This is a genomic window from Bradyrhizobium sp. KZN70725, from assembly GCF_055264925.1.
In genome coordinates, this window is record NZ_JBUYWT010000009.1 from 54346 (window position 1) to 111366 (window position 57021).

Below are 57021 nucleotides of genomic sequence, written 5' to 3' on the forward strand. Positions count from 1 at the left end.
CCTCCGTTCTGCCGTTTAATGTGCGTGACGACCCTGCCCGCGATCGCGCGCCGAAGCCCGCCTTCGATCTTGAGGATACGCCAATGTGGAATTGGTCCGGAAGCGATCTGAAACTGCGGTTGACGTTGCGCGTGGCGATCGTCTCGACGCTCTGCTTTGCCGTCATCTCCGGCTATTTCCTGATCGAGGCCGACCGCTCGGTGCGCGGGCGGATCGCGGCCGTTGCCGATGTCGCCGCCAAGACGCTGGAGCTGCAGCAGAGCAAGATCCAGTGGCTGAACAATGCGCGCTCCGAATTTCCCGATCTCGACAGCGTTGCCGCCTCGGTCATGACGCCGGGACTGTGCCTCGCCTTTCGCAGCAATAGCGGCGAGATCAGCCAGCGCTTCTGCGGCGGCTCGCAGACTGACACGGCCGCGCCGCCGCTGGCCTTCGCGGCGCTCTATCGCCGCCTGTTCGATCCCTGCCGCGAGGTGGTGCGGCAGGTGGTTTCGCGCGGCAATGCCATCGGCGAGGCCGTGGCCTGGATCGATCCGGCGGTGCCGACCGCCGAGGCCTGGCACGATGCCGGCCGGCTGATGGCGGTGTTCATGATCGCGCTGCCGCTGCTCTGCGCCCTGGTCTATGCGGCGCTGGCGCGCGCGCTGCGTCCGACGCGGCAGATCCGCGACGGGCTCGAGCGGATCGCCGCAGGCGACCTCGCCGCGCGCCTGCCGCCGTTCGATCTCGCCGAACTGTCGGCGATCGGCGATGTCTTCAACCAGCTCGCCGAGCGCCTCGCCGCCGCGCTCTCCGACCGCAACGCGCTGACGCAGAAACTGATCCTGGTGCAGGACGAGGAGCGCCGGCACCTCGCGCGTGAGCTGCATGACGAGTTCGGGCAGTCGCTGGCCGCAATCCGTGCGCTCGCCGCCTCGGCGCGCCAAACCGCGGCCGCGGATTGCCCGCCTTTGCTCGCCGAATGCGACGGCATCGCGCGGACCGCGACCGCCATGATGGAGACGTTGCGCGGCGCCCTCTTCCGGCTCCGCCCGCCCGATGTCGACGAACTCGGACTTGCGGCCAGCCTCGAGGGCCTGGTCGCCGGCTGGAACGGCCGCAGCCGCGGACAGCCACGGTTCGAGATCACCATATCGGGATCGTTCGAGCGCCTTGTCGCCTCCGTCAGCGCCAATCTCTACCGCATCGTGCAGGAGGCGCTCACCAACGCCGCCAAGCATGCCGGCGCCACGCGCGTCATGCTGCGGCTTGAGATGCGCGAGGCGCCGCCTGGCGGCGGCGACAGCGCGATCGTGCTCGCGATCGACGATGACGGCCAGCCCGGCGATCCGCAAGGCGATCCCCAGCTCAGGTCCGGCCTCGGCCTGCTCGGCATGCGCGAACGGGTCGCCGCGCTGGGCGGGCGGCTCAGCTTCGAGACCGGACAGCCCAGCGGCTCCTCGCTCCGCGTCATCGTTCCCGTCGCGGCCAGCCGAGAGGCCGCACCGGTGGAGCGCGCGGCATGAGCCACGCGGCGCGCACCATCATGCTGGTCGACGACCACGCCGTCGTCCGGGAGGGCTACCGGGCGATGCTGCAGAAGCAGCCGGGCCTCTGCGTCGTCGCCGAAGCCTCCGACGGTGTCGAGGCCTACCGCCTCTACAAGGAGACCGGGCCCGACCTCGTCATCATGGACCTGTCGATGCCCGGCATCGGCGGCATCGAGGCCATTCGCCGCCTCCGGCAGTGGGACAGGCGCGCAAAAATCCTGGTGTTCACCATGCACCAGAACGCGGCCTTTGCCGTGCAGGCGATCCGCGCCGGCGCGAGCGGCTATGTCACCAAGACCAGCCCGCCGGAGACGCTGGTGCACGCCGTGATGGATGCGCTGTCGGGCAAGATCGCGATCAGCCCGGATATCGACCACGAGCTCGCGCTCAGCCACCTTGCCGGCGAGACCAAGGCGGCCGACCTCCTGACCGCGCGGGAATTCGAGGTGCTGCGGATGCTGCTCGCGGAAAACACCACCGAGGAGATCGCCGAGGCACTGCACCTCAGCCCCAAGACGGTCGCGAACCTGCATTCCCTAATCAAGGACAAGCTCGGCGTCGGCACCGATATCGAGTTGGTCCGCCTCGCGCTGCGGCAAGGCATCCTCACGCAGATCGATCTCGGCGAACGCTGAGCCCACGGTGGCACCAGCCAGGCCGCGTACTGGCAAATCGAGCCGCATCTGCCTCCGGGCAAACCGAACATCGAGCCGGCATCGTCGAATGGCCGAGTCTCGAGAAAATCGCGTAACAGACCTCCAGGACAGCCTCGATGCTGGCTCGTCTGGGACATAGTTCAGAACCTGGACTACCTTGGTGGCCCTCGTGATGCTAAAGTTCTCGTCATGAAAGGCTATGGATCATTTTGCCCCGTAGCCAAAGCTGCGGAAATTCTCACGGAGCGGTGGACCCCGCTCCTGCTCCGCGAACTGTTGCTGGGGTCCCACCACTTCAACCAGCTTCGCCGCGGCATCCCGCAGATGTCGCCGACCCTCCTCTCCAAGCGCCTGCAAACGCTAGAAGAAGCCGGGCTAATCTCACGCAGATCAGGCGATAACGGGCATTGGGAGTACCATCCAACCCAGGCAGCCAGGGAAGCCAGGCCAATTATCGATGCAATGGGCTATTGGGGCCACAAATGGGCTCGCAGCCAGCTCACACCCAACGAACTTCACGCGGGCCGGCTCATGTGGAATATGCGCCGTTCGTTCGATCTAAGGCACATTCCATGCGACTTCGTTCTGTACATCGAGATTGCGGACGCTCGGCCAAAGCGCTGGTGGTTTGTTGTGAAGAAGGAGGAAGCCGATCTTTGCTGGGATGACCCCGGCTTCAAGGTCGATATCAGCCTCTATGCGAGTCTGCTGACGCTCGTGCAGATTTTCGTAGACGAGATGCCGCTGCTACGGGCGTGTGAGCTCGGCAAAATCGAGATCGACGGTCCCAGGCATCTTGTGAACAGCATGCGGACTTGGTTCCCACGCAGCAAATATGCCGATGAGGCGCCGGCGGCCGCAGATCGAGTCTCAGCCAGTTGAGGATATCCAGTCCACTTTCTGGACTAGTGGTTCTGCTTGCCTCGGCTATAGCGTTTGCGAATGCGCTCCCGCGCTAAGCATCTCAGCTAAAGGAGGCAAAGATGAGCCGCCCTTCTCTTCTTTCATGCACCCTGTTGTTGATCTTTACTTGTACTTGCGTCAGTCCCGCAGGGGCAGCCCCACCTGCCGACGAACTTTCCTCGGCGGCTGCCAAATGGGATGCCGCCATCAACAACGCAGACTTCGATGCCCTGTTACCGTTGTATGCCGCTGACGCCAGATTGATGCCGCCTGGTGCGCAGCCAGTCACCGGCCCTTTGGCAATCCGTAATTTCTTTGCCGGGCGGGGAAGAAGCGTCAGAGATCACAAGGTTGAGCTGCTCGATGTGTTGCCCATGGGAAAATACGCCTACACCACCTCGCATTTCACGGCCACGCTAGTAATAAATGAGAAGGCGGCGCCAATTTCTGGCAGCACCGTGAGACTGCTTGAACGCCAACCCGACGGGCAGTGGAAGATAAAGTCTCATATCTTCGTCAAGGAATAGATTCGCGGGTGCCACAGCCACACGGTCAGCCACCCCGCAAGCCTGACGGCCCGCAAGTGACGGATGGTCATGCACCTTATTGGCCCTCAGCCGAAGACGGCATTGATCATCGGGACATCGGTTCATTGGGTAAGCCGGACGTCCCTCGGTTTGGTCGCCATTGCCGTGGCTGTCGCCAGATGTTCGATCTCGCCCAACGCTGGGCCCGCGGCGGCGCCAGCAACCAACCCTTGCGAGCCCGCCGGGGATTGGATAGCCTTCTGCTCGCGATGAGCCTCGCAGGCTCATTCGTCCCTCGCGCGACTGGCGAGCTTACGTGGAATTGACCACGGTGAAGCGCGAAGGGTTTCAACGCCGTTCGCCTGGGCAACCCGTTCAGCTGATGATCCAGCGTCTTAGGGAGCCCGGACCATGCCGTCATTCCGCAATGAACTCCATCTCAACGATTCGGAAGTTGCCCTTGCGCTCGAGGGCGAAGAGCGCCGCCAGCAAGACGGCGTCGAGCTGATTCCGTCGGAGAACTACACCTATCCCGAGGTGCTCGAGCTGCTCGGATCGGTGTTCACCAACAAGTATTCCGAGGGCTATCCGGGACGTCGCTATTACGGCGGCCAGGAATTCACCGACCAGATAGAGAACCTTGCCCGCCAGCGCGCTTGCGCGCTGTTCCGCGCCGAACATGCCAACGTTCAGCCTCTGTCCGGGTCGCCAATGAACCAGGCCGTGTATCTCGGCCTGCTGCAGCCCGGCGATACGATCTTGGCGATGGACCTTTCACACGGCGGCCATCTCACTCATGGCGCGCCGGTGTCGCACATGGGGCGGCTCTTCAACTTCGCCCGCTACAAGACGCAGCCGTCAAACGGCGGCGCCATCGATTTCGATGAGCTCCGCGCCATGGCCCGGCACGTCCGCCCGAAGCTGGTGCTGTGCGGCTACAGCTCTTATCCGCGCGATCTGGATTATGCGTCCTTCAAGAGCATCGCCGATGAAGTGGGTGCACTGACCATGGCCGACGTCAGCCATTACGGCGGCCTGATCGCCGGCAACGCCTTGCGCAATCCGCTCGATGCGGGTTTCGACGTGATGACGACGACATCGCACAAGACGCTTCGCGGGCCGCGTGGCGGCATCGTTCTTTGTCGCCGGGAGTTCGCCGGCAAGATAGACGCGTCGGTGTTCCCGGGATTGCAGGGAGGTCCGCACATGAACGTTGTGGCCGGAACCGCGGTCACGCTGAAGAAGGCTTCGACGTCCGATTTTCATGCCTATGCAAGGCTGGTCATGCGCAACGCGAAGGTCCTAGCCGAAGCGTTGATGGAACGCGGCATGACGTTGATCACCGGCGGAACCGACAATCACATGATGGTCGTGGATACCGTGGCCAGCGTCGGCGTGGACGGCAGCGCGGCCGAGAACATCCTCGACGCCGTTGGGATCACCGCAAACAAGCAGATCATTCCCGACGATCCGCATCCACCGCTCAAGCCGAGCGGCATTCGCCTCGGGACGCCGGCGGCGACCACGCGCGGCATGGGCGAGCCCGAAATGCGCCTGATCGCCGAACTCATTGCGGAGTCCCTCCGGTCGAAGGGAGATGCAGCGGTCGTCAAGCGACTGAGGTCGATCAGCGTCGAGATGTGCCGCGCTTTCCCCGTTCCGGGGATCGCGCCGCCCTCGTAGGCGGCCGACCTGCGTTCCTGTTCCGCGCCCGTCGCGTCACTCGGCAGGTCGTGAAGGTTCCCGGGGGAAGGACCGGAACGGAAATCGTTGCTGTTCGTTGGACCGCATGATCTCGAAGACGGAGCGTCCAACGCCGTGACCCGGAAAACCTTGCAAGCACGCTCGGAACAGGCGCTCGTCGTCATCATTCTCAGCACCGGTGCGCTGATCGGTTACCTCGGCTTGGCGCTGTCCAGGCTGTGAGAGCGACGCCGGCGGGCACCAAGCCGCCGGCAGGTATCAAGTCGCTTGGTACCCTGAAAGCGCGCGCGCGTGCCACTGAGTTGCCCGACGCGGCAAGCCAAGCCCCGTAGCAAAAATATAGGGTGAAACGAAGAGCAAGGCTCGGACAGACATGTCGCGAGAATGCGGATGTTTGACGCACAAGCGACGACACCCGCCGTCGTCCCGGCGAAGGCCGGGACCCCTTACCCCAATCTCAATTGTTGCGCGACGCTGGGGCCACGATCCCGTTCCTGATCAAATGCGGTGGTTATGGGTCCCGGCCTTCGCCGGGACGACGGTGGTGTGCGCGGGAACAGTCTCGCGATGGATGCAACGCCACGTACAATCCACACACCGGTCACTGAAATCGAGGACATTGCCGCCTGCCCGCAATTCTCGTACACGGTTTCATGCAATGACCTCGCAATTCACTCCCAACTCCGTCGACGTGCTGCTGTTCGATATCGGCCGCGTCGTGCTCGACATCAACTTTGACAAGGTGATGGCGCACTGGGCGCAGCATGCCGGGTGTGCGCCCGCCGAGCTCGCCACGCGCTTTGTCGTCGACGACAGTTTCAAGCATCATGAGATCGGCCGGATCGACGACGCGGCATTCTTCGAGAATCTGCGCCGGACGCTCGGCATCAACATCACGGACGCCCAGTTCCTCGAAGGCTGGAATGCGATCTTCACCGGCGAGATGCCGGGCATCGCCCCGCTGCTCGCGGCGGCCGCCAAGCGGATGCCGCTCTACGCCTTCTCCAACACCAATCCGGCCCATGTCGCGCATTTCTCGGTCACCCATGCCGAGCTGCTCAGCCATTTCCGCAACGTCTTCCTGTCCTCGAGCATCGGCTTCCGCAAACCCGACGCCGAGGCCTATGATCATGTGGTAAAAGCCATCGGCGTGCCGGCGTCGCGGATCCTGTTTTTCGACGACCTGGCCGCCAATATCGAAGGTGCGCGGGCCCGCGGCCTTTATGCTATCCACGTGACATCGACGGATGACGTGGCAAGGGCTTTGACCGCACTTGGAATTTGAAGATTAGGAATTGAGGAACTCTGAGCGTGGCCCTGATGCCGGTTGCCGATGCCCTGTCCGCCGTCCTCGCCGGCGCCGAACCGCTGCCGGAGGAGATGGTCGCGCTCGATGCCGCCTACCACCGCACGCTTGCGCACGACCTCGCGGCGCTCCGCACCCAGCCGCCGCAGCCGATGTCGGCGATGGACGGCTATGCGGTGCGCGCCGCCGATGCGGCTGATCTAAAGGCCCGGCTCAAGGTGATCGGCGAAGTCGCCGCCGGCCGGCCGTTCGACCGGACGGTCGGCGCCGGCGAGGCGGTGCGGATCTTCACCGGCGGCGTGATCCCCAATGGCGCCGACGCGGTGATCATCCAGGAGGACACCGCCGTCGACGGCGACCACATCACGATCACGGAGGCCGCCAGCGTCGGGCGGCACATCCGCCCGGCTGGGGTCGACTTCCGTGAGGGCGAGGTGCTGCTCGCCGGCGGCAGCCGCCTGTCCGACCGCGCGCTGTCGCTGGCGGCCGCCATGAACTATCCGGGACTTGCGGTGCGCCGCCGCCCGAAGGTCGCGGTGCTGGCGACCGGCGACGAGCTGGTGATGCCGGGCTCGCAGCCCGGCCCCGGCCAGATCGTCTATTCCAACGGCTACGCGCTGCGGGCGCTGGCGCGCGCCGAGGGCGCCGAGACCGTCGACCTCGGCGTTGCCGCCGACACGGTGGAGGCGACCACGGCGGGCATCCGCCGGGCGCGCGAGGCCGGTGCCGATGTCCTGATCACGACAGGCGGCGCCTCGGTCGGCGACCACGATCTCGTCAAGCGGTCGCTGGAAGCCGAGGGCGTCGACATGACGTTCTGGCGGATTGCGATGCGGCCCGGCAAGCCGATGATGCATGGCCGGCTCGGCGCGATGAGGGTGATCGGCCTGCCCGGCAATCCGGTGTCGTCCTATGTCTGCGCCTTCCTGTTCCTGGTGCCGTTGATTCGGGCGCTGAGCGGCCGGAAAGTGATTCATCATCGCCGCACGAGCGCCCTGCTCGGCCGCGACCTCGCCGCCAACGACCAGCGCGAGGACTATCTGCGTGCACGGCTCGAAGCGCGCGAGGACGGCACGTTGATCGCAACGCCGGTGACGCAGCAGGACTCGTCGTTGCTCGGGAATCTCGCTGCGGCACGGGCACTTCTCGTGCGCCCGCCGTTCGCGGCGGCGGCCGTCGAAGGCAGCGAATGCGAGATCCTGACACTGCCCGAATAGGGTTTTCGCGCCCCGCCGATTGTGCGTTGCCCGACACGTTCACCGGAAATTAAGTGGTTGCGGAACACATATCGAACATATAGTGTCCGTTCATGATTTGTTTCGAGTGCTGGTGTCTACATTCGGGAAGCTGCATGGAAGCAGGTGCATCGAGCACATGCTCCTGAGGTCAGGCCCGGCCTGCAGGCCCCACCAGAAGAGTCTCGGAATCGAACGACGCTATCAACCGGGGGAATACTCGAGATGCTCACGCGCAAACAGTACGAACTACTGCGTTTCATCAATGAACGTCTGAAAGAGGCCGGCGTACCGCCCTCCTTCGACGAGATGAAGGATGCGCTCGACCTGCGCTCGAAGTCCGGTATCCACCGCCTGATCACTGCGCTGGAGGAGCGCGGCTTCATCCGCCGTCTGCCGAACCGCGCCCGCGCCATCGAGGTCATCAAGCTGCCCGAACTCTCGGCCGGCGGCGGCAACGGTCGCCGCGGCTTCACGCCCAGCGTCATCGAAGGCACCCTCGGCCGGCGCGCCAGCACGCCGCCGATTGCCGAGGACGACGGCAACCGTCCGGTCGCGGTCCCCGTGATGGGCCGGATCGCCGCCGGTACGCCGATCGAGGCGCTGCAGACCCGCAGCCACACCATCAGCGTGCCGCCCGACATGCTCGGCGCCGGCGAGCACTACGCGCTCGAGGTACGCGGCGACTCGATGGTCGATGCCGGCATCCTCGACGGCGACATGGCGCTGATCCAGCGCAACGACGTCGCCAATACCGGCGACATCGTGGTGGCGCTGATCGACGAGGAGGAAGCGACCCTGAAGCGCTTCCGCCGCCGCGGCGCATCGATCGCGCTCGAGCCGGCCAACACCGCCTATGAAGTGCGCATCCTGCCGCCGAACCGGGTCCGCATCCAGGGCAAGCTGATCGGCCTTTATCGCAAATACTGAATTGCAAATACTTGCGGCGGCCGGGAACGAGCAACACGTCGGATCGTTCCTTGCATGATAGTGTAGCGTACGGCCTGCCCGATGCGCTCCGATACCTCTCGCGCAGCGTCGCGTGTTTGTGATCGGAGCGATCTCGGACCAGTCGTACAATCGCCCAGAAACGAGCAGACGCTCGTTCGCTATCGTCCACTCTGGTAGAGGCCCTAATGCCTCAAGGAGAGGCACGGGTCGCTACCTCGAAATGAGGAGCCATCCGATGTGTGACTATAGTCTGCACGCCGTGGCATCGCGCCCCGCCATTGTCGGAGAGACGCTGATCACGACGACGTTCCGCGGCACGTCGACCCGCGGCTTTGCTTCGGAGAATGACCCCACTGTCGCGGTCTGCATGCTGCCGGGCACCGAGCTCGCTTTCGCCGAGAACGTTCGCTACGACAGCCGCTGGATCTGGACCAAGACGCTGAACTATCGCGTCGGCGTATTCAACGAAGTCGAGCCCGACGTGCCCGATCGGCATCATGATGCGGTCGAATTCCCCGACGGCAGCCATGTGCTGGTGACCCAGCTGGTCGAGGGACAGCGCGTCAGCGTGCTGCAATTGCCGGCGCTGCATCCGCCGGTCGAGCAGAAGCCGAAGGTTGTGGAGCGGCGGCCTTCCGCATTCGCAACGCTGTTTTTGGGTTGAGCGCATCGTCGCCGTGGAATGAGCTGTTCGGCGGCGGATGACCTAAGCAATTTCGGGCGACCCCGGACTCCCGCTTCCGGGGCGCAGAAGGAGATTTGCGTCGGCCGGCACCTTGGCGCATCATCGGGTACCGAGGACGTGCGCGGTGGTCGATAAGGTCACATGGCAAAAGGCTGGACGCGTCACGGAACCGGGCCGCTACATGTTCCGGTTCGGTTGGCTGACGGTAACGGCCGACGACCTGAAAGTCTGGGAGCAATTTCCCGAGGCTTCCTTCACTCTCGTCAAGAAGCCCGACGCCGGCCCCGACTCCGACGAATACCATCTCGGCCTGTTCGAGCTGCCGAGCGCGCCCTTGCCGGACCACGGCTAATCATCGCCCTGCAGATCGGTCTCGGCCGGCGTCGCATCCACCGCAGGCCGCGGCGCGGGGGCGCGTAGCGTCGTCTCGCTCTCGCCGTCGCCGGGAACCGCCGGCGACCACGGCCGGTCGATCCCGCCGGGCTTGACCGCATCGACGACGTAGCCGTCCCTGCTCCGTCGCAGCACCAGCGCGCCGTGGCGGCGCAGCCGCTCGGCATCGATCACCGATGCCGCGCAGCCCTGCGGCGCCGGCCGCGCCGTCACGATCAGGCCTGCGCGCTCGCAGTCGTCCACTAGGGCCTCCGGCCGGGTCGCCAGCGCGACGAAGGCGCCGCCGGGTCCCTGGGTCACGCAGCCGCTGGCATCGCAGGAGACGCCCTCGCCGAGCGACGCATCGGTGGCGGTGCGCGCGTCGGCGTCCGCCGCCAGCCACTCCTTGACCAAAAATGCATCCTTGGCGCTGTGCATTAGATGCAGCCGTCCATCACCGCCACGCACCGCGACATTGCGGCCGTCGCCCGAGATCAGCACGTCCGGCTGCGGCACCCTGAGCGCCCAGACCGAGGCCACCAGCAGCAGCACCGCACCTGACCAGCGCAGCGGCGTGCGCAGCAGCCCGAGCAGGATGATGCCGGCGCTCGCTGCGATCAGCGGCCCGATGCCGAACGCCGCCATGCGGCCGACCGCGCCCGGGAGTGCGGCGCCCCATTGCGTCACCAGGATCATCCAGTCGATGCCAAGACCCATGATCGCCCAGAACACGCCGTCGAAGCCGAACGGCATGGCGACGAGCCCCAGCAGGCCGGCCGGCATCACGACCGCCGAGACCACCGGCATCGCCGCGAGGTTGGCGAGCAGCCCGTAGGGCGTCACGCGGTGGAAATGGAATGCGGCATAGGGCGTCGTCCCCAGCCCCGCCACCAGCGAGGCCAGCATCAGCATCGTGAGCTCGCGCCCGCCCCACAGCGCGACGCGCGCGGTCGCCGAATGGTCGGGCGACGCCAGCAGGTTCGGCAGCCCGATCTGCACCAGCGCCACCAGCCCGAGCGTCGCGGCGAACGACATCTGGAAACTGGAATGCACCAGCGCCTCCGGCGCGATCGCGAGCACGATCAGCGCTGCCACCGCCAGCGTGCGAAAGGTGATGGCCCGGCGGTCGACGATCACGGCGAGCAGCACCACGGCGGTCATGAAGAATGACCGCTGGGTCGCGACCTCCGCGCCCGACAGCAGAAGATAGAATGCGGCGGCGACCAGCGCGGCCGCCGCCGCCCATTTCTTGATCGGATGCGCCGCCGTCAGCGCCGGAAACAGCGCGAGCAGCGCGCGCACCGCGAAAAACACGACGCCGGCGACCACGGCCATGTGGTAGCCGGAGATCGACAGCACGTGGCCGAGTCCCGAGATGAACATCGCATCGTTGACCGGCGACGAGATCGCATCGCGCCGGCCGGTGAGCAAGGCGGTCGCGATCGCGCGCTGGTCGCCGTCGAGCGTGGTGCGAATCCGCGCGTCGATGGTGTCGCGCAGGCCCTGCATGAAGGCGGCGTAGCGCAGCGCAAAGCCGCCGGTCGCAGGCGGCTCCCTGGTCTTGACGGCGCCCATCACGAAGCCGGAGGCGCCGATGCCCTGGAAATACAGGTCGCGGCCGAAATCATAGGAGCCCGGGCGCTGTGGCCCGAGCGGCGGCATCAGCCGTGCCTTCAATTCAACGAAGCTGCCGACATCGGGCGCGGTGCCCTTCTTCACCGAGAGCCGGACCCGATCGAGCTTCGTCATGTCGCGCGGGCTCTCCATCGAAACCACACGCAGCACGAAACGATCGGTCTTCTCGCGGATGTCGCGCGTCTCGACGAAGCCGGTCAGCGCCACCGAGAACATCGGCCGCGCCAGCACCGTGTGAGCGACGCGCGCCGTCTTCCAGGTCGCCGTCGCAAAGCCCGCGGCGACCGCGGCCAGCATCACGATGACGGGAAACACGCTGCGCCGCCGCAGCAGCAGCGCCAGCAGGCAGAGCAGGATTGCGGCGGTGGCCGCGACCGACAGCACCGGCTCGTGCTCGGCCGCGAAATAGAACGCGATGCCGGTGCCGAACGCCACCGGCACCCAGGGCAACAGGCGGCCCGCCCCCGCCTCCGCGCGCGCCCATTGCCGCAATGTCTCGACGAGAGGCTTCCAGATCCCGGCGCGCGCCCGGGAGAAAGCCGCCGACCGGCGCAGCCGTGCGCGGCGGCCACGTCCCCGCGTAGCCGCGTTTGCCGCCCGGCGTCGTGCCCTGCTCCGCCATTCCGCCTGCGATCCCTGCCGGGCGGCAGGCTAGCGGATGGCCCCGTCGCCCAGCGGAACGGATGCAGAATACGGACCGGGAACGCCCGGGGTACCTGGATCGTCCTGCGCCTTGCCTAGCTCGCGCCGCGCCACAGCTGCCGCCTGCGTCAAATCGATCGAGCCGAAAGTCTCACTAAGATACCGATCACATTAGGAATAGACTGTCCTGATGCCTCCACTCCCAAATAGACAGGGATGAGGCAGTGACGGCTCGCGGCACTTGAAGGCCGCTGGAGCTCCTCTCAGGTGGCCACAACTCCCCTGAGATCAGGCGTTGCGGACGAACGCGCAAATCTCGCCTGTAACGCCGTGCACCACGCGCACTCCGCGAGCGGATAGATCGCTGAAAAACGCGAGGAGTAGCGTTTGCTTTTGAGAGGAGCAGCACATGGCAATTCAAGTACCAAGCGATTTTCGCCGCGTGATTGTCGCTGCGTCAGTGGGAAACATCATTGAATGGTACGACTTTTATATTTTTGGCAGCCTGGCCGCCGTTCTGTCGGTCAAGTTCTTTGAGCAATCCCACCCCGTCGCAGCCCTGCTGAGCACGATCGCGCTGTTCACTGCGGGATTCCTGATCCGCCCGCTGGGGGCCTTCCTGTTCGGATGGATGGGCGATCGGGTCGGCCGCAAATATACATTCCTCATTACGCTGAGCGGAATGGGCCTGGGAACGGGAGCGATCGGACTGATCCCAACTTATCAGTCGATCGGCCTGACGGCCGCATTCGTTCTGTTCGGCTTGCGGATGATCCAGGGTCTCTGCCTGGGCGGCGAATATGGCGGCGCCATCACCTACGTCGCCGAGCATGTTCCGGACGACAGCCGCGGCTACTACACGGGCTGGCTACAAACCTCGCCGACGCTCGGGATCGTGGTGTCGCTGGCGGTGATCGTTCTGACCCGAACCTGGGCCGGCAATCAGGCCTTTGACGAATGGGCGTGGCGCGTACCGTTCCTGGTCTCGTTCGTGCTGGTGGCCATCGCCATCTACATCCGCCTGCAACTCCAGGAGACGCCGATTTTCCAGGAGATCAAGGCACAGGGACAGATGACCAGGAATCCCTGGCGGGAAGCCTTCCTCAGCGCCAACATCAAGTACATCCTGATCGCTATCGTCGTCCTGATTGGACAGGGCGTGGTCTGGTACAGTGGTCAATTCTGGGCACTGTACTTCCTGCAGCAGGTCTCCAAGGTCGATGCGGTTACCTCGGCCTACATCGTGGGAGCCGCATTGTTGATCGCAACGCCGAGCCTGATCTTCTTTGGTTGGCTGTCGGATCAGATCGGCCGCAAGTCCGTGATCCTCGGAGGAATGCTGCTTGCCGCGATCACCTACTATCCGCTGTATCTGTGGCTCGGCATGGTCACGCAACCGGGACACATCAACTATCCGGTCGCCGTCTTCATCATCTTCATCCTCGTCTGCTACGTCGGGATGGTGTACGGGCCGGTCGGCGCGTTCCTGGCGGAGTTTTTCCCGGCCAGGATCAGGTACACCTCGGTCTCGGTGCCGTATCATATCGGCAATGGTTGGGGCGGCGGATTGGTGCCGTTCATCACATCAGCCGCCTTCGCGGCGACCGGCAGCATCGGCTATGCGCTGATCTACCCGATTGTCGTTCCCGCGGTGTGCTTCGTGATCGCCGTTTTCATCATGCCCGAAACACGCAAGACCAGAATTTGGGAGCAGATCGAGGCGAAAGCCGCATCGTGACGGAGTCGCCTTGCTGACGGGCGACTACAGCTCCGTTCCGACGGGATCGGAACGGGACTCTCGAAGCTTGTCTCGACGCGTTTTCCTTACGCGAGCCGCTATCCACGTCGCTCGAAAGCGCTCTCACCCTGCAGCAGGCGCCATGGCCGCCGTCCAGCGAGTGCGGGACGACGCTTCTGAATCGTCCCACACCCGCCGTCTCTGGCGAGATGTCTCTGCAGAACCTGCATCCGCGTTACGTCGGAGCGGCATGGAGGGGATCCCGCGCCACGCAAATCCCCGCTCCGGCCGCCTTTGGTTGGCGGTCAGGCCAGCGTCTCAGTCAGCTTCCTCTCAGCCAGCTCGGTGATGCCAGCGATCGTGCCACCAGGTGGCGAAATCACGATCCATCGTCAGCTCCCAGCACGCGAGCACGATCACCACGACCCCGGCGAGCACGCTGCTCGTCGTGACCGATCCCTGCTGGTAGCCGAACGTCCAGGGTGCCACCACCAGAGCCAACCCCATCAGCATCTCGCCCCATTCCTCCAGATAGGACGGAATGATGAATGCCTCCAGGGCGAACAGCACGACGCCCAATCCGAGCGCGATGGATATCCAGAGAGCTGCCCCGGAAAAGCCCAGTGCAAACGGCGATGCGACCAGCCAGGCGCCTACCAACAGGCTGGCAGCATCCTGCCAGTGTTGAATGCGCATGATCCTCACCTCCTTCTTCCGAAGACATGGTGCGGCGCGGACAAAAAAGCATCTGTCCGACCTGCGATGTGTTGCCGCTGCTGATCCGCGAGCCGACGACCTTGCTGCCGTCCGGGCGCCCGGAAGCCGCGTTCCGCAGCCTACGACCTTGGTCCCTCCTCGCAATGCAGCGCGATCCGGATAGCCTGCGAGTTGGGTGCAGCCGCGAGGCGCCCGGCCCCGCGCACTCTCCCTGACTACGAGGGCCCGCCGGCCCTCGACTTTTTCGTCAGCTCCAGCGCTGAGCCTAGATCAGCGGCGTCTGCGACGAGACGTGGTGGCAGACGATCTTCCAGTCGCCGTCCTCGCGCGCGATCACCCAGGTGATCTTGACGGCGAGCGAGGGCGCATCGCCGTCGAGGACGAATGACGCGATGCCCGCCATGTTGACGAGATCGGCGTTGACCCGTTCTGCCCTGACATCGCTGAACTGAACACGCGGCGCGTGCCAGCGCGGCAGACCGTCAAAGTAGGCTTTGACGCCGTCGCGGCCGCGATACAGCGTCGGGTTCGAGCCGAAGAAGAACGCGCTCTTCGAATAGAGCGCGCTTAACGCATTCGCATCGAGCCTGCTGAAACCCGCCGACCATCTGGCGATGATGGCGGAGGCAATCTCGTCGGATTCATCAGGCATCGATCCCCCCGTCCGCTTGTCCGCTCGGGACGCGCTTCCTCTCGGCTAGCCCTTGCCGCCGACTTCCTTGGCGAAGGTGTCGCGCAGGCCGATGGTGCGGTTGAACACCAGCCGGTCCGGCGTCGAATCCGCGTCGCGCACGAAATAGCCCTGCCGCTCGAACTGCACCGGATCGGGCGAATTGCTCTCGGCGATCGCCGGCTCGACGCGCGCATCCTTCAGCACTTCGAGCGACTGCGGATTGAGGTCGGCGGCGAAATCGGCCGCGTTCGGGCTCGGATTGGCGAACAGCTGGTTGTAGATACGGATCTCCGCAGGCTTCGACTGCGCCGCCGGCAACCAGTGCATCGTCGCCTTGACCTTGCGGCCGTCGGGCGCATTGCCGCCCTTGGTTAGGGGATCGTAGGTCGCGCGGAGTTCGACGATCTCGCCGGCGTCGTTCTTCACCACGCCGGTGCACTTGATGAAGTAGGCATAGCGCAGCCGCACCTCGTTGCCGGGCGAGAGGCGGTAGAACTTCTTCGGCGGATTCTCCATGAAGTCGTCGCGCTCGATATAGAGCTCGCGGCCGAACGCGATCTTGCGGGTGCCGGCTTCCGGATTGTCGGGATGGTTGATCGCCTCGATCTCCTCGACCTGCCCTTCCGGATAATTCTCGATCACCACCTTGAGCGGCCGCAGCACCGCCATCCGGCGCAGCGCCGTGCGGTTCAGCTCCTCGCGGATGCAGAATTCGAGCATCCCGACATCGACCACGCTGTTGGCCTTGGCGACGCCGATGCGCTTGATGAATTCGCGCACCGCGGCCGGCGGCACGCCGCGCCGCTTCAAGCCGGCAATGGTCGGCATGCGCGGATCGTCCCAGCCCGAGACGTGGCCGTCACGGACGAGCTGGGTCAGCACGCGCTTGGACAGCAGCGTATAGGTCAGGTTGAGCCGTGCCATTTCGTACTGGCGCGGCTTCGAAGGCACCGGCAGCTTGTCGAGCAGCCACTCATAGAGCGGGCGGTGATCCTCGAACTCCAGCGTACAGATCGAATGGGTGATGCCCTCGATCGCGTCCGACTGGCCGTGCGCGTAGTCGTAGCTCGGATAGATCGACCATTTGTCGCCGGTACGCGGATGATGGGCGTGCAGAATGCGGTAGAGCACCGGATCGCGCAGGTTGATGTTGCCGGCGGCCATGTCGATCTTGGCGCGCAGCACGCGGGCGCCGTTCGAGAACTCACCGGCCTTCATGCGGCGGAACAGATCGAGGTTCTCCTCGACCGAGCGGTCGCGGAACGGCGAGTTCTTGCCGGGCTCGGTCAGCGTGCCGCGAGACAGCCGGATTTCCTCCTGGGACTGATCGTCGACATAGGCATAGCCGGCCTTGATCAGACCCTCGGCCCAATCGTACAGGCGCTCGAAATAGTCCGACGCATAGAACAGGTTGGCTCCCCAGTCATAGCCGAGCCAATGGACGTCGGCCTGGATGGAGTCGATGTACTCCTGCTCCTCCTTGGTCGGATTGGTGTCGTCGAAGCGCAAATTGCACTGGCCGCCGAACTCCTGCGCGATGCCGAAATTCAGGGCGATCGACTTGGCGTGGCCGATATGCAGGTAGCCGTTCGGCTCCGGCGGGAAACGGGTCACGATCCGGTTGTGCTTGTGGGAGGAGAGATCGGCCTGGACGATGTCGCGGATGAAGTCGCGCCCTGCCTCTGCCGTCGTGTCAGTCGTCATCAAAGGGTTCCCTGGAGGAGTCAGCTCAACCTTCTGCCAAATTCGTGCCGTCCGGCCAAGTCTGGTTTCAAGCCTGGTTTCAAGTCTGGTTTGAGGCCTGGTTTGGTGGGCAAAAGGTCAGCCGGGGGTTTAGTTATGTCCGGTTCCTGATATACACCACCGCCGTCTCAGCATACGTCTCGCTCGATCATGACCAAACCCGTCGTTACCCGCTTCGCCCCCTCTCCGACCGGCTTCCTCCATATCGGAGGTGCCCGCACCGCGCTGTTCAACTGGCTCTATGCCAGGAAGCTCGGCGGCAAGATGCTGCTCCGGATCGAGGACACCGACCGCGAACGCTCGACCAAGGAGGCGATCGACGCCATCCTGGACGGCCTGAAGTGGCTCGAGCTCGATTGGGACGGCGAGGTCATCTACCAGTTCAGCCGCGCTGCCCGCCATCGCGAGGTCGCCGAGAGCCTGCTCGCCGCCGGGCGCGCCTATTACTGCTATGCCTCGCCGGAAGAGCTCACCGCGATGCGCGAGAAGGCGCGCGCCGAGGGCCGCACCCGCCTCTATGACGGCATGTGGCGCGACCGCGATCCGGCCACCGCGCCCGACGGCATCAAGCCGACCATCCGCCTCAAGGCGCCGCAGACCGGCGAAACCGTGATCGAGGACCAGGTGCAGGGCCGCGTGGTCTGGCAGAACGAGAACCTCGACGACCTCGTCCTGCTGCGCGGCGACGGCACCCCGACCTACATGCTCGCGGTCGTGGTCGACGACCACGATATGGGCGTCACTCACATCATCCGTGGCGACGACCACCTGATCAACGCCGCGCGTCAGAAGCAGATCTACGACGCGCTGGAGTGGGAACTGCCGAGCATGTCCCACATTCCGCTGATCCACGGTCCCGACGGCTCGAAACTGTCGAAGCGCCATGGCGCGCTCGGCGTCGACGCCTACCGCGCGCTCGGCTACCTGCCGGCCGCCTTGCGCAACTACCTGGTCCGGCTCGGCTGGAGCCATGGCGATCAGGAGATCTTCTCGACCCAGGAGATGATCGACGCGTTCGACCTCTCGGGCATCGGCCGCTCTGCGGCGCGGTTTGATTTCGCCAAGCTGGAGAACCTCAACGGCCACTATATCCGGCAGAGCGACGATCAATCCCTCGTGACCCAGTTCGAGAGCGTGCTGGATTATGTTCCCGAGGGTGCCGCGCTGAAGGCCAAGCTCAACGACACCACCCGCGCGCAATTGCTGCGGGCGATGCCGAGCCTGAAGGAGCGCGCCAAGACGCTGATCGAGCTGATCGCCGGCGCCTATTTCATCTTCGCCGATCGTCCGCTCGCGCTCGATCCGAAAGCTGTGGCGCTGCTGACGCCGGAAACGCGCGCGTTGATCGGCCGCCTGCGCACCGCGCTGGAAGCCGTCAACGACTGGACGGCGGAAACCACCGAGACCGCGATGCGGAATTTCGCCGAGCAGAACAACCTGAAACTCGGCGCCGTCGCCCAGCCGCTGCGGGTAGCACTGACGGGACGCACGACGTCGCCGGGCATATTCGACGTGCTGGCCGTGCTGGGACGCCAGGAGTGCCTTGCCCGCCTCGCCGATCAGGCGGCGTGATCCTGCATGGACCCCCTCCAGGGTCCATCTTGCAGCGCACATGGCAATGAGCTACCCAATCCCGGACGCTTTCTCCACAAGCCGTTCCGCCCCGCCATGGGCCGCAATTTAGCGACTGGGCAAGGTCGGTTTTCGCAACGAATTCATCGGGGATATCACGATGGACGCAAAATCCAGCAAGACAGCCACACTCACCATCGGCAACAAGAACTACGATTTCCCGATCCTGAGCGGCACGGTTGGGCCTGATGTCATCGACATCGCCAAGCTCTACGGCCAGGCCGGGGTGTTCACCTACGACCCCGGCTTCACCTCGACCGGCAGCTGCCAGTCGAAGATCACCTACATCGACGGCGACGCCGGCGTGCTCGAGTACCGTGGCTATCCGATCGAGCAGCTCGCCGAGCACGGCGACTTCCTCGAGACCTGCTACCTGCTGCTGTACGGGGATCTTCCGACCCCGGCGCAGAAGAAGGACTTCGACCATCGCGTGATCCATCACACGATGGTGCATGAGCAGATGGCGCGGTTCTTCCAGGGCTTCCGCCGCGACGCTCATCCGATGGCGATCATGGTCGCCGCCGTCGGCGCGCTCGCCGCGTTCTATCACGACTCCACCGACATCAACGATCCGCGTCAGCGCATGATCGCCTCGATGCGGATGATCGCGAAGGTGCCGACGCTGGCGGCGATGGCCTACAAGTACACGGTCGGCCAGCCCTTCGTGTATCCGAAGAACTCGCTCTCGTTTGCCGAGAACTTCCTCAACATGTGCTTCGCGGTCCCCTGCGAGGACTACAAGATCAACCCGGTGCTCGCCGACGCGCTCGACAAGATCTTCATCCTGCACGCCGACCACGAGCAGAACGCCTCGACCTCGACGGTACGTATCGCCGGCTCGTCGGGCGCCAACCCGTTCGCCTGCATCGCGGCAGGCATCGCCTGCCTGTGGGGCCCGGCGCATGGCGGCGCCAACGAGGCCGCGCTCAACATGCTCTACGGCATCGGCAAGGTCGAAAACATTCCGGACTTCATCGCCAAGGTGAAGGACAAGAACAGCGAAGTTCGCCTGATGGGCTTCGGCCACCGCGTCTACAAGAACTACGATCCGCGCGCCAAGATCATGCAGAAGATGTGTCACGCGGTGCTGAAGGAGACCGGCCACGGCGACGATCCGATGCTCAAGGTCGCGATGGAGCTCGAGAAGATCGCGCTCAGCGATCCCTACTTCATCGATCGCAAGCTCTATCCGAACGTCGACTTCTATTCGGGCATCACGCTGAAGGCGATGGGCTTCCCGGTCTCGATGTTCACCGTGCTGTTCGCGGTCGCCCGCACCGTCGGCTGGATCAGCCAGTGGAGCGAGATGATCGAGGATCCGCAGCAGAAGATCGGCCGTCCGCGCCAGCTCTACACCGGCGTCGCACGCCGCGACTATGTGCAGATCGACAAGCGCAAGTAAGCTGCATCGCTGAAGAGAATCCGGGACGGCGCCATCATTCCTGATGGCGCCGTTTTCGTTTGCCCCGCGCAACTTCGGTCGCGATCGCGTCAAGGCGCGGCAGCCAGAACGCCCTGAACCGGTCGAGCCAGTCGTCGACCTCGCGCAGCCGCGCCGGCTCGACCGCATAGATGCGGCGCGTGCCCTCGGCACGCACCGACGCGAAACCGGCGTCCCGCAAGATCCGCAGCTGCTGCGACACCGCCGACTGGGTGATGCCGAACTCGCGCTGCACGACCGCAACGACGTCGCCCGAACTGTGCTCGCCGGTCGCAAGCAGTTCCAGGATGCGCCGGCGGACGGGATCGCCGAGGATGTCGAAGGCGTGCAAGGTCGCTAAAGCGCGATGAGACTGCATCGTCATCCCGCTTTAGCTCTTCGTTTGAGCATGATCTCCGCGCAAACGCTTCGCGTTTGTCGCGAGGGAAAACCGCTTCACACTTTTCCGGATCATGCTCTAGCCTCCGCTCCCCGGCTCCGGCTCGCCGCAATAGGCCGCCGTGGTGTTTGCGGCCGATCTGCGCGCCGCAGCCTCCTCGGTGCCCGCCGCGATCGAGGCCCTGCACCAGTCCTCGCTGGCGCGGCGGATGAATTCCTTGCCGTCGCCGGTGGCTGGCCAGGCGGACGCGGCGGCGCGGTCGAATTCCTCGCCGGGCGGCATGGCCAGATAGAGCGCGAGCCCTAGCAGCGCGAGATCCCAGCCGACGCCGACCGCACCGGCCCCGTAGCGGTCCCAGAAGTCGCCCTCGATCACCGAGAGGTGTTCCAATTCCAGGCGCGTGGCGTCCGGGCCATTCTCGGCCAGCGTGACGCTAACCCAGCTGACCGTGCCCATGGACTCCCACGTGACGGCAAGCCGGCGCGGTGGCTCACACGTCGTGATCTCGCCGCCCGCATGGCCCTGGAACTGATAGCGGCCGCCAAGCCTCAGGTCGCCCGAGATCGGCAGGAACCAGCGCGGAATGCGTTCGGGGTTGGTCAGCACATCCCAGAGATCGGCAATGTCGGTGTCGTAGCTGCGGGTCGCGATCACCGCCCGGGCCGGCTTGCCGTCGCGTTCCCGGAAGGCGACTTCGCGAATGACGGCTCCGAGATAGGCGACCGGGTCGATCTTCATGGCATGCTCCGTCCTAATATTAGCTATTGCTAATATTAGGACGGTCTAAATATTCAGCGCAAGCGAGATCGTTGCGGCGGGATGTCGCCACTGAACTGAACGAGGACACGATCGATTGGCTAGGCCGAACGGCGGCCCATTTCCGCCAGCACGATGTCGGCGGCGCGGACGCTCGGCGGCTGGTCGCCGGTCGACATCTTCCCGTCCATCGTCGCGAACCCCACGAGCTGCCGCAGACGATCGGGCGAATCCGCAAGCACGTCGCCCAGCGCCGCCGCGAGCTCGTCCGGCGTGCAGTCCTCCTGCAGGAACTCGGGAATGATATCGCTGCCGATCACGAGATTGGCGAGGATCACCGAGGACACCCGGATCGCGCGGCGCAGGATGAACGCCTCGGCGGCGCCGACGCGATAGGCCGTCACCATGGGAATCCCTGACAGCGCGAGCTCCAGCGTCACCGTGCCCGACTTCGCGAGCGCAGCGCGGGCGACACGGAACGCGGCGCGCTTCTCGGTCTCGCCGATCGCGAGCCGCGGCACCACCGGCCACGACGCGACGCCCTCGCGCACCATCGCCTCGAGATGCGGCATGGTGGGAAGCACGAGCTCGAACGGCGTTTGCTTGTTGAGCTGGCCGAGCGCGGTGCCGAACAGCGCCAGATGATGCCTGATCTCGCTGCGCCGGCTTCCGGGCAATACCAGCAGCACCGGAGGCTGCGCATCGCGCCGCTTCTGCTCGTCCTCGTTCGGGCGCAGCGTGGCGAGCTGCTCGGTCAGGGGGTGGCCGACATAGCTGCACGGCGGTCCCTGCAGCTTGCGATATTCCTCCGGCTCGAACGGCAGCAGCGCGAGCACGTGGTCGACATAGCCCCGCATCGCGCGCGCCCTGCCCGGCCGCCAGGCCCAGACCGACGGGGATACGTAATCGACGATCGGAATGTTCCGGTTGCGGGCGCGGACGCGACGGGCGACGCGGTGGGTGAAATCGGGGCTGTCGATGATGACGAGCATGTCAGGCGCGTCGGCGAGCACGGCATCGGCGGTGCGCCGGATCAATCGCAGGATTTTCGGCAACTGCTTCACGACGGCGGCAAAGCCCATGATCGAGAGCTCTTCGATCGGAAACAGCGGGGCGATTCCCTGAGCAGTCATCGCCCGACCGCCGACGCCGGAAAACTGCACGGCATCGCCGAGCCGCTGGCGCAGCACCTGCATCAGCGCCGCGCCGAGGCGGTCGCCGGATTCCTCGGTCGCGATGAGGAAGATCTTGCGAGCGGTGCTGGGGCTGCGCAGCTGCATCAGCCCGCCAGCCCGATGACAAACAGCCCCCTGGCGTCGGCGGCCTCGACCAGGGCCTGCGGCTCGGCGGCCAGCGTATTGCCGGCGATCACGGCGATGCCGGCGATACCGGCTGCTGCCGCGCCCTCGACCGTCCGCGGGCCGATGGTCGGCAGATCGAAGCGCAGATCCTGCCGGCTCTTCGGAGCCTTCACCAGCACGCCGCGGCCGGCCTTGGCGCGAACGCGACCCTCGGCGCGCAGCCGCGCGACGCGCGCGAGCAGCCCGTCGGTACCCTCGATATCCTCGACCGCTACCACATGACCGTCGATCACCACGGCCGCCTGACCGATGTCGAACGGGCCGAGCGCGTCAAGCACGCCGCGTCCGCGCGCGATGTCGGCGAGCGCCGTGCTGTCGGGCGCCGCGCGCGTCACGGCGCCCTCCGGCATCAACAGATCGGGCGCGACATCCTTGATCCCGACCATGCGGAAGCCCTGCTGCTCGAGGATGCGGCCAACACTCGACAGCAAATGATCGTCTCCGCCGCGAAATGCGCGCACGACGTGGCCGAGCAGGCGCAGCGTGCCCCAGTCGAGCCGAATTTCCGACAGCGCGGGCCGCACCAAGGTGCCGATGAAGATCAGATCGCGGCAGCCTTCGTCGCGGAACAGCCGGGTCGCCCGCCCGAGCTGGCCGACCGAGATCCAGCGGTGACGGAACCGCTGCGCGCGCGCCGGATCGCAGGCGCCGCGCAGCGCGAACAGCACCGGCGTGATGCCGCGCGCAACCAGGGAGTCGGCGACCGCGAACGGCATGGCGCCGCCGCCGGCGATGACGCCGACCGGCGAGGAAAGCGAGGGAGCCGCTGACGTCATGCTGGCGGCCATCCCCTGCTCAATTGGTATCGGCGGGAAGGCAGAGCGGGCGCAGCTTGCCGCCCTCGATGAAGGCCAGGATTTCCGCAATCGCCGGATCCTCGCCCGCCAGCGGCTGCACCGAGGCGAGCCGCTCGGCGAAGATGCCGGGGCCGTGGAACAGCTTTTGATAGAACGCGCGCACCGTCGCCAGCCGCGCCTTGGTGAACTGGCGGCGCCGCATGCCGATGATGTTGAGTCCTTCGAGAACCGCGTACTGACCGTTGGCGAGGCCGAACGGGATGATGTCGCCGCGCACGCCGCAGACGCCGCCGATCATCACCTGCGAGCCGACGCGGGTGAACTGGTGCACAGCCGACAGGCCGCCGATATAGACGAAGTCGCCGATCTCGCAGTGGCCGCCGAGCGTCGCCGACGTCGCGAAGATCACGCCATTGCCGACCATGCAGTCATGGCCGACATGGCTGTTGTTCATGAAGAAGCCGCGATCGCCGACGCGCGTGAGCCCGCCGCCCTTGACCGTGCCGACATTCATCGTCACGCCCTCGCGGATCGTGCAGGCTTCGCCGACTTCGAGGCGGGTCGGCTCGCCGCGATAGCTGAGATCCTGCGGCGGCCCGCCGAGCGCGGCGAACGGCGAGATGATGCAGCCGGCGCCGATCCTGGTATGCCCGCTGATCGTGACATGCGCGATCAGCTTGCAGTTCTCACCGAGCACGACGTTGGGGCCGACGATGCAGTACGGACCGATCTCGGTGCCGGCCCCGATCACAGCGCCATCGGCAATCCGCGCAGTCGGGTCGATCATGCTCATGAAATTTCGGTCCGGAATTCGTTAATGGCGCCAAGATGCTATCGAGGCGCCAGCCTATCGATTTGGGCGGTCGTTAGCGCGACTTTGCCCGCCCTGTCCAGTGACGTATCATGACCGCCTGTTGCAAGAGAAGGTCGCAACCGATCCATGGTCCGGGCCGCCGCGCTGATCCTCAGCCTGCTCTCTGCGCCAATCGGCCCGGAGACGGTCGATCTCGGCAACAGCACGGCGGTCGACCTCTCGAGCTTCGAATGCCGCGACATCAACCGCAGCACGATCGTCCAGCGGGTCTGCTACAGCACGGATCAACGCGCGCTGCTGGTCGCGGTCAGAGGCAGCTACCAGCATTATTGCGGCGTCCCTGCCGAAACCTACGACGCGCTGATGAACGCGCCATCGATGGGCATCTTCCTCAATCGCGTCCTGCGGATCGCGGGCGCGGACGGCCGCTACACCTGCACCACGTGGACCGGCGCGGCCTAATCCGTCAGCATCGCACCGACATCGGCTTCGGCGACGACCTGACCGTTGACCTTGGCATCGCCGTGAAACCACCACATCGTCTTGCGCCGGCCGAGCGAGCGCATGTGATACTCGATGGTGTCGCCGGGCATCACCGGCTTCCTGAACTTGCACTTGTCGATGGTGAGGAAATACACCGCGCGCGGCTTCTCGGTGCCCTCGACCGACTTGATGCCGATGACGCCGGCGGTCTGGGCCATCGCCTCGATCATCATCACGCCGGGGTAGACCGGGCGGTCCGGGAAGTGGCCCTGGAACGGCGGCTCGTTGAAGGTGACGTTCTTGATGCCGATGCCGCTGTAGTCGGTGCGGATCTTGATCACCCGGTCGATCAGCAACATCGGAAAGCGATGCGGAAGCGTCTTCAGGATATCGTTGATATCCACCAGCTCGAATTTGACCGGTGCCTCCTCCATCACTCCTGCCCCTCACCTTTGGCTTCGTTGTCGCGCACCAGACGCTCCACTGCGATAATTTCCCTGAACCACTGCTTGGTCGGCTTGGCGAAATGCCCGCCCCACCGACCGTTGGCCGGGATGTCGTCCTTGACCGCGCTCATCGCCGTCACCTGGGCGCCGTCGCCGATCTTGAGGTGGTTGTTGATGCCCACCTTGGCGCCGAGCGCGACATTGTCGCCGATGGTCAGGCTGCCGGCGAGCCCGATCTGGGCCGCCAGCAGGCAGTGCCGGCCGATCGTCACATTGTGGCCGATCTGGACCTGATTGTCGATTTTGGTGCCCTCGCCGATCACGGTGTCGCGCAGGGAACCGCGGTCGATGGTCGAGGCGGCGCCGACCTCGACATTGTTCTGGATCACCACGCGGCCGGTCTGCGGCACCTTCACATGGCCGGCCGGCCCGAAGAAGATGAAGCCATAGCCGTCCTGGCCGATATTGCAGCCGGGATGGATCAGGACGTTGTTGCCGATCAGCGCGAACTGAATGGTGGTCTTGGCGCCGACATTGCAGTCGCGGCCGATCTTGACATCGGCCCCGATCACCGCGCCGGCGCCGATGATGGTGCCCGAGCCGATCTCGACCCGCGGGCCGATCACGACCAGCGGATCGACGATGACGCCGTCCTCGAGGCGCGCGGTGGGATCGATGATCGCCGACGGCGCGATCCCCTCGGTGTCGAACCAGGATTGCGGCCGCAGGGCATCGGCGTGCCATTGCCGGGCGAGCTCGACGAACACCTGGAACGGCTTCGCCGCCCGCAGCACGGCCGTGCCCTTCGGCACCTGCGCCTCGAAGCGCGGGCTGACCAGACACGCCCCGGCCTTGGTCGCGGCAAGCTGGTCGGCGTATTTCAGATTGTCGAAAAAGGCGAGATGCATCGGACCGGCCTCGTCGAGCGAGGCCAGCCCCCTGATCTGAAGCGCGCCCCTTTCGGGGTCGACCAGTTGCGCCTTCGTCAGCGCGGCTATTTCAGCCAGCGATGACGAAGGAGGACTCTTGTAGAAGATCGGCTGCGCCATTCCATCCGTCGCAGTCCGGTTGGCAATCGGTCTTAGAACGTCGTACCGCCGCCAAACCGGAATTCTTGCGTGCGGTCAAACGCACCCTTGGTCAGCGGCACCGCGTAGTCGAAGCGCAGCGGGCCGAACGGTGACTGCCAGATCAGGCCGACACCGACCGAGGTGCGGACAACCTTGCTGTCGTCGTAGCTCAGGCCAAGGCACGTACCCGGAGACGGCGGATTGTTCGTCGGCCTGACACAGCCAGGCACGTTGACTTCGCCGGTCGCCGCCCACGAGGTCGGGCCCTGGTAGTCGTACAGCCCGCCGGCGTCGGCATAGACCGCGCCCTTGAGCCCGACTTCCTTCGGCAGGAACCAGAACGGCATCTGCAGTTCCGCCGACACGCCCCAGTACTTGGTGCCGCCGATGGCATCCATGGTGCCGTACGGGTTGATGTCACGCGGACCGATGCCGTTCGGCGCGAAGCCGCGGACCAGGTTCGGGCCCATCTGGAAGTGGTCGAGCATGCGCAGATCCGAGGTCCCGAGCTTGTTCAGGATGCCGCCCTGGGCGTGGATCACGCCGACAATGTCGGAGACCAGCGGGGTGTAGTACTTCGCGTCGATCGCGGTCTTGATGTAGCTGACGTCACCGCCAACACCGGCGAAGTCCTGCTTGAAGTCGACGATCAGACCGTCGGTCGGGTTCTTGTTGTTGTCGAGCGTGTTGTAGTTGAGCGTGTAACCCAGCGCCGATGTGAGGGTCTTGCCGCCCGCCAGCTCCTTGCGGACCGGCAGCGAGGCTTCGCCGTCAAAGAAGCAGCCGAGACCATTGGTCGACACCAAGCTGATCCCGTTCAGGTTCGCATAGGCCGGGCTCGGATTGAACGCGGGGTTGGGCGTTCCATCCGGCAGGGTCGGCACGTTGTTGCAGTTGTTCAGCGTCGACGGCAGGGTGATTTCCTGCTGGTAGATCGAGTAGCGCAGCTGCAGCGACAGATCTTCCCGCAGGCTGAAGCCGAGCCGCGGGCTGAACCCCAGCGTCTTGGTGCCGTAGGCGATGTAGCTGTTGGACAGCTGCTGGCGCTGATAGAGGTCGAGGCCGAGCGCGACGCGGTAGTCGAGCAGATAGGGCTCGACGAACGACAGCGAGTAGCCGCGGGCATACTGGCCGTAGGTCACCGACGCCTTCGCGTACAGGCCGCGGCCGAGCAGGTTGCGCTCGGAGACGCTGACTTCGGCCAGCGCGCCGTCGGTGGTCGAGTAACCGCCCGACACCGAGAAGTCGCCGGTCGATTTCTCCTCGAGATCGACGATCAGGATGACGCGATCGCTGGAGGAGCCCGGCTCGGTGGTGATCTTCACCGTCTTGAAGAAGTCGAGGTTCTTCAGCCGGCGCTCGGCGCGGTCGACCAGCGCACGGTTGTAGGCGTCGCCTTCCGAGATATCGAACTCGCGGCGGATCACGTAGTCGCGGGTACGGCTGTTGCCGCGGATGTTGATGCGCTCGATATAGGTGCGCGGACCTTCGTCGATAGCGAAGGTGATCGACACCGTGTGATTGTCGAAGTTGCGATCACCGCGCGGCCGGACCACCGCGAATGCGTAGCCGCGGCGCGATGCCTCGATCTGCATCTCCTCGACCGACTTCTCCAGCGCCTCGGCGTTGTAGAGCGAGCCGACATTGACGCGCGAGTAGGTGCGCAGCGCGTTCGGGTCGAGCGTTGCGATCGACGACGTATAGTTGACCGACGCGACGCGGTACTGCTGGCCTTCCTCGATCTTGAAGGTAACCAGGAAGCCCTTCTTCTCGGGATCGTATTCGGTCAGCGCGGCCACGACCTGGACGTCGGCATAGCCGTTCTTGAGATAGAAGCGACGCAGCAGGTCGCGATCGGCCTCGACCCGGTCGGGATCGTAGACGTCGTTGCCGCCGAGGAAGCTCAGGATGTTCGATTCGCGGGTCTTGATGACGTCGCGCAGACGGGACGCCGAATAGGCGCTGTTGCCGATGAATTCGATCGACCGGACGCCGGTCTTCACGCCTTCATTGACCTCGAAGATCAGGTCGACGCGGTTGTTCGGCTGCTCGATGATCTGCGGATTGACCCGCACGTCATAGCGGCCGGACCGACGGTAGATTTCGGCGATGCGCAGGGCGTCCGACTGGACCATCGGGCGCGAGAACGTGCCGCGCGGCTTGGACTGCACTTCAGCGGTGAGCTGTTCGTCCTTGATCTTCTTGTTGCCCTCGAAGGCAACGCGGCCGATCACCGGGTTCTCGACCACGACCACGACGAGGCGCCCGCCCCGCTGGTCGATATGGACGTCCTGAAACAGGCCGGTCTCGATCAGCGCCTTCAGACCGTCGTCGATCTGGGCCTGGGCCAGCCGACCGCCCGGTCCGGGATGGAAGTAGGAGCGGATGGTTTCAAGCTCGACACGGCGGTTCCCCTCCACCGTGATCGAATCGACGGTCTGCGCCGACGCAGGCACAGACACAGCTACGGTCGCCAAGGTGGCAACCACCGGCGCGGCGAACATGACCAAGGCGGCGAACAGCCCCCCCCTCACTCGCATTCCAAACATCATGCGCAATGCGCCCTTATCTTAACGATGCCAGATCGTTCCCCAACGACCCGACAGATTCCCAACCTGCCGCTCAGCTTGTAACCAAATTTGCCGGGGGGGCAAACTTACTAGAGCCGAACATTTCCATTTTCGTTCCAAGACGTTGCCCATTGGCAACGCCACAAAAAAGCCCGTTTCAGGACCCGGCGATCCTGAGGATGTCGTTATACGTCGCAAACACCATCAGCATCAGGACCAGACCCAGCCCGATTCGGAAACCCACCTCCTGCGTCCGCTCCGACAGCGGGCGCCCGCGCAGCGCCTCCGCGCTGTAGAAAAGCAGGTGTCCGCCATCCAAAAGCGGGATCGGAAACAGGTTCAGCAGGCCGATCGAGACCGACAGGATGGCGCAAAGATTGATCACGAACTGGAACCCGGCGCTCGCGGCCTGCCCCGACAGCTTCGCGATTCCAATGACGCCGCTCACCTCGGCCGGATTGCCGGTTCCAACGAACAGCGAGCCCAGGAACTTGAACGTGCTGGAAATGATGTACCAAACCTGCTCGACGCCGATCTTCAGGGCCTCCAGCACGCCGACCGAGGCGCTGGTCGCTTCGCCGACCTGAGCCTTGTGCTCAATTCCGAGCACGCCGATTCGGTGGGCATTGCCGAAGGGGTCCTTGACCTCCCGGAGCGCCGGCGTCGCCTTGAGCGCGACAATCGCACCATCGCGCTTCACCTTAAATCCAAGCTCTGAACCAGCATTCGAAGCTACAATCCGCTGCATGTCGGCGAAGCTCTGGATCGCGCTGCCGTCGATATCCACGACGACATCGCCGACCTTGAAGCCGGCGTTCGCGGCGACGCTTTCGGCCACTAAGCCGTCGACCCGGGCAATCGTGCTCGGCTTGCCGTAGTAGAGCGCCATGCCCGCGAAAATCAGGGCGCCGAGAATGAAGTTCGCCACCGGGCCGGCCGCAACGATGGCGGTGCGCTTTCCGACCGATTTGTGATGGAAGCTGCCTTCACGCTCTTCCGCCGTCATGGCGGCGAGCGTCTCGGTGGACGGCGTCGAAGCCTCGCTGTCGTCGCCGAAGAATTTGACGTAGCCGCCGAGCGGAATCGCCGAGATCTTCCAGCGCGTGCCATGCCGGTCGTTGAAGCCGGCGAGCTCCGGGCCGAAGCCCAGCGAGAACGTCAACACCTTCACGCCGGCCCAGCGCGCGACCAGGAAGTGGCCGAGCTCATGGAAGAAGACGACGATGGTCAGGACGAAGAGGAAGGGAACGATGGTACCGAGAAGCCCATGACTCAACGCATTGATACTATGAATAAAATACTCGGGCATTCGATTTTCCCTCGACAAGAGCCAAAGGCTCCGTCCCCAACCCTCTAGGTTGCCTTTAAGGCAATTTGAGGCAATAGGGCGGCAGCTTTATTTCGCGCGATATGGTCAACGGAAATCGCATCATCCGCCGAGTGCAGTGGTGGCTGATTCCCTGACTTGATCCAATCGTTCATCGTCGCCTCGACCAGCCGGGCGATCGCGCCGAACTTGATCTTGCCGGCGATAAACGCGGCGACCGCGATCTCGTTCGCAGCGTTGTAGACCGTCGTCGCGCCGTGCCCCATCCGCAACGCCTCGTAGGCCAGCCGCAGCCCCGGGAAGCGCTCAAAATCCGGCGCCTCAAAGGTGAGCTGTCCGATCTTGGCGAGGTCGAGCTTGGCGGACGGGCCGACGACGCGGTCGGGCCAGCCGAGGCAATGCGCGATCGGGATCCGCATATCGGGCGTGCCGAGCTGGGCGACCACCGAGCGATCGGAGAACTCGACCATGCCGTGGATGATCGACTGCGGGTGCACCAGCACGTCGATTTCGTCGGGCGTCAAAGCGAACAGATAGGACGCCTCGATCACCTCGAGACCCTTGTTCATCATCGAGGCGGAATCGATCGTGATCTTCTGCCCCATGCTCCAATTCGGATGCTTCAGCGCCTGTTCCAGCGTCGCCTGCTCGATGTCGGCGGGCGCCCAGGTACGGAACGGGCCGCCGGACGCGGTGATGATCACCCGCGTCAGTTCCTCGCGGTTGCCGGAAGCCAGCGCCTGGAACAGCGCATTGTGCTCGGAGTCCGCCGGCAGGATGCAGGCGCCGGCCTTCCTCGCCCGCTCCATGAAGATATCGCCGGCACAGACCAAGCATTCCTTGTTGGCCAGCGCGACGGTGGCGCCACGATCGACCGCGGCAAGCGCAGGCTTCAGCCCGGCCGCGCCGCTGACCGCCGCCATCACCCAATCGGCCGGCCGCGCGGCCGCTTCGATGATCGCGCTCTCCCCGGCCCCGCATTCGGTCCGGGTTCCGGTCAGCGCGTCCTTCAGCTCCGAAAGCTTCGCCGGATCGGCAATGGCGGCGAACCGCGCGCCGAATTCCTTGGCCAGCTTGGCGAGGCCCTCGACATTGCTGTTCGCGGTCAGCGCCTCGACCCGGTAGCGGTCGCGCGCGCCACGCAGCAGGTCCATAGTGCTGTCGCCGATCGAGCCGGTGGCACCGAGGACGGTTACAGTCCGCAGGGCGGATGCCGCCGCGGCCTTGTTGTTACGCAACGGAACTGCGCTCATCTCATCACCAAACCATAAGACCGCGCCCGACGCCATCGGCGCCACCACGGAGAAAGCCGAAAATCGCCGCCACAATGACGGCCGCGACAAAACCGTCCAGGCGGTCCAGGAGGCCGCCGTGACCGGGAATGATGTGACTCGAATCCTTCACGCCGAACCGCCGCTTCACCGCGGATTCGAAGAGATCGCCAAGTTGCGAGACCACCGACAACACGGCGCCGAGCATCAAGAGCGGACCGGTCGAGCCGATCTCAAGGGCGGCAAAGCCGGCAGCGACCAGCAGGCTCGCCCCGAAGCCGCCAACCGCGCCCGCCCATGTCTTCTTCGGGCTGACCCGCACCCAGAGCTTCGGCCCGCCGATACTGCGGCCCGCGAAGTAGCCGCCGATATCGGTGACCCACACGATCAGCAACACGAACATCAGCGCGGCAAAGCCCTTCGCCGTGTCGAGGCGCAGCAGGACCGATGCGATCTCGGCCCCTGCCGCATAGAGCAATCCCGCAATGGCCCAGTTGCGCCGCGCGCCGGACGTCAGCGCCACAACAACCGCACCGGCGGCGAGTACGATCAGGGCCGCATCGATACGGCCGGCCATCAGGCATAGTCCGGCGAGCAGCAACGCGACCACGCCGGGCACCACGACACGGAGCTCGCGTCCGAGTCCGGTGACAACAAGCCATTCCGCGAACAATCCGGCCGCCGCCAATGTCACGAGGAGCGACCAGGCGACGCCGCCCATATAGGCCAGCGCGATCGCAACCGGCGCCAGCACCAGCGCCGCAATCACGCGCATCGCGAGATTGCGCGACCCCTGCTCGTTTGCTGCCGCCGGCGCGGCCTCGCCCTCGGTCACGATCCGGTTTTCGCAGCGAGCCCGCCGAACCGGCGCTCGCGCTTGCCGTATTCCGCAATCGCGCCTTCGAGCGCCGCCTTGTCGAAATCCGGCCAGTGAATCGGCACGAACACGAGTTCGCTATAGGCGGCCTGCCACATCAGGAAGTTGGACAGACGCTGCTCGCCGCTGGTGCGGATAATCAGATCCGGATCCGGAATGTCGGGCGCATCGAGATATTGCCCGAGCGTGTCGGCATCGATGGAGTTGGCGTCGCGCTTGCCTTCGGCAACCTCGCGCGCGAGGCGCCGCGCCGCGGCGGCGATCTCCGCCCGCGAACCATAGTTGAAGGCGACCACAAGGCTGAGCTTGACGTTGTTCTTCGTCAGCTCCTCTGCCTCGTTGAGCAGCGCGCAGATGTCGGCGTCAAGCCCGTCACGCTCGCCGATTACGCGCACCCGCACCCCGTCACGATGCAGCGTCGCCAGATCGTTGCGGATGAAGCGGCGCAACAGGCCGAACAGATCGCCGATCTCGCTCGCGGGCCGCGACCAGTTTTCCGAGCTGAAAGAAAAAATGGTGAGATAGACGATGCCGAGTTCATGGGCCGCACGCACCACGCGGCGCAGCGCTTCGACGCCGCGGCGATGGCCCTCGACGCGCGGCAAGCCGCGCGAAGCGGCCCAGCGCCCGTTGCCGTCCATGATGATGGCCACATGCAACGGACTGCCGGAGCGATCCGGTCCGTCAGCTGCTGGGGCGGCGGCGTTCGACATCGGCTCGTTCCCGTAGCGGCTTCAGACCGTCAGGATTTCCTTTTCCTTGGCGGCAAGCAGCTGATCGACTTCGGCGATCACGCCGTCGGTCGCCTTCTGCACCTCGTTCGACAGGCGCTCCTGATCGTCCTCGGAGATCTCGTGATTCTTCTCGAGCTTCTTGATCACGTCGAGGCCGTCGCGGCGCACGTGGCGTACCGCGACCTTGGCCGCTTCCGCGTATTTGTGCGCGACCTTGACGAGCTCCTTGCGGCGCTCCTCGTTGAGTTCGGGAATCCGCAAGCGCAGCACCTGTCCTTCGGTCGCCGGCGACAGGCCGAGGTTGGAGTCGACGATTGCCTTCTCCACGGCCTTGACCATCGTCTTGTCCCAGACCTGCACCGAGAGCAGGCGCGGCTCGGGCACGCTGATGGTGGCAACCTGGTTGAGCGGCATATGCGAGCCGTAAGCCTCGACCTGGACCGGCTCCAACATAGAGGCCGCGGCACGGCCGGTGCGCAGGCCGCCGAGCTCGTGCTTGAGCGATTGCGTGGCGCCCTGCATGCGGCGCTTCACGTCGTTGATGTCAAAACCAGCTGCGGCCATGACGTTTCTCCCTTTCACTAGAAACCGGCTGTCGACGCCCTCGGGCCCAAAATCTGGACCCGGAGGCGCGGCAATCAGCCGGCGACGACGGTGCCGTGTCCGGTACCGCGCAGAATCGCACCGATCGAACCGGGCTCCGCGATAGAGAACACGATGATAGGCAGCGACGTCTCGCGGGCAAGTGCGAAAGCGGTCGCGTCCATGACCTTGTAGCCGCCCTCGATCGCCTGCGAATGGGTTAGGCGGTCGAAGCGCTTGGCTTTGGGGTCCTTCTTCGGATCGGCGCTGTAGACGCCGTCGACATTGGTGGCCTTCAGCACCGCCTGCGCACCGATTTCGGCCGCGCGGAGCACGGCGGTGGTGTCGGTCGTGAAGAACGGGTTGCCGGTTCCACCGCCGAGCAGGACGATGCGTCCCTCGGCGAGATATTTGTGCGTTGCACTACGGGTGAACAGCTCGGAAATCTCCGGCATCACGAATGCCGACAAGGTCCGCGCCGGGGTTCCCTTGCGCTCGATCGCCGCCTCCAGCGCGAGGCAGTTCATCATGGTGGCAAGCATACCCATGGTGTCGCCGGTCGGCCGGGAGACGCCGCGCGAGGACACCTCGACGCCACGGACGATGTTGCCGCCGCCGATCACGACGGCGACCTCGATACCGAGCTTGCGGGCTGCGATCAGGTCGTCGGCGATGCGATCGACCGTCGGTTGATCGATACCGAACCCGTGGGAGCCGGCCAGATATTCGCCGGACAGCTTGATCACCACGCGACGATAGATCGGCTCAGCCATGATGCGATCGCTTTCTTATCCCGCGCAGGCAGGCCTCCGGCGCGGAGCGCCGGACGCCTTGGTGTCAGCGGTTACTTCTTGCCGCTGGCGGCCGCGACTTCGGCGGCGAAGTCACTTTCCTGCTTCTCGATTCCCTCACCGAGAGCATAGTTCACAAAGCCAGCGATTTTGATCGGCCCGCCGACCTTACCCTCAGCTTCCTTCACCGCCTGGGCAACCGACTTGCCGCTATCGTGGATGAAGGCCTGATCGAGCAGGCAGACCTCCTTGTAGTAGGTCTTCAGGCCGGAATCGACGATCTTCTCGATGACGTTCTCCGGCTTGCCCTGCTGGCGGTACTTGTCGGCCAGCACGTCCTTCTCGCGCTTGACGGTCTCCGGATCGAGCCCGGCCGGGTCGAGCGCCAGCGGCTTCGCCGCCGCGACGTGCATGGCGAGCTGGCGGCCGAGCACCGCGAGCTCGTCGGTCTTGCCGGCGGACTCCAGCGCCACGATCACGCCGATCTTGCCGGCGCCCTCGACGACCGCGTTGTGGACATAGCTCGACACCACGCCCTTGCTCACCTCGAGCGAGGCGGCGCGGCGCAGCGTCATGTTCTCGCCGATGGTCGCGATCGCGTCGGAGATCGCGGTCTCGACGGTGACGTCGCCGACCTTGGCCGCCTTGATCTTCTCGACGTCGGCGCCGTTGTGCAGCGCGACCTGGGCGATCATCTTGACCAGGCCCTGGAACTGCTCATTGCGCGCAACGAAGTCGGTCTCCGAGTTGACCTCGACCAGCACGCCCTTGGTGCCGGAGGTCAGCGCGCCGATCAGGCCCTCGGCCGCGACGCGGCCGGCCTTCTTGGCGGCCTTGGAGAGGCCCTTCTTGCGCAGCCAGTCCTGCGCTTCCTGCATGTCGCCGTTGTTCTCGGTCAGCGCCGCCTTGCAATCCATCATGCCCGCGCCAGTCGACTCGCGGAGCTCCTTGACCATCGCTGCTGTGATCGTTGCCATCGTTCAATGTCCTTCTTGCCTGTACAGAAACCGCGGCGCCCGATGGCGCCGCTATCTGCAACAGGGAGATCGTTGTTCGTGGAATAGAAGCGGCGGCCGGGCGAGACCCGGCCACGCCGCGTAGCCTTTATTCCGCTTCGGCGAGCGTCTTGGCCTGGGCGACCCAGGCGTCGGCACGGCTCGGCAGACCGACTTCTTCGCCGATCTTGTGCGCGGTGTCGTGGTCGAGCTCGGCGAGCTGCCAGTAGTGGAAGATGCCGAGGTCGTTGAGCTTCTTCTCGATCGCACCGGACACGCCGGTGAGCTTCTTGAGGTTGTCGGCGGTGCCGCGCGGGCCGGCGAGGCCCTGGAAGCCGGACGGCGCAGCCGCCGGAAGGTCTTCCTGCACGGGCGTCGCCGACGCGCCGATGTCGATTCCGGAATCGCCCTGAGCGCGCGAGATGCCGTCGATGGCGGCGCGCGCCACGAGATCGCAATACAGCGAGATCGCGCGGCCGGCGTCGTCATTGCCCGGCACCACATAGGTGATGCCCTTCGGGTCCGAATTGGTGTCGACGATCGCCGCGACCGGGATGTTGAGCCGCTGGGCTTCCTGGATCGCGATGTCTTCCTTGTTGGTGTCGATCACGAAGATCATGTCGGGAAGGCCGCCCATGTCCTTGATGCCGCCGAGCGAACGGTCGAGCTTGTCGCGCTCGCGCTGCAGCGTCAGCCGCTCCTTCTTGGTGTAGGAGTTGGCTTCGCCCGACGACAGCACGTCGTCGAGATGACGCAGGCGCTTGATCGAGGCCGAGATCGTCTTCCAGTTGGTCAGCGTGCCGCCGAGCCAGCGCGAGTTGACGAAGTACTGCGCCGAACGCTTGGCAGCGTCGGCAACGCCGTCCTGGGCCGAGCGCTTGGTGCCGACGAACAGGATGCGGCCGCCCTTGGCGACGGTATCGCTGACCGCCTGCAGGGCACGGTGCAGCATCGGCACGGTCTGCGCGAGGTCGATGATGTGGATGTTGTTGCGGGCGCCGAAGATGTAATCCTGCATCTTCGGATTCCAGCGGTGGGCCTGGTGGCCAAAGTGAACGCCAGCTTCAAGCAACTGACGCATAGAAAAATCGGGTAGCGACATAGTGATAATTCTCCGGTTGGTTCCTCCGGAAACGTGTGAGCAAACGCGCCTGAATGGCCCGGTTGCCACCGGACGGCCTTGAGAGCCATGTTTCCGTGTGAGATGGCGCGCTATATAGCGCGATTTGCGCCAGAAGCAAGGAAATACGGCCGGTTACACCGGCCGGCCGGGCCCAAATCGTGCCGAAACGGCCCTGTTTGGCGTCCGGAGTCCCCAGTTTACAGGGTCTGCACGTCGACCACGCCCGCCACCGCCTTGATCGCGCCGGCGATCTGCGGCGAGACCTTGTAGCGGCCGGGCAGCTTCATCTCCACCTCGGTTTCGAGGTCCAGGATCATCACCAGCGAGACGTCGCCATCGGCCCCCGCCGCCGGTGGCGGCGCGGCGGCCGGCTTCACGGCCGGTACCTTTGCTGCGCCGCCCGGGGCGGGCGCGGCTTCCGGCATGTTGAGGCGGCGGGCGATCGACTCCAGCGGCTTGGTGTCGCGGACGAAGATGCGCAGGCCCTTCTGCGTCTTGGCCGCGGCGTGATCCAGCGGCTCGGCGTGCAGCACCCTCGCCCGCACGTCCTCGCCCTGCAATTCGGCGCCGAGCTGCAACAGCACGGCCGCGCCCGGCTCGAGCACGTCGCGGTATTGCGCAAGGCCCTCCGAGAACAGCACCGCTTCGAAATGGCCGGTCGGGTCCGACAGGCCCATGATGCCCATCTTGTTGCCGGTCTTGGTGCGCCGCTCCATGCGCGACACCACGGTTGCCGCGACCTTGCCCGCCGTGGCGCCGGTCTTCACCGCGCGCGAGAACTCCGCCCAGGACTGCACGCGCAGCCGCTTCAGCGCGGTCGCGTAGTCGTCGAGCGGATGGCCCGACAGGAAGAAGCCGATGGCGTCATATTCGCGCCGCAGCCGGTCCGCGGGCAGCCACGGCTCGATCTGCGGCAGCATGATGCTCGGCGCATCCGCCGCGCCGCCGAACATGTCGTTCTGGCCCGAGGTCGCCGCCTCATGGCTGCGCTGGCAGGCGGCGAGGATCGCATCGGCGCCGGCGAAGACGCGCGCGCGGTTCGGCTCCAGCGTATCGAAGGCGCCGGCCGCCGCGAGGCTCTCGATGATCCGCTTGTTGACCGCGCGCGGGCTGACCCGCGCGGCGAAATCGGCCAGCGAGGTGAAGGCGCCCTTCTTGTTGCGCTCCTCGATGATCTGCTCGACCGCCTGGATGCCGACGCCCTTCAGCGCGGCGAGCGCGTAGTAGATCGTGTTCTCGCTGACCTCGAAGGTCGCGCCGGAGCGATTGATGTTGGGCGCCTCGACCTTGATGCCGAGCCGTTGCGCCTCGGAACGGAATTCGGACAGCTTGTCGGTGTTGTTGAGTTCGAGCGTCATCGACGCCGCGAGGAACTCGACCGGGTAATGCGCCTTCATATAGGCGGTGTGGTACGACACCAGCGCATAGGCCGCCGCGTGGCTCTTGTTGAAGCCGTAGTCGGCGAACTTGGCGAGCAGTTCGAAAATCGTCTCGGCCTGGCCCTTGCCTACGCCGTTCTTCATCGCACCGTCGACGAAGATGTCGCGCTGCTTGTCCATCTCGGCGCGGATCTTCTTGCCCATCGCGCGGCGCAGCAGGTCGGCCTGGCCGAGCGAGTAGCCCGCCATCTGCTGCGCGATCTGCATCACCTGTTCCTGATAGATGATGACGCCGAAGGTCTCCTTCAGGATCGGCTCCAGGATCGGATGCAGATATTCCGATTCCTCGTCGCCGTGCTTGCGCGCACAATAGGTCGGGATGTTCGCCATCGGGCCCGGGCGATACAGCGCCACCAGCGCGATGATGTCCTCGAAGCGGTCCGGCCGCATGTCGATCAGCGCGCGCCGCATGCCCTGGCTTTCCACCTGGAACACGCCGACGACATCGCCCCGCGCCAGCATCTGATAGCTCGGCTCATCGTCGATCGGCAGCGTCGCGAGATCGACATGAACGTTGCGCTGCTTGAGCAGCTTCACCGCGACGTCCAGCACGGTCAGCGTCTTCAGGCCGAGGAAGTCGAATTTCACGAGGCCCGCCGGCTCGACCCATTTCATGTTGAATTGGGTGACCGGCATGTCGGATTTCGGATCGCGGTAGAGCGGCACCAGCTCGCTCAGCGGCCGGTCGCCGATCACGATACCGGCGGCATGCGTCGAGGCATGGCGCGTCAGGCCTTCGAGGCGCTGCGCGATATCGAACGCACGCGCCACCACCGGATCCTCGTCGCGGAACGCCTGCAGCTTGGGCTCGCCCTCGATCGCCTGCGCCAGCGTCACCGGCGCTGCGGGATTCTGCGGCACCAGCTTGGTCAGCTTGTCCACCTGCCCATAGGGCATCTGCAGCACGCGCCCGACGTCGCGCAGCACGCCGCGCGCCTGCAGCGTACCGAAGGTGATGATCTGCGCCACCTGGTCGCGGCCGTAGCGCTCCTGCACGTACTGAATCACCTCGCCGCGGCGGTCCTGGCAGAAGTCGATGTCGAAGTCCGGCATCGAGACGCGTTCGGGATTGAGGAAGCGCTCGAACAGCAGCGCAAACCGCATCGGATCGAGGTCGGTGATGGTCAGCACCCAGGCGACCAGCGAGCCGGCGCCGGAGCCGCGGCCCGGCCCGACCGGAATGCCCTGCGCCTTCGCCCATTTGATGAAGTCGGAGACGATCAGGAAGTAGCCCGCGTATTTCATGCGGGTGATGACGTCGAGCTCGAAGGCAAGCCGCTTGCTGTAGTCCTCTTCGGTCATTCCCGGCGAGAGACCGTGCACCCGCAGGCGATTCGCGAGCCCCTCCTCGGCCTGGCGCTTCAGCTCGGCGGCCTCGTCGGCGGCGGCATCGGCGCTGGCGGCGGCACCCACCGTGAAGAACGGCAGGATCGGCTTGCGGGTCTTCGGCCGGAACGAGCAGCGCTCGGCGATCTCCACCGTCGAGGCCAGCGCCTCCGGGATGTCGGCGAACAGCACCGCCATTTCCGCGCGGGTCTTGAAGCGGTGATCCGGGGTCAGTTGCTCGCGGTTGGTCTCGGCAATCAGATGGCCGCCGGCGATGCAGAGCAGCGCGTCATGCGATTCGTAGTCGTCATTGCTGGCAAAATACGGCTCGTTGGTCGCCACCAGCGGCAGGCCCTTGCTGTAGGCGAGATCGATCAGGCCGCCTTCGGTGCGGCGTTCCTTGTCGGCGCCGTGGCGCTGCAATTCGATGTAGAGGCGATCGCCGAACAGGCCGGCCAGGCGTTCGCAGCGGGTGATCGCCAGCGCCGCCTGCTCGGCCCGGAGCGCCAGCGCGATCGGGCCGTCGGGGCCGCCGGTCAGCGCGATCAGGTCCTCGGCGTCGTCGATGAGCCAATCGAACTTGATGTGCGGGGTCTGGTTGACCGGCGTCTCCAGGAACGCCCGCGAGTTCAGCCGCATCAGGCTGCGGTAGCCGCGCTCGCGCGCCGCCAGCAGCACGATTCGCGCCGGGCCCGTCGTCGCAAGGATGCTCCGCGTATTCGGATCGACGTCGCCGAAATCCACCGCCAGCTCGCAGCCGACGATCGGCTGGATGCCGTAGCCGGCCATCTTGTCCGAGAATTCCAGTGCGCCGAACATGTTGTCGGTATCGGTCAGCGCCAGCGCCGGCTGGCGGTCGGCCTTCGCGAGCTCGCCCAGCTTGGCGATCTTGATCGAGCCCTTCAGCAGCGAATAAGCGGAATGAACGTGAAGGTGAACGAATCCGGCATTCGGCATGACTGCTTACGGAATCTCTTGAGTCAGGGATGGAGCGAGCGCCAGGGCCGGAACTCGAAAGTGTCAGACCCGACTCGCAATCCCATGGTGGGGCCTGACCCCTGTGAAGTCCACGCCGAACGCGGCGTGGCGGCAAGTCCTCCTGCTTTTCCCCAGGGGCAGACCATGCCGCCGGCGATGCCCCTGTCCCCGCGGGCGCATTTTCAGAATTGGGTGATCAGCTGGGCCCACACCGCGATCATCCCGACGAACAGCGTGATCGATGCCAGCGCTGCAGCTTCTTGCACGAAAATCTTCAACATGGCCGCTCTCCCTGAACCGGAACGTATGCAGAACATTGTTCCTTTTTTGTTCTAGGAGTCAAGCAATGCCGGCGACCCAGTTCGAGAAGTGACCCCTGTGGTTAATTCCTGAGCGGCCGACGTCTCGCCGCCGACAGTGATCCGGATGGCGAACTCGTCTTGAGCCTCCGGGGAGCTAGTTACCGCAGCAATTCCCAGCCTGCCTGGGAGGGCAAAGGACCGTTCCGTATGAGCAAAACACGCAGCAATCTCCTGCTTTCGGTTTCAGGCGAGTGCCGCAGCCCTTGCAATCATAGAAGAACTGGCAGGCGTCGGTCGGCATCGTCTCGATGGAGACATGGCCGCAGGACGGGCACGTCAGTTGGGAAGTCAGCTGCAGGTCCGTCATGCCGCGAATATGCGGCGTTGACCGTTCGGTCGGAAGGCCTCGTCCAATCAAATCCGACCCGAATCCCGAAGCGGACGGGCAAAGCCCGTCCCCTGCTCCTGGCCGACGGGCCGGCGCCGCCAGGCCAACAAAAAACCCCGGGCCGAAGAAGCCCGGGGTTTTCGATGCCGCTTGAATTAAGCGAGCGATCAGTACTTCGCGATGACCGGGCCACCGAACTTGTAGTTCAGACGGCCCAGGACCATGTCGGTGTCGCCACCGGTGTGGAAGCCGGTCACGGCAACACCAGCCGGGGTCACGAAGGTCGCGCCATGGGTGTCTTCGAAGATGTGGTTGTACTCGACGCCGAGCGACCAGCCCTGCGAGAAGGCGAATTCGAGGCCAACACCGACCGTCGGGCTCCAACGGGTGTCGAAGCCGGTCTCGGACGCCAGATTGCCGGCCGCGTTGAGGAACTGGAAGTTGCGATCGGTGACCGCAGCACCGCCCTTGGCGTACAGCAGGACGTTGTTCCAGGCGTAGCCGATCTGACCGGTGAACAGGCCGAACGCATCAGTCTTCGAGCGAACGATGCCGCCCGGGACGACCAGATTGCCGGTGCTGCCGGAGAAGTCAGCCCAGTTGCCCTGAGCTTCCAGACCGAACACCCAGCCGCCGGCCTGCCAGCGGTAGCCGATCTGGCCACCGACGGTGCCGCCGTTGGCGTCGTAGCTTCCGACGCCGCCGAAGCCGTCGACCGAACGGTTGTCGTGGCTCTGGCCCCAACCACCGTTGATACCGATGTAGAAGCCAGTCCAATCATAAACAGCGGCAACCATGGGCGGCGGAGCCTTGGTGTAAGGGCGAGCCGCGAGGTCAGCCGCGGAGGCAGCAGTCGCGCTGAGCGCGAGCATGCTGGCGGTGACAAGCAAAATCTTTTTCATTTTCCCGTTCCAACTTTTTCTACAGGCCCCCAAGGCCGCGAGACACCGTCATAGCAGCCCCCGGCGGAATTGCTGTAACTTCGCGGCAACAGGCAGGGCCAAACGACTTCGCTCAAATTTGAAGTTAATACTGTATTACGGGCACTTCCTGGAGTTTTTGCCACATAGTTGCCGCACAATCTTCACAATTCGGATCTGCGTGCGCAGCTGGGCGCAAGATCGTTGACCGGAACCGGCTTGTCCGATTTGGATCGTCGCCAGGGTCGAATCTTCGCAGCAAAAGGAATGCAGATGCGGACGATGATTCTTGCTGCTGCGGCATCGGTGGCTGCACTTGCAACGCTGGGGACTGCGCCCGCGCATGCCGTCGGCGTGCGTTACCCGTTCTGCATTCAAGGCGACCGCTATCCCGGCCTGAGCAACTGCTCCTATCCATCGTATGAGGCGTGCTTGGCCACCGCTTCGGGCATCGGGCAGAACTGCATCGCCAACCCCTATTATGCCGGCGACAACGACCCGCGCTCGTATCTTCACGTGTCCCCGCGGGACCGCCGTGAGGGCAATTTCTTCGACCTGTTCATCCACTGATACGCTCGGTCCGGCAACCCCGGCGCGGGAATGTGAGTTGATCCGGCGCTGCGCACAGGTGCCTATTCGCGCGCGCTCGGCATCAGCATTGCCGGCGCCGACGAGGAGATTTCTGATGCGCAGTCTGATTCTGGCACTCTTGCCGACACTCCTGGCCTTGGCAGCCGCGCCGGCCAGCGCCCAGAAATACGATTCGACCTCGCCGGTCTGCAAAACCAACTACCGATGGGGCGGTGAGGATACCGACTGCGGCTACACTTCGATCGCGCAGTGCCAGGCTTCGGCGTCCGGCCTCGCGGCGATCTGCATCAACAACCCCTATTATGCCGGGCCGCCGATCGACAGGCAGCCGAGAGCATCCGGCAGACGGCCTCGCCCCGCTTATTGAGCCAGAAGCATTTCGTTCCGATCGAAGCGACACGGAAAAAGGCTCCGGATTCTCTCGTCTTAGCGCGGCTTCTTCACGCGCACCGCTAGCCAGTTCACGCGACGGCGCACTATTCGAGCTCGACAACCTGTCCGTTCGACAGCGACACCCGGCGATCCATTCGCGCGGCGAGATCCAGATTGTGAGTCGCGATCAGCATCGCGACCCGGGTCGCCTTCACGAGTTGCATCAGCGCGTTGAAGACGTGGTCGGCCGTGCCGGGATCGAGATTGCCGGTCGGCTCGTCCGCGAACAGTACCCGGGGCGCGTTGGCAACCGCGCGCGCGATCGCGACACGCTGCTGCTCGCCGCCCGAGAGCTCGGCTGGGCGATGGGTGATGCGATCGCCGAGCCCGAGATAGGAGAGAATCTCGGTCGACCGTTTCACGGTTTCGGAGCGTTTGAGGCCGCGAATCATCTGCGGCAGCATGACGTTCTCGAGCGCCGAGAACTCCGGCAGCAACCGGTGCGATTGATAGACGAAGCCGATATCGGAACGGCGAATCTGGGTGCGGTCGACGTCGGACATCTGCGAGGTCGGCGTGCCCGCGACATAGACTTCGCCGTCATCGGGGGTCTCCAGCAGGCCCGCGATGTGCAGCAATGTCGACTTGCCGGATCCCGACGGCGCCACCAGCGCCACCGATTGACCGGGCCACAGCGCGAGATTGGCGCCGTTCAGGACGGTCAGCGTCGCTTCGCCCTGCCGGTATTCCCGCTTGATGTCATGAAGATAGACGACCGGTGTGTCTTCCGCCCCCTCCGCCATGTGCGCTCCTTATTCGTACCGGAGCGCGTCGACCGGATCGAGGCGCGCGGCGCGCCACGACGGGTAGAGCGTCGCAAGGAAGGACAGCGTCAGCGCCATGATCACGACGGCGAGCGTCTCGCCAAAATCGATTTCAGCAGGCAGCTTCGACAGGAAATACAGCGTCGGATCGAACAATTCCGTGTTGGTGAGCCACGACAGGAATTGCCTGATGGTTTCGATGTTGAAGCAGATCAGCAAGCCGACCAGCAGACCGACCAGCGTGCCGACGACGCCGATCGATGCGCCGGTGATCAGGAATATCCGCATGATCGAGCCCTGCGAGGCGCCCATGGTCCGCAGAATCGCGATGTCCTGGCCCTTGTCCTTCACCAGCATGATCAGTCCCGAGACGATGTTGAGCGCCGCGACCAGCACGATCATGGTCAGGATCAGGAACATCACGTTGCGTTCGACCTGAAGCGCGTTGAAGAAGGTCGAATTGCGCTGCCGCCAGTCGACCAGGAAGACCGGCCGGCCGGCCGCCTCGGTCACCAGCTTGCGATAGGTCTCGATCTTGTCCGGATTGGTGGTGAACACCTCGATCGAGGACACGTCGTTGTTGCGGTTGAAATAGGCCTGCGCCTCGGTCAGCGGCATGAACACGAAGGTCGAATCATATTCCGACATCCCGATCTCGAACACCGCAGTGATCTTGTAGGGCTTGATGCGCGGCGTGGTGCCCATCGGCGTCACCGCGCCCTTCGGCGAGACCAGCGTGATCATGTCGCCGGCATGCAGCGAAAGCTGGTCAGCGAGGCGGCGACCGATCGCGACGCCCTGCCCCTCATCAAAGCCCTCGAGCGAGCCTTGCTTGATGTTCTTGGCGATCGAGGTGAGGTTGTTGAGATCGTCGGCGCGGATGCCGCGGATGAAGACGCCGGCGGCGTTGAACGGCGATGAGCCGAGCCCCTGCCCGTCGACCACCGGTGCGGCGAGGCGGATGCCCTGCACCTGGCTGATGCGGTCGGCGACATCCTTCCAGTCGGTCAGCGGCGATTCCAGCGGCTGCACCAGAATGTGTCCGTTGAGGCCGAGGATCTTGTCCAGCAATTCCTTGCGGAAGCCGTTCATGACCGCCATCACCACGATCAGCGTGGCGACGCCGAGCATGATGCCGAGGAACGAAAAGCCGGCGATGACCGAAATGAACCCTTCCTTGCGGCGCGCGCGCAGATAGCGTCCGGACAGCAGCCATTCGAATGGCGCAAAGGGCGGGGTACGGACTGGCTCGCTCATGGTCTCATCCATCTGTCGATAATCCCATGATTCGGGCCAAATGTGGCCGGATTACCCCGCCGATCAGCACGGCGTGAATAAACTTTAACCCGCGAGCTTCGCGACCACGTCGGCGGGGCTCATATTGTCGCGTGAGCCGTCGCTGCGACGCTTCACTTCGACCTTGCCGTCCGCAAGCCCCTTGGGTCCGACCAGAATCTGCCACGGGATGCCGATCAGATCGGCCGCGGCGAACTTGGCGCCGGCACGCTGGTCGGTGTCGTCGTAGAGCACGTCGACGCCCTTCGCCGAGAGCTCGCGATAAAGCTGCTCGCAGGCGCCATCGACCGCGGCATCGCCCTGCTTGAGATTGAGGATCGCGGCGCGGAACGGCGCGACGGCCTCGGGCCATTTGATGCCGGCGTCATCGTGACACGCTTCGATGATCGCGCCGACCAGACGCGACACGCCGACGCCGTAGGAGCCGCCATGGATCGGCACGTCGACGCCGTCGGGACCGGCCACCATCGCCTTCATGGTCTCGGAATATTTGGTGCCGAAATAGAAGATCTGGCCGACCTCGATGCCGCGCGTGTTCAGCCGCTTTGCCTCAGGCACTTCCTGTTCGAAGCGCGCAGCCTCGTGGACGTCCTCGGTCGCGGCGTAGACCGAAGTCCACTGCTTGATGATCGGCGTCAGATCACCGTCATAATCGACGTCCGCGCCCGGCACCGGCAGGTCCAGCACATCGCGGTTGATGTAGACGCCGGACTCGCCGGTCTCCGCGAGCACGATGAATTCGTGGCTGAGGTCGCCGCCGATCGGGCCGGTCTCGGCCCGCATCGGGATCGCCTTGAGGCCCATCCGCGCAAAGGTGCGCAAATAGGCCACGAACATCTTGTTGTAGGAGCGCCGCGCGCCGGCCTCGTCGAGGTCGAACGAATAGGCGTCCTTCATCAGGAACTCGCGGCCGCGCATCACGCCGAAGCGCGGACGCTGCTCATCGCGGAATTTCCACTGGATGTGGTAGAGGTTGAGCGGCAGGTTCTTGTAGGACTTGATGTAGGAGCGGAAAATCTCCGTGATCATTTCCTCGTTGGTCGGCCCGTACAACAGCTCGCGCTTGTGACGATCGAGGATGCGCAGCATCTCCGGGCCATAGGCGTCGTAGCGGCCGCTTTCGCGCCAGAGATCGGCGAGCTGCAGCGTCGGCATCAAGAGCTCGAGCGCGCCGGCGCGGTCCTGTTCCTCGCGAACGATCTGCTCGATCTTCTTCAGCACCCGGAAACCGAGCGGCAGCCAGGCATAAATGCCGGCAGCCTCCTGCCGCATCATGCCCGCGCGCAGCATCAGCCGATGCGAGACGATCTCCGCCTCTTTCGGGTTTTCTTTCAGGATGGGCAGGAAAAACCGCGACAATCGCATGGCGTTACTCGGGAATCAGGAAAGCGTGGGAAGAGCTGCAGTGAAACCGGATCGGCTGTGAAAACACAAGGCCGCCAAATAAGAAAAACCCTTCAAATCAGGCGATTTTCGGCCATTTGAACGAATTGCGTACCATCGAAGTGCCCAGCGCGCCGACCGCGGCTTTACCTGACCTCGAAATCGTCTTCCAGCGTCACTTTCTTGAAATCGGTCACCAAGGCGTCGATCTGCATGTGCCAGCGGCCCGGCACCGGCAACGGCACCTTGCGCACGTGCCAATAGCCATCGGCACCGCGCGCGGCGGCGCGTTCCATCGGTTCGATGCCGCGCTCGGGCAAGCTCAGCGTCAGCGTCGCCTCCTTGGCCGTGAACGGGCTGGCATCGCCGTTCATCAGCTGCAGCACGAAGTCATTTTGCCCGACCTTGCCCGGCGCGATCAGCACCTGGAACATCGCGGCATCGGTGTGAATGTGGACCGCAAGCGGAACATCGGCCGACATCGCCAGCACGCGCGGCGGCGGCGTGAAGCGCCAGAGTGCAACGAGGCCGAGAATGGCGATCATCAGCACGAATTCCAGCGCGATCGAGCGCTGCAGCGGCCGTGTCCGATGAAACTCGCGCGCGATGGCCGGCGTGAACACCAACCGGTTCAGCGCAGCGAGCCCGAGCAACAACACCACCAGCACCAGTTTCGCAACCAGGATGTTGCCGTACCCGGTGTCGATCAGCGCGTGAAAACTGTCGAGCTGGACGATCGCGAGCGCCAGGCCCGACAAGGCGATCAACGCGACGACCGGCACCGCGATCGTCGAAAAATGCCGCAGCACCCGCAGCAGCGAATCCTTGCGCTGCCAGGCAAGCACCGCCAGCGGCGCGAGCGCGCCCATCCAGAACGCCACGCCCACGCCATGGATGAACAGCGCGGCTCGCGTCAGCCATTGCGGCGAAGCGGTGGCGGCGTGGCCGCTGACCGCAAACGACAGCCCGACACAGATCATTGCGATCGCGGTGCGGGTGAAAGCTGCACCGAACGACGGACTGCGCCAGGCAATCGCCGCGATTAGCATCGCGGCGATCGCGAGCAGCAGCGCGGGAAACAAGCTGGTGCCGGCGGCGCTGGCCCACGCCGCCCACGTCACGATGCCCGACAGCGGCAGGTTCAAGAGGTCGACGCCCTGCAGTCCAAGCGACGCGATCGCGCCGACAAGGCCGATCTTCAGCGACCACATGATCAGCCGTTCGCCGGCCGGGCCCTGCCCGATCCAGGCCGCAAAGAACACGCCGCCGACGCCGGCAAACAGGCCCAGATAGAGCCCGAGCCGCGCCAGCCAGATCAACACATCGAGCACGCCGTCGCTTGACGGCGCCGCCGAGCCGGTGACGACGCCGATCGAAAACAGCAGCGAGCCCGCGACCGGATGGCCATCCTGCGACACCACGCGATAGCTGACCACCTGCGTGCCCTGTGGCAGGCCCGCCGGCAGCGTCACCATCACCGACTGGTCGACGGCGCGGAACGCGACGTCGCGCGGCTTGCCCGCGGCGTCGAGCAGGCTGACCGCCGTCGGCGCCACCGCTTCGTTGAAGCGGAGCACCACCGTCCTGGGTGCTTCAGCCACCACGCTGCCGTCGGCCGGTTCGGCGCCGATCAGGACGGCATGCGCATGGGCTGAGGTCGCAAGACACAGCGCCACGAGCAGCGCTGCGAGGTTTGCGACCAGCCGCATCGCTTACGACTTCGGCAGCAGCTTGACGCCGGGAGCCGGTGTCTTGCTGCCATGGTCGTGCCCGCCGCCCTGCCCGTCGGCTGGGGTATCGATCCAGCGGCTGACGCCCTGCTCGCACTCCTGCACGACCGGAAAGTACAACGTGGTGTTGGGCTTCAAGGTATCGGTGAGAAACGTCTGCATCACGAACTCGTCGTAGTTCTGGTCCGCAAGCTTGCCACCGCTCCAGGCGACTTCCTTGACGCCCTCGGAAAGCTTGGCGCCGTGATAGTCGTATTGGGCGGCGTATTTGCCGGTGACCGCATCGAGAGTCCAGCCCGCCTTCGGCATCGGCTTAACTCCGATCACGCCCTCCGGAATCTGCACCCGGATCTTGATTGTCGCCGAGCCCGCGCAGCCATGCGGCACGGCGAACACCGCCTTGTAATACGATCCGACCGCCGCCTGCTTTCCTTCGAGTGTGATATGCGCGATCGCCGGCTGCGCTGCGAGCAGCGCCGCCGTGGCAATGAGGAGCGTCTGTGATCGCATGGCTGCCTCACATCTTCTTCATGTCCATGTGACCGGAATGGTCGCCATGGCCGGAATGACCGCCGCCCGGCCCCTGCGCGCCGACGGCCTGCACGTCCAGCGAGACCGAGACCTTGCCGGCCTTTTCGAACTCGAGCGTGACCGGCACCTTGTCGCCCTGCTTCAGCGGATTCTTCAGATCGAACATCATCAGGTGATAGCCGCCCGGCGCGAGCTTCACGGTCTTGCCGGGCTCGATGGTGAGGCCCTTGTCGAGCGCACGCATCTTCATCACGCCATTGTCCATCGACATCTCGTGGACTTCGATCTTGCCGGCAACATCGCCGGTGCCTGACACCAGCCGGTCGGGCGTCGTCCCCTTGTTCTCGATCGTCAGGTAGCCGCCGCCGATCTTGGCACCGTTCGGCGTTGCGCGCGTCCAGGCCTGCGTGATCACGAGATCGCCGGCCTTGACGTCCTCCGCGCGCGCGGACGTCGACGCGAGTGCAGCGGTCAGCGCTGCGAGGGCAAGGATGCGGGAGAGCGTCTTCATGGCGACGGATTTCCTTTCAAGTTGAAATTCAAGTGTCATCGGGTTGCTGCCGACTGGGCGCTGGACCATTTGTTCAGATCGGCGATTTCGGCCGCCCCTTCGATCGTCGTGATCGTTCCATCCCGGGAAATCAGCATGGTTCGCGGGATATCGCCTTGCCAGGCCGGATCGATCTCAAATCTCAACCGCTCGGCAAAGCCGTCGTCGAAGATCCAGTTTTCGGCCGCGCCGAGGCCGGCGCGATCCAGCATCGATCGCGTCGCTTCCGGAAGGTTGGGAACCAGATCCGCGCTGATCGTGACGATATCGATTCCGGGATGATCCTTCATGAACTGGCCAAGCTCCGGCAGCTCGACCTTGCATGGTCCGCAGGTCACTCCCCAGAAATGCACCAGGGTCGGACGACCGGCATGCGCATGCAGCAGCTTTTGCCAGCTGCCGCGTTCAAACGGCCTTGGCGCGCCCTCTCCCGCCGCCAGTGCAGTCGGCAGCGTTGCGAGCAGGACCAGCGCCGCGAGCAGATAACGCTTCATGGTTCGCCCTCGATCGCTTGAAAATGGTAGCCGTCGGCCTTCGTCATCCACGACAGATAGGTCTGCCGGCTGTTCGAGACGAGCAGCGGATGGTCGGAACTGTCGGCGGTATCCGCGATCACCGTTGGCTTCGACCATGTCGCTCCATCGTCGTGCGATGTCATGAGATCGATTGTCGTCTTCTGCCCGTCGAATTCCTTCCAGGCCATGACAAGCCCCTGCGGCCCCGCGATAATCTGCGGCCGTGACGGGCTGCGGTTCGGCTGACCGACCGGAAGCGGATCGGAGAAGGTTTTGCCGCCGTCGTGCGAGCGCGCATAGAACAATCCCTTGCGCGCCTTGCCGTTGGTGTACCACGTCACATGGTAGGTTCCTTCGCGCGATATCGTCAGGCTCGGACCGTGATGCGGACAGGCCGCGATCTGCCAGTCGTCGCGGCTCACCAGATGGATCTCGCCGGGCGTAGCCAGATCGGAGAACGTCACGACCGCATGGTCGCGCACGCCGCCTTCAAAGATGTTCCGGAACACGACCACAGGATGGCCCGCACCATCGAACGCCAGCGCGAGGCGGCAGCACTCGCAGGTGTTGTCGGCGACGAGCCGCGCGTCGGAATAGGTTGCTCCGCCATCTCCCGATGACGCGAAAAACAATCCGGCACCGTCATATTTCTGGCCGCGCTGCTGCGCCGGCACGCGGTTGCGCTTGTCGAGCCACGCGGCAAACATCGCCCCCGCAGGATCGAAACCGATCGCCTCGAACCGTTGGCTCTCATTGTTCGTGGTGATCGGCTTCGGCGCATCGAAGCTGCGCCCGCCATCGGTCGATCGCGTGGTCAGCACCTGACCGTTGAAATTCTGATCGCGGAAGATCGAGAAGGCCACAGCGATGTTGCCCTTGGCATCGATCGCAAGCTTCGGCCGCGCATCCGGTCCCCAATCGAGACTGAGCCGCTCCCGTGTGACCTGCACCGGTGTGGAAAAGCTCTTGCCCTGGTCTTTTGAGCTCGCGACGGAGATATGGCCGCCGGCCATCCACACCAGCCACAATGTCCCATCCCGCCCAAAGGCGGGCGTGACCTTGGTCGCGCAGCGCAGGGCCGTCTCTTCGCAGGCCGCTTCGGAGGCGTGCTGATGGCTCATCTGTGCGACGGCAAGGCTCGGCAAGGCCGCGAGCATGAGCGATGCAAGCAGCGTCAGGGCGACCGGTTTGCGATAGGTCATCGATGCGCTCCTCATTTGAACGCAATCTTCATGCCCGCCACGACGGCGCGCGGCGATCCGGCATAGATCGAGTTGGTCGAGTTCGCCAGTACGCTCGCGGGATTTTGAATGCCTGCCGCGGTCACCGAATTTGAGATGTTGTTCGCCGACGCCACGTACGTCCGGTCGAAGACGTTCCTCACCTCGATGTAGAGGTTCAGCGCCTTGAAATAATCGGAGACGAGATCGGTCTTGTAGTGCAGATTGAGATTGACCAGCTCATAGCCCGGCGCCTTCAAGAGGTTGGCGTTGTCCATGTAGAAGCTGTCCTTCCACTGCACTTCGACGAACCCGCCAAGTCCCTGAAACTGACCCGACAGCTGGTCGTAGCCCAACCGCGCCGTGAGCTCGTTCGGCGAAATGCCGGGAATCTTGTTGCCGGCGCGATTGAAGCTGAACACCGCGCCGTTCGTGATGTTCTCGACGTATTCCGTGTAGACCTCGTCGAGATAAGTGTAGGCCGCCGAGAACCGCCAGCCCGGCAGGAATTTCCAGTCGGCGGCCAGCTCGACGCCGCGATGCTCCGATCGCGGCGCGTTGAACGTGTAGGAGATGCCCGCAAGCGGCGTGGCCTGAGAAACGAGCTCGTCCTTGAAGAACTCGTAGAAGCCCGTGACGCTGAGCTTGAGCGCGTTGTTCGGTGTCCAGTCGGCACCGACATCGTAACCGAGATTCTTTTGCGTCCGCAGCTGGGTGTTGTTGCCCGAGGCGCCACTCGGCAGGACGAACAAATTGCCGACCTGCGGCGTGCCGTATCCGGTTGCCACTCGTCCACGGACTTGCCACTCGCTGCTCAGCCGGTACAGCAATGCGAGCTCGGGCGCGGTATTCTGGAATTGCCGGTCCGCCGTCGTGATCGCCGTGGTCGTGGTTCCGGCCGCGCCGGCGTAGCTGTAGGCGGTGTTCCGGCCCGTCAGACTGGTGGCCTCCCAGCCAATGCCGGCAACGGCCGTCAGCGCAGACGTGAGCTTCAATTCCTCGCGTGCGCGAACACCGTAATTTGTCGTCGTGCTGAACAAATTGCTCGACAGGCTTCCGAGCGTCGCATTTCCGCCCGGCATTACATTGCGCGTGTCGCTCGACGCGGTGAGCGTATTGTAGAAGCCGCCGAAATAGGTCGTCGAATCCAGCCCAAAAATATCGCCGCGTCTGACGACGTCGCTCATGTAGTTGTAGGACGGGAAGTCGCCGATCGCGCTCGTCGATCCCGTCGGTTGATTGATATTGCGGTCGTCGAAGACGAACTGGTTGCGCCAGGTGGTCTGGTTGTCGAAGTCGTGCTCCCAGCGGCCGCCGACGATGGTACGGCGGTCGTCGCGCCCGAGACCGGCCTGAACCGCGGTCTCCCTGTCGGTCCCGGCCGCCGCGTTGAATCCGTTGTTGAACAACGTCACGGTGGCGCATCCCGGCGCGGCCGTCGCGCCGGTCGTGCAGCCCTGCTGGAACGGGTTCTGGTAGAACTGGTTGAGCGAGGAGCGGATCGGCAGGCGCGTCGTCAGGTCGTTGTTGATCAGCTTCACCGTGAAGCGGTCGTCCGGCGTGACCTGCAGCGTGCCGAGGAAATTAACGGTCTGTGTGTTGAACCAGCTGTTGCCGATGTAGCCGTCGCCGCGCGCGTCGCTCGCGAACAGCGAGGCCTCGAAATTGCCGACCTTCTTGCCCGCCGCGAGATAGTTGTTGAGGTAACCGAAGCTGCCGCCGTCGACGCCATACTCGACGCCGTCGATCTTGCCGCCCGGCCGGGTCCTGAAATTCAGCGCGCCGCCGGTCGCATAATTGCCGTAGAGCGCCGATGACGGCCCGCGGACCACGTCGATGGCGCCATAGGCATGCGGATCGATCAGGTCGCTGCGCGACAGGCCGTCCGGCTGGGTCACCGGGAAACCGTCGTCGAAGATGACGAGGTTGCGGATGCCGAAGCCGTTCCGCGCATTCGACCCGCGGATCGAGATGCCGAAATCACGCGGGCCGTTGCCCTGCTTGATCGAGATGCCCGGACTGTCGCGCAGCACATCGGCGACGGAGAACGCCGGTCGGTTGTCGAACTGGCTGCGGTCGATGGTCGTCTGCGTTTGGCCTGTCGGCGCCCGGTTCAAACCGTCGCGGGTCGCGGCAAGCGTCTCCCCCGGCCTCGCGCCGTCCGCTGGGGCCGCCGTCACGGCTGGCGCTGTCGCCGGCTTCGGCGGCCGCCGCACGGACGCGGCACGAACGCGCGGCTTCTGCGCCGCCGGCTTGGCGCGCACCGCCGTCCGGGGCGCCTCGACGGTGACGGAGGGTAGCTCTGTGCTGGGCGCCTGGGCTTCGGCAGCGGACGGCAATGCGCAAAGCGTCGCGCCCAGCGCGAGCACGCTTGCCGCCTCCAGCGGATGATAGCGAAACATGGATGAATCCTGACACCGGCGCTCCGGCCGGCTTGCTCAAGGGCACTTGCTGGCGCGGGACGCACCGGCAGCGACAAGGTCGTCAGGAAAACAGCGGCGGCGCGCGGGCTTGCGCCGAGAGGCCGGCGCGCGAACGATCGAACTCGGAGGCGAAATCAAGCCAGGCGATCCGCCTCGGCAGGCGTTCGACGGCCTGGGCCGTAACTTGCGGGCCATCAACGGGCGCACCGGTCTGCAGCACGCTGCACGCCGAGCAGCAGCCGTCATGGGCGTCGTGACCGGTCTGGTCGCCCTGCCCGGCTCCGGAGCCGGCATCGCCGTGGCAGATGGTGGCGGCCGCGAGCGGATCGGACGCGGCAAGGCTCGCCGCCCAGCAGGCCCCGATCGGTGCAAGAATCTGCACCAGCAGGGCAACCAGGACGATGGGCAGAAAATTCTTCAGCCGCCGGCGCATCGCAAAACCATCCACGACGGAACTAACCACCATGAACGCCGGAAGTCGAGATCGCCAATGCGTCCCGCTTCTTCCAGCCGACGGAAATAACCGAGCGTGGCACCTGCGTCACGGCAACTCCGAAATCAGTCGTATCCCCTTACCCTGCCACGTGTTTTGCATCTCCCGTCACAACCGCCGGTGGCGCCATCCCAATCATTTCGCAAATTGCTCGAAAATTGAACAATCGTTGCCGAAAATGATGACAAGCCTGGAAAGATAGTCTACCAATTCGGGCTCAGGCCAGCCGCGAGGTGTGTCCTGGTGGTCCAAGTCTCGGGAGGAGCCCGACGCGCACAAGCAGCGTCACCCCATCAATCAAGATCAAATCGAATTTTTGGGGCAAATAGGGTCGACACAATTTTTGGAGCAGGGCTTTGAGCCCTGCTCTTTTTTTATGTGATGATCGCAATCCGCTATGACTCCATCATCGAATCCGATCGAACGCAGCTTTGAACTCGCAGCCGCGGCTTGCGATGATCTGACACCCTCAGTCTATCGCCGCCTGTTTCGCGAACATCCCGAGACGCAGGCGATGTTTCGCACCGAAGGCAGCGAGCCGGTGAAAGGCTCGATGCTGGCGCTGACGATCGAAGCCATCCTCGATTTCGCGGGGGAGCGCTGCGGACATTTTCGCCTGATCGAATCGGAAGTGTTCTCACACGACGCCTACGGAACGCCGCGCGAACTGTTCGTCGCGTTCTTCGCCGTGATTGCCGACAGCTTGCGTGAAATTCTCGGCGAGCAGTGGACTGCGGAGATCGATGCTGCGTGGCACAAGCTGCTCGGCGACATCGAAGCCATCGTGCTGCAGCAGAAACATCTCGTGGACGAGAGGCCGTAGCATCACCGTTCCGATTGTGACACACTCGCTTTATCCGCGGCGCGTGCAATTGACGCCGACGGTCAGAAAAACGAAGAGGGAGCAAGCAATGCCAGGGACCGACAAGGGGATGGACAAGGCGTCGACGACGCGGCGCGACCTTCTGCAGATGGCGGCGGCAGGTGGAGCTGCGGCCGGCCTGCTCGGCGGAATGGGCATGACGACGTCCGCGCTCGCCGCCGAAATGGGACGCTCGGAAAAGCCGTTGAAGGCGGCATTCTCCAACGCCGGACTGCAGGCGACATGGTGTGCGCAAGGCAAGCAGGCCGCCGAGTTCTGGGGCAAGCTGTTCAACGTCGAGGTGACCTGGTTCGACGGCCAGCTCGATGCCGTCAAGCAGCGCGCCGCGATCGACAACATGGCGTCGCAGAAATGGGACTTCGTCGCGATCCAGGCGTTCGGCATCGGCACGCTGACCCAGCCGGTGCAGAAGATGATCGACGCCGGGACCCCCGTGATCGACATGGACACGCTTATTGCTCCTCTCGATCAAATTAACGTCCACTCGTTCCTCGCACCTGACAACGAGTTCATGGGCGCCTCCGTAACGCAGGCGCTGTGCAACGCGATCGGCGGCAAGGGCAAGGTCATCATGACCCAGGGCGCGCTCGGCCATACCGGCGCGCAGGGCCGCGCCAAGGGCTTCAACTCGGTCATCAAGCAGTTCCCGAACATCGAGGTGCTGGATACCCAGCCCGCCGACTGGGACGTCTCGAAGACCGCCCGGCTCTGGGAAACCTATCTGACCAAATACTCGCAGATCGACGCCGCCTTCTTCCACAATGACGACATGGCGCTCGCCGCCTACAACATCATGAAGGCGCGCAACCGCACCAACATCCTGATTGGCGGTGTCGACGCCATGCCGCCGGCGATTCAGGCGGTCAGCGAAGGCCGCATGTTCGCGACCGTCCGCAATCCGTCCTGCCGCATCCATGGCGGCGCGATCGTCGCGGGCGTCGCCGCCGTGGTCGGCGGCGAAAAGAGCGGCCAGGGCATTCCGAAGAATGTCGTGACCGACGGTCCCGTCGTGACCAAGGCCAACGCCGCCGGCATGCAATGGATGGAGGATCATTTCCTGATCTGAGCGGGCCTCATGACGCAGGGACGCTCGGCGATCCTCGAATTGCACCAGATCACGAAGGCCTTCGGCGGCGTCGAAGCCCTTCGTGGGATCGACTTCGCGCTGCACGCCGGCGAGATCCATGGTCTCGTCGGCGAGAACGGCGCCGGAAAAAGTACGCTGATGAAGATCATCGCCGGCGTGCATCCGGAGTTCTCCGGCCGCTTCATGCTGGACGGCAAGGAGACCCGCTTCCGCTCCACCCGTGACGCGCACGCCGCCGGCATCGGCATGGTGCATCAGGAGCTCAGCGTCGCGCCTGATCTCACGGTCGCTGAGAATGTGTTCCTCGGCAACCAGCCGACCAACCGCCTCGGCTTCGTGCAATGGCGGCGGATGGCGCGCGAGGCCGGCGAGCAGCTGGCCCGGTTTGGCATCGACGTCAACCCGATGACGCGGCTCGGCGATTTGCCGATCGGCCTGCAGCAGCTGATCGAGATCGCTCGCGTGCTGTTTTCCGGCGCACGCATCATCATCCTGGACGAGCCGACCTCCGCCCTCTCTCCGCCCGAGGTCGAACGCCTCTTTGCGACGCTGCACAGGCTGCGCGACGAAGGCACCAGCATCGTCTTCATCTCGCACTTCATCGAGGACATTTTGCGGGTCTCCGACGTGGTGACGGTGTTCCGCAACGGGCGGAAGATCGCGGAGACCGCGTCCGCGGACACCACCAAGGGCGCCCTGATCGAGGCCATGATCGGCCGCGGCGGCGAGGCGCTGGAACACAGCTACACCGATGACCTGATGCTCCCGCAATCGAGCGGAGGCGCGGCGGTGCTGAAGGTGGATCAGCTCTCGCTGCGCCGCAGCCTGCGGGACGTCTCGTTCGAGGCCCGCTCCGGCGAAGTGCTCGGTATCTACGGCTTCATGGGCTGCGGGCAGCTGGAGCTGTCGCGCATCCTGTTCGGCAAGCTGCGACCCGACGGCGGAACGCTTGCGGTCGACGGCGCCACGAAGACGTTTCGCAGCACCGCGGCGGCGCGACGGGCCGGCGTCGCCCTGGTGCCGGAAAGCCGGCGCGCCATGCTGTTCCACCAGGAACCGGTCTACAAGAACATCTCGATCAGCATCCTCGAACGGATCTCGGCGCTGCTGCTCAAGCCGGTGCGCGAGCGTGCGATCGCCCAGCGCCAGGTCGAGCAACTGCAGATCCGGCCGCCGGTGGTCGGCCTCGATCTCGGCATGCTGTCCGGCGGCAATCAGCAGAAGGTGGCGCTGGCGAAATGGCTAGCCTATCCGCCGCGCGTCCTGGTGCTGTGCGAGCCGACCCGCGGCATGGATGTCGGCGCC

Annotated in this window: 52 protein-coding genes, 1 pseudogene and 1 riboswitch (1 of these 54 only partly in view); of the genes and pseudogenes, 20 read left to right on the plus strand and 33 right to left on the minus strand. The window is 64.7% G+C overall.

Translation table 11 applies throughout. From position 1 onward, the window contains the following. The first annotated feature begins 83 nt into the window (after positions 1–83). From ACZBJS_RS11060 to ACZBJS_RS11110, 11 genes are all read left to right on the plus strand, one after another. Positions 84–1505, plus strand: a complete 1422-nt coding sequence (locus ACZBJS_RS11060; RefSeq protein WP_316394376.1) for a sensor histidine kinase — start codon at positions 84–86, stop codon at positions 1503–1505. Then, positions 1502–2164, plus strand: coding sequence for a response regulator transcription factor (locus ACZBJS_RS11065; protein ID WP_028334034.1), 663 nt, complete (start codon positions 1502–1504; stop codon positions 2162–2164). The genes ACZBJS_RS11060 and ACZBJS_RS11065 overlap by 4 nt, the downstream gene beginning before the upstream one ends. Positions 2165–2374: 210 nt before the next feature. Further along, positions 2375–3067: a winged helix-turn-helix transcriptional regulator gene (locus tag ACZBJS_RS11070; RefSeq protein WP_076825429.1), complete on the plus strand. Its 693-nt coding sequence runs from the start codon at positions 2375–2377 to the stop codon at positions 3065–3067. 101 nt (positions 3068–3168) lie between these two features. Then, positions 3169–3615 (plus strand): YybH family protein, encoded by a 447-nt coding sequence (locus tag ACZBJS_RS11075; RefSeq protein ID WP_076825427.1) that lies wholly within the window; start codon positions 3169–3171, stop codon positions 3613–3615. Positions 3616–3904: 289 nt separating this feature from the next. Continuing rightward, positions 3905–3990, plus strand: a riboswitch (ZMP/ZTP riboswitch). Positions 3991–4026: 36 nt separating this feature from the next. After that, on the plus strand, positions 4027–5298 hold the full coding sequence (locus tag ACZBJS_RS11080) for a serine hydroxymethyltransferase (RefSeq protein WP_253639768.1): 1272 nt from the start codon (positions 4027–4029) through the stop codon (positions 5296–5298). 87 nt (positions 5299–5385) lie between these two features. Then, entirely contained in the window at positions 5386–5541 is a 156-nt protein-coding gene (locus ACZBJS_RS11085) for a hypothetical protein (RefSeq protein WP_168855882.1), read from the plus strand. A gap of 436 nt (positions 5542–5977) precedes the next feature. Next, positions 5978–6604: an HAD family hydrolase gene (locus tag ACZBJS_RS11090; RefSeq protein ID WP_076825423.1), complete on the plus strand. Its 627-nt coding sequence runs from the start codon at positions 5978–5980 to the stop codon at positions 6602–6604. Between the two features lie 26 nt (positions 6605–6630). After that, complete coding sequence (locus tag ACZBJS_RS11095; protein ID WP_076825422.1) at positions 6631–7842, plus strand: molybdopterin molybdotransferase MoeA; 1212 nt, start codon at positions 6631–6633, stop codon at positions 7840–7842. A gap of 243 nt (positions 7843–8085) precedes the next feature. Continuing rightward, positions 8086–8790 carry a transcriptional repressor LexA gene (gene lexA, locus ACZBJS_RS11100; RefSeq protein WP_016841600.1) on the plus strand — a complete coding sequence of 235 codons (705 nt, stop codon included), beginning with the start codon at positions 8086–8088 and terminating at the stop codon, positions 8788–8790. Between the two features lie 256 nt (positions 8791–9046). Then, on the plus strand, positions 9047–9475 hold the full coding sequence (locus tag ACZBJS_RS11105; protein ID WP_026192810.1) for a hypothetical protein: 429 nt from the start codon (positions 9047–9049) through the stop codon (positions 9473–9475). A gap of 145 nt (positions 9476–9620) precedes the next feature. After that, positions 9621–9848 (plus strand): hypothetical protein, encoded by a 228-nt coding sequence (locus ACZBJS_RS11110; protein WP_076825420.1) that lies wholly within the window; start codon positions 9621–9623, stop codon positions 9846–9848. Here the strand turns inward: ACZBJS_RS11110 and ACZBJS_RS11115 are convergent. Beyond that, positions 9845–12125, minus strand: a pseudogene (locus tag ACZBJS_RS11115) (ComEC/Rec2 family competence protein). The gene ACZBJS_RS11110 and the pseudogene ACZBJS_RS11115 overlap by 4 nt on opposite strands. 429 nt (positions 12126–12554) lie before the next feature. Here ACZBJS_RS11115 and ACZBJS_RS11120 point away from each other — a divergent pair. Continuing rightward, a complete protein-coding gene (locus tag ACZBJS_RS11120) occupies positions 12555–13883 on the plus strand; it encodes an MFS transporter (protein ID WP_057016507.1) in 1329 nt (442 codons plus the stop codon). A 333-nt stretch (positions 13884–14216) separates the two neighbouring features. Here ACZBJS_RS11120 and ACZBJS_RS11125 read toward each other — a convergent pair whose 3' ends face one another. The 3 genes from ACZBJS_RS11125 to ACZBJS_RS11135 form a co-directional block, all read right to left on the minus strand. Next, complete coding sequence (locus tag ACZBJS_RS11125; protein WP_076825399.1) at positions 14217–14579, minus strand: SPW repeat domain-containing protein; 363 nt, start codon at positions 14577–14579, stop codon at positions 14217–14219. A gap of 286 nt (positions 14580–14865) precedes the next feature. Continuing rightward, positions 14866–15252 carry a YybH family protein gene (locus ACZBJS_RS11130; RefSeq protein ID WP_076825397.1) on the minus strand — a complete coding sequence of 129 codons (387 nt, stop codon included), beginning with the start codon at positions 15250–15252 and terminating at the stop codon, positions 14866–14868. 45 nt (positions 15253–15297) lie between these two features. Further along, positions 15298–16977: a glutamine--tRNA ligase/YqeY domain fusion protein gene (locus ACZBJS_RS11135; RefSeq protein ID WP_076825395.1), complete on the minus strand. Its 1680-nt coding sequence runs from the start codon at positions 16975–16977 to the stop codon at positions 15298–15300. A gap of 189 nt (positions 16978–17166) precedes the next feature. On the opposite strand from ACZBJS_RS11135, the gene gltX reads away from it, so the two are divergent. Next, positions 17167–18588, plus strand: coding sequence for a glutamate--tRNA ligase (gene gltX / locus ACZBJS_RS11140; protein ID WP_028334021.1), 1422 nt, complete (start codon positions 17167–17169; stop codon positions 18586–18588). Between the two features lie 160 nt (positions 18589–18748). After that, complete coding sequence (gltA, locus tag ACZBJS_RS11145; protein ID WP_028339667.1) at positions 18749–20050, plus strand: citrate synthase; 1302 nt, start codon at positions 18749–18751, stop codon at positions 20048–20050. A 34-nt stretch (positions 20051–20084) separates the two neighbouring features. Here the strand turns inward: gltA and ACZBJS_RS11150 are convergent, their stop codons facing one another. The 5 genes from ACZBJS_RS11150 to lpxA all read right to left on the minus strand — a co-directional run bounded on the left by ACZBJS_RS11150 (position 20085) and on the right by lpxA (position 24175). Continuing rightward, entirely contained in the window at positions 20085–20453 is a 369-nt protein-coding gene (locus ACZBJS_RS11150) for an ArsR/SmtB family transcription factor (RefSeq protein WP_246786912.1), read from the minus strand. Positions 20454–20546: 93 nt separating this feature from the next. Next, positions 20547–21206 carry an SRPBCC family protein gene (locus tag ACZBJS_RS11155; protein ID WP_076825392.1) on the minus strand — a complete coding sequence of 220 codons (660 nt, stop codon included), beginning with the start codon at positions 21204–21206 and terminating at the stop codon, positions 20547–20549. Between the two features lie 119 nt (positions 21207–21325). Continuing rightward, positions 21326–22504, minus strand: coding sequence for a lipid-A-disaccharide synthase (gene lpxB, locus ACZBJS_RS11160; protein WP_463438712.1), 1179 nt, complete (start codon positions 22502–22504; stop codon positions 21326–21328). Further along, positions 22504–23361, minus strand: coding sequence for an LpxI family protein (locus ACZBJS_RS11165; RefSeq protein ID WP_076825416.1), 858 nt, complete (start codon positions 23359–23361; stop codon positions 22504–22506). Before ACZBJS_RS11165 ends, lpxB begins: the two co-directional genes overlap by 1 nt. A 19-nt stretch (positions 23362–23380) precedes the next feature. After that, the gene (lpxA, locus tag ACZBJS_RS11170; RefSeq protein ID WP_028334015.1) at positions 23381–24175 is read right to left on the minus strand and encodes an acyl-ACP--UDP-N-acetylglucosamine O-acyltransferase; all 795 of its coding nucleotides are present in this window, start codon (positions 24173–24175) and stop codon (positions 23381–23383) included. Between the two features lie 147 nt (positions 24176–24322). On the opposite strand from lpxA, the gene ACZBJS_RS11175 reads away from it, so the two are divergent. Next, on the plus strand, positions 24323–24658 hold the full coding sequence (locus tag ACZBJS_RS11175) for a KTSC domain-containing protein (protein WP_316394197.1): 336 nt from the start codon (positions 24323–24325) through the stop codon (positions 24656–24658). Here the strand turns inward: ACZBJS_RS11175 and fabZ are convergent. From fabZ to ACZBJS_RS11245, 14 genes are all read right to left on the minus strand, one after another. Then, positions 24655–25113: a 3-hydroxyacyl-ACP dehydratase FabZ gene (gene fabZ / locus ACZBJS_RS11180; RefSeq protein WP_016841580.1), complete on the minus strand. Its 459-nt coding sequence runs from the start codon at positions 25111–25113 to the stop codon at positions 24655–24657. The genes ACZBJS_RS11175 and fabZ overlap by 4 nt on opposite strands. Continuing rightward, positions 25113–26174 (minus strand): UDP-3-O-(3-hydroxymyristoyl)glucosamine N-acyltransferase, encoded by a 1062-nt coding sequence (lpxD, locus tag ACZBJS_RS11185; RefSeq protein WP_316394195.1) that lies wholly within the window; start codon positions 26172–26174, stop codon positions 25113–25115. The genes fabZ and lpxD overlap by 1 nt, the downstream gene beginning before the upstream one ends. A gap of 32 nt (positions 26175–26206) precedes the next feature. After that, positions 26207–28747 (minus strand): outer membrane protein assembly factor BamA, encoded by a 2541-nt coding sequence (bamA, locus tag ACZBJS_RS11190; protein ID WP_057016498.1) that lies wholly within the window; start codon positions 28745–28747, stop codon positions 26207–26209. Positions 28748–28922: 175 nt separating this feature from the next. After that, positions 28923–30074 (minus strand): RIP metalloprotease RseP, encoded by a 1152-nt coding sequence (gene rseP / locus ACZBJS_RS11195; RefSeq protein WP_028339659.1) that lies wholly within the window; start codon positions 30072–30074, stop codon positions 28923–28925. A gap of 44 nt (positions 30075–30118) precedes the next feature. Further along, positions 30119–31345, minus strand: coding sequence for a 1-deoxy-D-xylulose-5-phosphate reductoisomerase (gene dxr / locus ACZBJS_RS11200; protein WP_225647484.1), 1227 nt, complete (start codon positions 31343–31345; stop codon positions 30119–30121). A gap of 4 nt (positions 31346–31349) precedes the next feature. Continuing rightward, positions 31350–32198 (minus strand): phosphatidate cytidylyltransferase, encoded by an 849-nt coding sequence (locus ACZBJS_RS11205; RefSeq protein WP_057016497.1) that lies wholly within the window; start codon positions 32196–32198, stop codon positions 31350–31352. Further along, entirely contained in the window at positions 32195–32953 is a 759-nt protein-coding gene (locus ACZBJS_RS11210; protein WP_057016496.1) for an isoprenyl transferase, read from the minus strand. The genes ACZBJS_RS11205 and ACZBJS_RS11210 overlap by 4 nt, the downstream gene beginning before the upstream one ends. A 21-nt stretch (positions 32954–32974) precedes the next feature. Next, positions 32975–33538 (minus strand): ribosome recycling factor, encoded by a 564-nt coding sequence (frr, locus tag ACZBJS_RS11215; protein WP_028334007.1) that lies wholly within the window; start codon positions 33536–33538, stop codon positions 32975–32977. 74 nt (positions 33539–33612) lie between these two features. Continuing rightward, positions 33613–34329, minus strand: coding sequence for a UMP kinase (pyrH, locus tag ACZBJS_RS11220; protein ID WP_028334006.1), 717 nt, complete (start codon positions 34327–34329; stop codon positions 33613–33615). A 71-nt stretch (positions 34330–34400) separates the two neighbouring features. After that, positions 34401–35324, minus strand: coding sequence for a translation elongation factor Ts (gene tsf / locus ACZBJS_RS11225; protein ID WP_057016494.1), 924 nt, complete (start codon positions 35322–35324; stop codon positions 34401–34403). 127 nt (positions 35325–35451) lie between these two features. Continuing rightward, a complete protein-coding gene (locus ACZBJS_RS11230; protein WP_057016493.1) occupies positions 35452–36444 on the minus strand; it encodes a 30S ribosomal protein S2 in 993 nt (330 codons plus the stop codon). Between the two features lie 218 nt (positions 36445–36662). Further along, positions 36663–40187: a DNA polymerase III subunit alpha gene (gene dnaE, locus ACZBJS_RS11235; RefSeq protein ID WP_316394186.1), complete on the minus strand. Its 3525-nt coding sequence runs from the start codon at positions 40185–40187 to the stop codon at positions 36663–36665. Positions 40188–40664: 477 nt separating this feature from the next. Further along, positions 40665–40868, minus strand: coding sequence for a GDCCVxC domain-containing (seleno)protein (locus tag ACZBJS_RS11240; protein ID WP_082653734.1), 204 nt, complete (start codon positions 40866–40868; stop codon positions 40665–40667). Between the two features lie 197 nt (positions 40869–41065). Continuing rightward, entirely contained in the window at positions 41066–41800 is a 735-nt protein-coding gene (locus ACZBJS_RS11245) for an outer membrane protein (RefSeq protein WP_057016491.1), read from the minus strand. Between the two features lie 222 nt (positions 41801–42022). Here ACZBJS_RS11245 and ACZBJS_RS11250 point away from each other — a divergent pair, with 222 nt between their 5' ends. Together ACZBJS_RS11250 and ACZBJS_RS11255 are read left to right on the plus strand one after the other, a co-directional pair. Further along, the gene (locus tag ACZBJS_RS11250) at positions 42023–42388 is read left to right on the plus strand and encodes a DUF3551 domain-containing protein (RefSeq protein ID WP_229162689.1); all 366 of its coding nucleotides are present in this window, start codon (positions 42023–42025) and stop codon (positions 42386–42388) included. Positions 42389–42503: 115 nt separating this feature from the next. Then, a complete protein-coding gene (locus tag ACZBJS_RS11255; RefSeq protein ID WP_057016489.1) occupies positions 42504–42776 on the plus strand; it encodes a DUF3551 domain-containing protein in 273 nt (90 codons plus the stop codon). Positions 42777–42885: 109 nt separating this feature from the next. Here ACZBJS_RS11255 and ACZBJS_RS11260 read toward each other — a convergent pair whose 3' ends face one another. From ACZBJS_RS11260 to ACZBJS_RS11305, 10 genes are all read right to left on the minus strand, one after another. Continuing rightward, positions 42886–43584: an ABC transporter ATP-binding protein gene (locus tag ACZBJS_RS11260; protein WP_016840545.1), complete on the minus strand. Its 699-nt coding sequence runs from the start codon at positions 43582–43584 to the stop codon at positions 42886–42888. A gap of 9 nt (positions 43585–43593) precedes the next feature. Continuing rightward, positions 43594–44874, minus strand: coding sequence for a lipoprotein-releasing ABC transporter permease subunit (locus ACZBJS_RS11265; RefSeq protein ID WP_028339647.1), 1281 nt, complete (start codon positions 44872–44874; stop codon positions 43594–43596). 72 nt (positions 44875–44946) lie between these two features. After that, positions 44947–46266 (minus strand): proline--tRNA ligase, encoded by a 1320-nt coding sequence (gene proS / locus ACZBJS_RS11270; RefSeq protein WP_038380332.1) that lies wholly within the window; start codon positions 46264–46266, stop codon positions 44947–44949. A 164-nt stretch (positions 46267–46430) separates the two neighbouring features. Then, the gene (locus ACZBJS_RS11275) at positions 46431–47993 is read right to left on the minus strand and encodes a copper resistance CopC/CopD family protein (protein ID WP_316394179.1); all 1563 of its coding nucleotides are present in this window, start codon (positions 47991–47993) and stop codon (positions 46431–46433) included. Between the two features lie 3 nt (positions 47994–47996). Next, complete coding sequence (locus ACZBJS_RS11280) at positions 47997–48524, minus strand: YcnI family protein (RefSeq protein WP_253623827.1); 528 nt, start codon at positions 48522–48524, stop codon at positions 47997–47999. A gap of 7 nt (positions 48525–48531) precedes the next feature. Continuing rightward, positions 48532–49056, minus strand: coding sequence for a copper chaperone PCu(A)C (locus ACZBJS_RS11285; RefSeq protein ID WP_057016486.1), 525 nt, complete (start codon positions 49054–49056; stop codon positions 48532–48534). A gap of 35 nt (positions 49057–49091) precedes the next feature. After that, positions 49092–49589, minus strand: coding sequence for a TlpA family protein disulfide reductase (locus ACZBJS_RS11290; RefSeq protein WP_168855894.1), 498 nt, complete (start codon positions 49587–49589; stop codon positions 49092–49094). Next, positions 49586–50812, minus strand: a complete 1227-nt coding sequence (locus ACZBJS_RS11295; RefSeq protein ID WP_463438713.1) for a sialidase family protein — start codon at positions 50810–50812, stop codon at positions 49586–49588. Before ACZBJS_RS11295 ends, ACZBJS_RS11290 begins: the two co-directional genes overlap by 4 nt. 11 nt (positions 50813–50823) lie before the next feature. Continuing rightward, complete coding sequence (locus ACZBJS_RS11300; protein WP_316394174.1) at positions 50824–53232, minus strand: TonB-dependent receptor family protein; 2409 nt, start codon at positions 53230–53232, stop codon at positions 50824–50826. An 82-nt stretch (positions 53233–53314) separates the two neighbouring features. Further along, a complete protein-coding gene (locus tag ACZBJS_RS11305) occupies positions 53315–53686 on the minus strand; it encodes a DUF2946 domain-containing protein (RefSeq protein WP_283071450.1) in 372 nt (123 codons plus the stop codon). Positions 53687–54143: 457 nt separating this feature from the next. Between ACZBJS_RS11305 and ACZBJS_RS11310 the strand changes: the two genes are divergently transcribed. From ACZBJS_RS11310 to ACZBJS_RS11320, 3 genes are all read left to right on the plus strand, one after another. Further along, entirely contained in the window at positions 54144–54569 is a 426-nt protein-coding gene (locus ACZBJS_RS11310) for a globin (protein ID WP_253590133.1), read from the plus strand. 88 nt (positions 54570–54657) lie between these two features. Next, positions 54658–55695 (plus strand): sugar ABC transporter substrate-binding protein, encoded by a 1038-nt coding sequence (locus ACZBJS_RS11315; protein ID WP_253590132.1) that lies wholly within the window; start codon positions 54658–54660, stop codon positions 55693–55695. 9 nt (positions 55696–55704) lie between these two features. After that, positions 55705–57021, plus strand: partial view of a sugar ABC transporter ATP-binding protein gene (locus tag ACZBJS_RS11320; protein ID WP_057016479.1) — the 5' portion only. Its footprint extends 186 nt past the window's final position; the window shows 1317 of its 1503 coding nt (coding positions 1–1317); it begins with the start codon at positions 55705–55707; its stop codon lies beyond the right edge, outside the window.

Bases quoted from the DNA above. Each gene is read 5' to 3' on its own strand.
- frr (WP_028334007.1), bottom strand. From the start codon at position 33,538: ATGGCCGCAGCTGGTTTTGACATCAACGACGTGAAGCGCCGCATGCAG.
- bamA (WP_057016498.1), bottom strand. From the start codon at position 28,747: ATGATGTTTGGAATGCGAGTGAGGGGGGGGCTGTTCGCCGCCTTGGTC.
- ACZBJS_RS11175 (WP_316394197.1), top strand. From the start codon at position 24,323: ATGGTCCGGGCCGCCGCGCTGATCCTCAGCCTGCTCTCTGCGCCAATC.
- ACZBJS_RS11265 (WP_028339647.1), bottom strand. From the start codon at position 44,874: ATGGATGAGACCATGAGCGAGCCAGTCCGTACCCCGCCCTTTGCGCCA.
- lexA (WP_016841600.1), top strand. From the start codon at position 8,086: ATGCTCACGCGCAAACAGTACGAACTACTGCGTTTCATCAATGAACGT.
- ACZBJS_RS11300 (WP_316394174.1), bottom strand. From the start codon at position 53,232: ATGTTTCGCTATCATCCGCTGGAGGCGGCAAGCGTGCTCGCGCTGGGC.
- ACZBJS_RS11075 (WP_076825427.1), top strand. From the start codon at position 3,169: ATGAGCCGCCCTTCTCTTCTTTCATGCACCCTGTTGTTGATCTTTACT.
- ACZBJS_RS11065 (WP_028334034.1), top strand. From the start codon at position 1,502: ATGAGCCACGCGGCGCGCACCATCATGCTGGTCGACGACCACGCCGTC.
- rseP (WP_028339659.1), bottom strand. From the start codon at position 30,074: ATGCCCGAGTATTTTATTCATAGTATCAATGCGTTGAGTCATGGGCTT.
- pyrH (WP_028334006.1), bottom strand. From the start codon at position 34,329: ATGGCTGAGCCGATCTATCGTCGCGTGGTGATCAAGCTGTCCGGCGAA.
- gltX (WP_028334021.1), top strand. From the start codon at position 17,167: ATGACCAAACCCGTCGTTACCCGCTTCGCCCCCTCTCCGACCGGCTTC.
- ACZBJS_RS11310 (WP_253590133.1), top strand. From the start codon at position 54,144: ATGACTCCATCATCGAATCCGATCGAACGCAGCTTTGAACTCGCAGCC.
- ACZBJS_RS11230 (WP_057016493.1), bottom strand. From the start codon at position 36,444: ATGTCGCTACCCGATTTTTCTATGCGTCAGTTGCTTGAAGCTGGCGTT.
- ACZBJS_RS11275 (WP_316394179.1), bottom strand. From the start codon at position 47,993: ATGCGGCTGGTCGCAAACCTCGCAGCGCTGCTCGTGGCGCTGTGTCTT.
- lpxA (WP_028334015.1), bottom strand. From the start codon at position 24,175: ATGAGCATGATCGACCCGACTGCGCGGATTGCCGATGGCGCTGTGATC.
- dnaE (WP_316394186.1), bottom strand. From the start codon at position 40,187: ATGCCGAATGCCGGATTCGTTCACCTTCACGTTCATTCCGCTTATTCG.
- proS (WP_038380332.1), bottom strand. From the start codon at position 46,266: ATGCGATTGTCGCGGTTTTTCCTGCCCATCCTGAAAGAAAACCCGAAA.
- ACZBJS_RS11290 (WP_168855894.1), bottom strand. From the start codon at position 49,589: ATGAAGCGTTATCTGCTCGCGGCGCTGGTCCTGCTCGCAACGCTGCCG.
- ACZBJS_RS11135 (WP_076825395.1), bottom strand. From the start codon at position 16,977: ATGACGACTGACACGACGGCAGAGGCAGGGCGCGACTTCATCCGCGAC.
- lpxB (WP_463438712.1), bottom strand. From the start codon at position 22,504: ATGCAGCTGCGCAGCCCCAGCACCGCTCGCAAGATCTTCCTCATCGCG.
- fabZ (WP_016841580.1), bottom strand. From the start codon at position 25,113: ATGGAGGAGGCACCGGTCAAATTCGAGCTGGTGGATATCAACGATATC.
- ACZBJS_RS11165 (WP_076825416.1), bottom strand. From the start codon at position 23,361: ATGACGTCAGCGGCTCCCTCGCTTTCCTCGCCGGTCGGCGTCATCGCC.
- ACZBJS_RS11080 (WP_253639768.1), top strand. From the start codon at position 4,027: ATGCCGTCATTCCGCAATGAACTCCATCTCAACGATTCGGAAGTTGCC.
- ACZBJS_RS11130 (WP_076825397.1), bottom strand. From the start codon at position 15,252: ATGCCTGATGAATCCGACGAGATTGCCTCCGCCATCATCGCCAGATGG.
- gltA (WP_028339667.1), top strand. From the start codon at position 18,749: ATGGACGCAAAATCCAGCAAGACAGCCACACTCACCATCGGCAACAAG.
- ACZBJS_RS11280 (WP_253623827.1), bottom strand. From the start codon at position 48,524: ATGCGATCACAGACGCTCCTCATTGCCACGGCGGCGCTGCTCGCAGCG.
- tsf (WP_057016494.1), bottom strand. From the start codon at position 35,324: ATGGCAACGATCACAGCAGCGATGGTCAAGGAGCTCCGCGAGTCGACT.
- ACZBJS_RS11090 (WP_076825423.1), top strand. From the start codon at position 5,978: ATGACCTCGCAATTCACTCCCAACTCCGTCGACGTGCTGCTGTTCGAT.
- ACZBJS_RS11210 (WP_057016496.1), bottom strand. From the start codon at position 32,953: ATGTCGAACGCCGCCGCCCCAGCAGCTGACGGACCGGATCGCTCCGGC.
- ACZBJS_RS11150 (WP_246786912.1), bottom strand. From the start codon at position 20,453: ATGACGATGCAGTCTCATCGCGCTTTAGCGACCTTGCACGCCTTCGAC.
- lpxD (WP_316394195.1), bottom strand. From the start codon at position 26,174: ATGGCGCAGCCGATCTTCTACAAGAGTCCTCCTTCGTCATCGCTGGCT.
- ACZBJS_RS11060 (WP_316394376.1), top strand. From the start codon at position 84: ATGTGGAATTGGTCCGGAAGCGATCTGAAACTGCGGTTGACGTTGCGC.
- ACZBJS_RS11245 (WP_057016491.1), bottom strand. From the start codon at position 41,800: ATGAAAAAGATTTTGCTTGTCACCGCCAGCATGCTCGCGCTCAGCGCG.
- ACZBJS_RS11120 (WP_057016507.1), top strand. From the start codon at position 12,555: ATGGCAATTCAAGTACCAAGCGATTTTCGCCGCGTGATTGTCGCTGCG.
- ACZBJS_RS11305 (WP_283071450.1), bottom strand. From the start codon at position 53,686: ATGCGCCGGCGGCTGAAGAATTTTCTGCCCATCGTCCTGGTTGCCCTG.
- ACZBJS_RS11155 (WP_076825392.1), bottom strand. From the start codon at position 21,206: ATGAAGATCGACCCGGTCGCCTATCTCGGAGCCGTCATTCGCGAAGTC.
- ACZBJS_RS11285 (WP_057016486.1), bottom strand. From the start codon at position 49,056: ATGAAGACGCTCTCCCGCATCCTTGCCCTCGCAGCGCTGACCGCTGCA.
- ACZBJS_RS11070 (WP_076825429.1), top strand. From the start codon at position 2,375: ATGAAAGGCTATGGATCATTTTGCCCCGTAGCCAAAGCTGCGGAAATT.
- ACZBJS_RS11125 (WP_076825399.1), bottom strand. From the start codon at position 14,579: ATGCGCATTCAACACTGGCAGGATGCTGCCAGCCTGTTGGTAGGCGCC.
- ACZBJS_RS11260 (WP_016840545.1), bottom strand. From the start codon at position 43,584: ATGGCGGAGGGGGCGGAAGACACACCGGTCGTCTATCTTCATGACATC.
- ACZBJS_RS11315 (WP_253590132.1), top strand. From the start codon at position 54,658: ATGCCAGGGACCGACAAGGGGATGGACAAGGCGTCGACGACGCGGCGC.
- ACZBJS_RS11255 (WP_057016489.1), top strand. From the start codon at position 42,504: ATGCGCAGTCTGATTCTGGCACTCTTGCCGACACTCCTGGCCTTGGCA.
- ACZBJS_RS11105 (WP_026192810.1), top strand. From the start codon at position 9,047: ATGTGTGACTATAGTCTGCACGCCGTGGCATCGCGCCCCGCCATTGTC.
- dxr (WP_225647484.1), bottom strand. From the start codon at position 31,345: ATGAGCGCAGTTCCGTTGCGTAACAACAAGGCCGCGGCGGCATCCGCC.
- ACZBJS_RS11295 (WP_463438713.1), bottom strand. From the start codon at position 50,812: ATGACCTATCGCAAACCGGTCGCCCTGACGCTGCTTGCATCGCTCATG.